The organism is Micrococcus porci (assembly GCF_020097155.1).
Lineage (GTDB): Bacteria > Actinomycetota > Actinomycetes > Actinomycetales > Micrococcaceae > Micrococcus > Micrococcus porci.
In genome coordinates, this window is sequence record NZ_CP083691.1 from 1,799,230 (window position 1) to 1,855,584 (window position 56,355).

The 56,355-nt window shown below is 73.8% G+C and carries 50 protein-coding genes, 5 tRNA genes and 1 riboswitch (2 of these 56 cut by a window edge); of the genes, 13 read left to right on the top strand and 42 right to left on the bottom strand.

Going from position 1 to position 56,355, the window contains the following annotated elements:
- Window positions 1-2,699, bottom strand: the 5' portion of a protein-coding gene (gene polA / locus KW076_RS08465; RefSeq protein WP_224354939.1) for a DNA polymerase I. Its footprint begins 109 nt before the window's first position; the window shows 2,699 of its 2,808 coding nt (coding positions 1-2,699); its start codon is at window positions 2,697-2,699; its stop codon lies beyond the left edge, outside the window.
- A 42-nt stretch (window positions 2,700-2,741) separates the two neighbouring features.
- On the opposite strand from polA, the gene KW076_RS08470 reads away from it, so the two are divergent.
- Window positions 2,742-3,272 carry a hotdog fold thioesterase gene (locus KW076_RS08470; RefSeq protein ID WP_434084315.1) on the top strand — a complete coding sequence of 177 codons (531 nt, stop codon included), beginning with the start codon at window positions 2,742-2,744 and terminating at the stop codon, window positions 3,270-3,272.
- Window positions 3,273-3,303: 31 nt separating this feature from the next.
- On the opposite strand, the gene KW076_RS08475 is transcribed toward KW076_RS08470, so the two are convergent.
- The 8 genes from KW076_RS08475 to KW076_RS08505 form a co-directional block, all read right to left on the bottom strand.
- Window positions 3,304-3,678 carry a cation:proton antiporter gene (locus KW076_RS08475; RefSeq protein WP_224354940.1) on the bottom strand — a complete coding sequence of 125 codons (375 nt, stop codon included), beginning with the start codon at window positions 3,676-3,678 and terminating at the stop codon, window positions 3,304-3,306.
- 13 nt (window positions 3,679-3,691) lie between these two features.
- Window positions 3,692-3,982, bottom strand: coding sequence for an MrpF/PhaF family protein (locus tag KW076_RS08480; RefSeq protein ID WP_224354941.1), 291 nt, complete (start codon window positions 3,980-3,982; stop codon window positions 3,692-3,694).
- Window positions 3,979-4,413: a Na+/H+ antiporter subunit E gene (locus KW076_RS08485; RefSeq protein ID WP_224354942.1), complete on the bottom strand. Its 435-nt coding sequence runs from the start codon at window positions 4,411-4,413 to the stop codon at window positions 3,979-3,981. Before KW076_RS08485 ends, KW076_RS08480 begins: the two co-directional genes overlap by 4 nt.
- A 43-nt stretch (window positions 4,414-4,456) precedes the next feature.
- A complete protein-coding gene (locus KW076_RS08490) occupies window positions 4,457-6,145 on the bottom strand; it encodes a monovalent cation/H+ antiporter subunit D family protein (protein WP_224354943.1) in 1,689 nt (562 codons plus the stop codon).
- Complete coding sequence (locus KW076_RS08495; protein WP_224354944.1) at window positions 6,142-6,597, bottom strand: sodium:proton antiporter; 456 nt, start codon at window positions 6,595-6,597, stop codon at window positions 6,142-6,144. Before KW076_RS08495 ends, KW076_RS08490 begins: the two co-directional genes overlap by 4 nt.
- Entirely contained in the window at window positions 6,594-9,431 is a 2,838-nt protein-coding gene (locus tag KW076_RS08500; RefSeq protein ID WP_224354945.1) for a DUF4040 family protein, read from the bottom strand. The genes KW076_RS08495 and KW076_RS08500 overlap by 4 nt, the downstream gene beginning before the upstream one ends.
- Window positions 9,432-9,474: 43 nt before the next feature.
- Window positions 9,475-9,600 (bottom strand): hypothetical protein, encoded by a 126-nt coding sequence (locus KW076_RS12525; RefSeq protein WP_255612516.1) that lies wholly within the window; start codon window positions 9,598-9,600, stop codon window positions 9,475-9,477.
- A gap of 39 nt (window positions 9,601-9,639) precedes the next feature.
- Window positions 9,640-9,721, bottom strand: a tRNA-Leu gene (locus KW076_RS08505).
- Between the two features lie 201 nt (window positions 9,722-9,922).
- Here KW076_RS08505 and KW076_RS08510 point away from each other — a divergent pair.
- On the top strand, window positions 9,923-10,528 hold the full coding sequence (locus KW076_RS08510) for an ANTAR domain-containing response regulator (protein ID WP_224354946.1): 606 nt from the start codon (window positions 9,923-9,925) through the stop codon (window positions 10,526-10,528).
- A 21-nt stretch (window positions 10,529-10,549) separates the two neighbouring features.
- On the opposite strand, the gene pyk is transcribed toward KW076_RS08510, so the two are convergent.
- The 14 genes from pyk to KW076_RS08580 form a co-directional block, all read right to left on the bottom strand.
- On the bottom strand, window positions 10,550-12,037 hold the full coding sequence (pyk, locus tag KW076_RS08515; protein WP_224354947.1) for a pyruvate kinase: 1,488 nt from the start codon (window positions 12,035-12,037) through the stop codon (window positions 10,550-10,552).
- Window positions 12,038-12,114: 77 nt separating this feature from the next.
- Window positions 12,115-13,575, bottom strand: a complete 1,461-nt coding sequence (locus KW076_RS08520; RefSeq protein ID WP_224354948.1) for a glutamate synthase subunit beta — start codon at window positions 13,573-13,575, stop codon at window positions 12,115-12,117.
- The gene (gene gltB, locus KW076_RS08525; protein WP_224354949.1) at window positions 13,568-18,220 is read right to left on the bottom strand and encodes a glutamate synthase large subunit; all 4,653 of its coding nucleotides are present in this window, start codon (window positions 18,218-18,220) and stop codon (window positions 13,568-13,570) included. Before gltB ends, KW076_RS08520 begins: the two co-directional genes overlap by 8 nt.
- Window positions 18,221-18,467: 247 nt before the next feature.
- Window positions 18,468-19,475, bottom strand: a complete 1,008-nt coding sequence (lgt, locus tag KW076_RS08530; RefSeq protein ID WP_434084374.1) for a prolipoprotein diacylglyceryl transferase — start codon at window positions 19,473-19,475, stop codon at window positions 18,468-18,470.
- The gene (trpA, locus tag KW076_RS08535) at window positions 19,472-20,302 is read right to left on the bottom strand and encodes a tryptophan synthase subunit alpha (protein ID WP_224354950.1); all 831 of its coding nucleotides are present in this window, start codon (window positions 20,300-20,302) and stop codon (window positions 19,472-19,474) included. Before trpA ends, lgt begins: the two co-directional genes overlap by 4 nt.
- 8 nt (window positions 20,303-20,310) lie before the next feature.
- Window positions 20,311-21,621, bottom strand: a complete 1,311-nt coding sequence (gene trpB, locus KW076_RS08540; RefSeq protein WP_224354951.1) for a tryptophan synthase subunit beta — start codon at window positions 21,619-21,621, stop codon at window positions 20,311-20,313.
- A gap of 28 nt (window positions 21,622-21,649) precedes the next feature.
- Window positions 21,650-22,462 carry an indole-3-glycerol phosphate synthase TrpC gene (trpC, locus tag KW076_RS08545; RefSeq protein ID WP_224354952.1) on the bottom strand — a complete coding sequence of 271 codons (813 nt, stop codon included), beginning with the start codon at window positions 22,460-22,462 and terminating at the stop codon, window positions 21,650-21,652.
- Window positions 22,462-22,791 carry an HGxxPAAW family protein gene (locus KW076_RS08550; protein WP_224354953.1) on the bottom strand — a complete coding sequence of 110 codons (330 nt, stop codon included), beginning with the start codon at window positions 22,789-22,791 and terminating at the stop codon, window positions 22,462-22,464. The genes trpC and KW076_RS08550 overlap by 1 nt, the downstream gene beginning before the upstream one ends.
- 124 nt (window positions 22,792-22,915) lie before the next feature.
- Window positions 22,916-23,485 (bottom strand): Trp biosynthesis-associated membrane protein, encoded by a 570-nt coding sequence (locus KW076_RS08555; RefSeq protein WP_224354954.1) that lies wholly within the window; start codon window positions 23,483-23,485, stop codon window positions 22,916-22,918.
- Window positions 23,485-25,032 carry a chorismate-binding protein gene (locus KW076_RS08560; protein WP_224354955.1) on the bottom strand — a complete coding sequence of 516 codons (1,548 nt, stop codon included), beginning with the start codon at window positions 25,030-25,032 and terminating at the stop codon, window positions 23,485-23,487. Before KW076_RS08560 ends, KW076_RS08555 begins: the two co-directional genes overlap by 1 nt.
- Window positions 25,029-25,424, bottom strand: a complete 396-nt coding sequence (hisI, locus tag KW076_RS08565; protein WP_224354956.1) for a phosphoribosyl-AMP cyclohydrolase — start codon at window positions 25,422-25,424, stop codon at window positions 25,029-25,031. The genes KW076_RS08560 and hisI overlap by 4 nt, the downstream gene beginning before the upstream one ends.
- A 69-nt stretch (window positions 25,425-25,493) precedes the next feature.
- Complete coding sequence (hisF, locus tag KW076_RS08570; protein WP_224354957.1) at window positions 25,494-26,264, bottom strand: imidazole glycerol phosphate synthase subunit HisF; 771 nt, start codon at window positions 26,262-26,264, stop codon at window positions 25,494-25,496.
- 47 nt (window positions 26,265-26,311) lie between these two features.
- Window positions 26,312-27,160, bottom strand: a complete 849-nt coding sequence (gene hisG, locus KW076_RS08575) for an ATP phosphoribosyltransferase (protein WP_224354958.1) — start codon at window positions 27,158-27,160, stop codon at window positions 26,312-26,314.
- A 27-nt stretch (window positions 27,161-27,187) separates the two neighbouring features.
- Window positions 27,188-27,451: a phosphoribosyl-ATP diphosphatase gene (locus tag KW076_RS08580; RefSeq protein WP_224354959.1), complete on the bottom strand. Its 264-nt coding sequence runs from the start codon at window positions 27,449-27,451 to the stop codon at window positions 27,188-27,190.
- 74 nt (window positions 27,452-27,525) lie between these two features.
- Here KW076_RS08580 and KW076_RS08585 point away from each other — a divergent pair, with 74 nt between their 5' ends.
- Window positions 27,526-27,957, top strand: coding sequence for a hypothetical protein (locus KW076_RS08585; protein ID WP_224354960.1), 432 nt, complete (start codon window positions 27,526-27,528; stop codon window positions 27,955-27,957).
- A gap of 30 nt (window positions 27,958-27,987) precedes the next feature.
- Here the strand turns inward: KW076_RS08585 and KW076_RS08590 are convergent, their stop codons facing one another.
- The 11 genes from KW076_RS08590 to KW076_RS08640 form a co-directional block, all read right to left on the bottom strand.
- Window positions 27,988-29,676, bottom strand: coding sequence for a DUF4232 domain-containing protein (locus KW076_RS08590; protein WP_224354961.1), 1,689 nt, complete (start codon window positions 29,674-29,676; stop codon window positions 27,988-27,990).
- A gap of 30 nt (window positions 29,677-29,706) precedes the next feature.
- A complete protein-coding gene (gene ribH, locus KW076_RS08595) occupies window positions 29,707-30,201 on the bottom strand; it encodes a 6,7-dimethyl-8-ribityllumazine synthase (protein WP_224354962.1) in 495 nt (164 codons plus the stop codon).
- A gap of 76 nt (window positions 30,202-30,277) precedes the next feature.
- Entirely contained in the window at window positions 30,278-31,558 is a 1,281-nt protein-coding gene (gene ribB / locus KW076_RS08600) for a 3,4-dihydroxy-2-butanone-4-phosphate synthase (protein WP_224354963.1), read from the bottom strand.
- A complete protein-coding gene (locus tag KW076_RS08605) occupies window positions 31,555-32,208 on the bottom strand; it encodes a riboflavin synthase (protein WP_224354964.1) in 654 nt (217 codons plus the stop codon). Before KW076_RS08605 ends, ribB begins: the two co-directional genes overlap by 4 nt.
- Window positions 32,209-32,227: 19 nt before the next feature.
- A complete protein-coding gene (gene ribD / locus KW076_RS08610) occupies window positions 32,228-33,343 on the bottom strand; it encodes a bifunctional diaminohydroxyphosphoribosylaminopyrimidine deaminase/5-amino-6-(5-phosphoribosylamino)uracil reductase RibD (protein WP_224354965.1) in 1,116 nt (371 codons plus the stop codon).
- Window positions 33,340-34,047 carry a nicotinamide riboside transporter PnuC gene (pnuC, locus tag KW076_RS08615; protein WP_224354966.1) on the bottom strand — a complete coding sequence of 236 codons (708 nt, stop codon included), beginning with the start codon at window positions 34,045-34,047 and terminating at the stop codon, window positions 33,340-33,342. The genes ribD and pnuC overlap by 4 nt, the downstream gene beginning before the upstream one ends.
- 83 nt (window positions 34,048-34,130) lie before the next feature.
- A riboswitch (FMN riboswitch) is annotated at window positions 34,131-34,276 on the bottom strand.
- 4 nt (window positions 34,277-34,280) lie between these two features.
- Window positions 34,281-34,964, bottom strand: a complete 684-nt coding sequence (rpe, locus tag KW076_RS08620; protein WP_224354967.1) for a ribulose-phosphate 3-epimerase — start codon at window positions 34,962-34,964, stop codon at window positions 34,281-34,283.
- Between the two features lie 49 nt (window positions 34,965-35,013).
- The gene (locus KW076_RS08625; protein WP_224354968.1) at window positions 35,014-36,666 is read right to left on the bottom strand and encodes an RsmB/NOP family class I SAM-dependent RNA methyltransferase; all 1,653 of its coding nucleotides are present in this window, start codon (window positions 36,664-36,666) and stop codon (window positions 35,014-35,016) included.
- Window positions 36,663-37,748: a methionyl-tRNA formyltransferase gene (locus KW076_RS08630; RefSeq protein ID WP_224356817.1), complete on the bottom strand. Its 1,086-nt coding sequence runs from the start codon at window positions 37,746-37,748 to the stop codon at window positions 36,663-36,665. Before KW076_RS08630 ends, KW076_RS08625 begins: the two co-directional genes overlap by 4 nt.
- A gap of 53 nt (window positions 37,749-37,801) precedes the next feature.
- Window positions 37,802-38,404, bottom strand: a complete 603-nt coding sequence (def, locus tag KW076_RS08635; protein ID WP_224354969.1) for a peptide deformylase — start codon at window positions 38,402-38,404, stop codon at window positions 37,802-37,804.
- Entirely contained in the window at window positions 38,401-39,357 is a 957-nt protein-coding gene (locus KW076_RS08640) for a cytochrome (RefSeq protein WP_224354970.1), read from the bottom strand. Before KW076_RS08640 ends, def begins: the two co-directional genes overlap by 4 nt.
- A gap of 142 nt (window positions 39,358-39,499) precedes the next feature.
- On the opposite strand from KW076_RS08640, the gene KW076_RS08645 reads away from it, so the two are divergent.
- From KW076_RS08645 to KW076_RS08660, 4 genes are all read left to right on the top strand, one after another.
- A tRNA-Gly gene (locus KW076_RS08645) sits at window positions 39,500-39,573 on the top strand.
- Window positions 39,574-39,591: 18 nt separating this feature from the next.
- Window positions 39,592-39,662: transfer RNA gene (locus tag KW076_RS08650), tRNA-Cys, on the top strand.
- A 60-nt stretch (window positions 39,663-39,722) separates the two neighbouring features.
- Window positions 39,723-39,794: transfer RNA gene (locus KW076_RS08655), tRNA-Val, on the top strand.
- 28 nt (window positions 39,795-39,822) lie between these two features.
- Window positions 39,823-39,899: transfer RNA gene (locus KW076_RS08660), tRNA-Gly, on the top strand.
- Between the two features lie 156 nt (window positions 39,900-40,055).
- Here KW076_RS08660 and zapE read toward each other — a convergent pair.
- Window positions 40,056-41,123, bottom strand: coding sequence for a cell division protein ZapE (gene zapE, locus KW076_RS08665; RefSeq protein WP_224354971.1), 1,068 nt, complete (start codon window positions 41,121-41,123; stop codon window positions 40,056-40,058).
- Window positions 41,124-41,336: 213 nt separating this feature from the next.
- On the opposite strand from zapE, the gene KW076_RS08670 reads away from it, so the two are divergent.
- From KW076_RS08670 to ybaK, 3 genes are all read left to right on the top strand, one after another.
- Window positions 41,337-42,233, top strand: a complete 897-nt coding sequence (locus KW076_RS08670) for a sulfurtransferase (protein ID WP_224354972.1) — start codon at window positions 41,337-41,339, stop codon at window positions 42,231-42,233.
- Between the two features lie 110 nt (window positions 42,234-42,343).
- Window positions 42,344-42,802, top strand: a complete 459-nt coding sequence (locus KW076_RS08675) for a SufE family protein (protein ID WP_224354973.1) — start codon at window positions 42,344-42,346, stop codon at window positions 42,800-42,802.
- Between the two features lie 4 nt (window positions 42,803-42,806).
- Window positions 42,807-43,322, top strand: coding sequence for a Cys-tRNA(Pro) deacylase (gene ybaK, locus KW076_RS08680; protein WP_224354974.1), 516 nt, complete (start codon window positions 42,807-42,809; stop codon window positions 43,320-43,322).
- Between the two features lie 9 nt (window positions 43,323-43,331).
- Here ybaK and pgsA read toward each other — a convergent pair whose 3' ends face one another.
- From pgsA to KW076_RS08710, 6 genes are all read right to left on the bottom strand, one after another.
- Window positions 43,332-43,940: a phosphatidylinositol phosphate synthase gene (gene pgsA / locus KW076_RS08685; protein ID WP_224354975.1), complete on the bottom strand. Its 609-nt coding sequence runs from the start codon at window positions 43,938-43,940 to the stop codon at window positions 43,332-43,334.
- On the bottom strand, window positions 43,940-44,539 hold the full coding sequence (locus KW076_RS08690; protein ID WP_224356818.1) for an HIT family protein: 600 nt from the start codon (window positions 44,537-44,539) through the stop codon (window positions 43,940-43,942). The genes pgsA and KW076_RS08690 overlap by 1 nt, the downstream gene beginning before the upstream one ends.
- A 95-nt stretch (window positions 44,540-44,634) precedes the next feature.
- Window positions 44,635-46,653 (bottom strand): threonine--tRNA ligase, encoded by a 2,019-nt coding sequence (gene thrS, locus KW076_RS08695; protein ID WP_224354976.1) that lies wholly within the window; start codon window positions 46,651-46,653, stop codon window positions 44,635-44,637.
- 122 nt (window positions 46,654-46,775) lie between these two features.
- Window positions 46,776-50,459 carry a DNA polymerase III subunit alpha gene (locus KW076_RS08700; protein ID WP_224354977.1) on the bottom strand — a complete coding sequence of 1,228 codons (3,684 nt, stop codon included), beginning with the start codon at window positions 50,457-50,459 and terminating at the stop codon, window positions 46,776-46,778.
- A complete protein-coding gene (locus KW076_RS08705) occupies window positions 50,456-50,788 on the bottom strand; it encodes a DUF6504 family protein (RefSeq protein ID WP_224354978.1) in 333 nt (110 codons plus the stop codon). The genes KW076_RS08700 and KW076_RS08705 overlap by 4 nt, the downstream gene beginning before the upstream one ends.
- A 370-nt stretch (window positions 50,789-51,158) precedes the next feature.
- Window positions 51,159-52,382 (bottom strand): metallophosphoesterase family protein, encoded by a 1,224-nt coding sequence (locus KW076_RS08710; RefSeq protein WP_224354979.1) that lies wholly within the window; start codon window positions 52,380-52,382, stop codon window positions 51,159-51,161.
- A 311-nt stretch (window positions 52,383-52,693) separates the two neighbouring features.
- Here KW076_RS08710 and KW076_RS08715 point away from each other — a divergent pair, with 311 nt between their 5' ends.
- Together KW076_RS08715 and KW076_RS08720 are read left to right on the top strand one after the other, a co-directional pair.
- Window positions 52,694-53,419 (top strand): DUF6318 family protein, encoded by a 726-nt coding sequence (locus tag KW076_RS08715; RefSeq protein ID WP_224354980.1) that lies wholly within the window; start codon window positions 52,694-52,696, stop codon window positions 53,417-53,419.
- A 61-nt stretch (window positions 53,420-53,480) separates the two neighbouring features.
- Entirely contained in the window at window positions 53,481-54,383 is a 903-nt protein-coding gene (locus KW076_RS08720) for a PKD domain-containing protein (RefSeq protein ID WP_224354981.1), read from the top strand.
- An 82-nt stretch (window positions 54,384-54,465) separates the two neighbouring features.
- Here the strand turns inward: KW076_RS08720 and KW076_RS08725 are convergent, their stop codons facing one another.
- Window positions 54,466-55,281 (bottom strand): SOS response-associated peptidase, encoded by an 816-nt coding sequence (locus KW076_RS08725; RefSeq protein ID WP_224354982.1) that lies wholly within the window; start codon window positions 55,279-55,281, stop codon window positions 54,466-54,468.
- A gap of 275 nt (window positions 55,282-55,556) precedes the next feature.
- On the opposite strand from KW076_RS08725, the gene KW076_RS08730 reads away from it, so the two are divergent.
- Window positions 55,557-56,355: the 5' portion of an S-(hydroxymethyl)mycothiol dehydrogenase gene (locus KW076_RS08730; protein ID WP_224354983.1), read on the top strand. It continues 296 nt past the right edge of the window; 799 of the gene's 1,095 nt are visible here — the first part of the coding sequence; its start codon is at window positions 55,557-55,559; the stop codon falls past the right edge of the window.

A 56,355-nucleotide genomic window follows, 5' to 3' on the forward strand; every position in this document is an offset into this window, starting at 1 on the left:
TCGAGCTCGGAGGCCGGGACCTCGAGGATGAGCTCGTCGTGGACCTGCAGCAGCAGGCGCGATCGGAGCCCCTGCTCCACCAGGCCCGCCTGCACGTCCAGCATGGCGCGCTTGATGATGTCCGCCGCCGAGCCCTGGATGGGTGCGTTGAGGGCGGCCCGCTCGGCCATGTCCCGCAGCTGGCGGTTGTCGCTGGTGAGGTCCGGCAGGTAGCGGCGACGTCCCTCGATGGTGGAGGTGAAGCCGTCCCTGCGGGCCTGGGCGACGACGTCGCGCAGGTAGTCCCGCACGCCGCCGAACCGGTCGAAGTACCCCTTCATGAGGCCGCGCGCCTCGTCCACGGAGATCTTCAGCTGCTTGGACAGGCCGAAGGAGGACAGCCCGTAGGCCAGCCCGTAGCTCATCGCCTTGACCTTGGAGCGCTGCTCCGAGGTGACGTCGTCGGGGTCCACGCCGAACACCTGGGAGCCCACGAACGAGTGGAGGTCCTCCCCCGAGTTGAACGCCTCGATCAGGCCGGCGTCCTCGGAGAGGTGCGCCATGATGCGCATCTCGATCTGCGAGTAGTCGGCGGAGAGCAGCTCGGCCGGCTCGCCGTCCACGGGCGCGGCCACGAAGGCCTCACGGATCCGCCGCCCGGCCTCGGTGCGCACCGGGATGTTCTGCAGGTTCGGGTGCAGCGAGGACAGGCGGCCGGTGGCCGCGACGGTCTGCGAGTACGTGGTGTGGATCCGGCCGTCCGGGGCGACCGTCTCCCGCAGCCCCTCGACGGTCTGCCTGAGCTTGGTGGCGTCCCGGTGCGCCATGAGGTTCTCGAGGAACGGGTGCTGCGTCTGCTCCAGGAGGTCCTGCAGCGAGTCCACGTCGGTGGACCAGCCCGTCTTCGTCTTGCGGGTCTTCGGCATGTCGAGGTGCTCGAACAGCACCTCCTGCAGCTGCTTCGGGGAGCCCAGGTTGACCTTCATCCCACCGGTCTCCTCGGCCACGGACGCCCACGCGGACTCCTTGGCCGCCTCGGCGCGGTCGGTGAAGTCGGCCAGCAGGGCGGACAGGGCGTCCCCGTCCACGGCGATGCCGGCGAGCTCCATGCGGGCCAGCAGGCGCGCCAGCGGGATCTCCATCTCCTGGAGGAGCCGCTGGGCGCCGCGCTCGAGCACCTGCGGGGTGAACGCCTGGGACAGCCGGCGCACCACCCACGCGGAGCGGGCAGCCCGGGCCGCGCGCGCGGTGCGCTCGGCCTCCTCCTGCGCGCCGTCCAGGTCGAAGGCGCCCTGCGCCCCCGCGGCGGCCGACTCGGGCGCCTCGAGCGGCTCCTGCAGGTGTGCCTGGGAGAGGGTGGCCAGGTCGGTGTCCCGCCGATCCGGCTGGATCAGGTAGGCCGAGAGGGCGACGTCGTCGACGACGCCGTGCAGGGACGTGTCCGCAGGCAGGGCGGTGGGGCCGGTGGGCACGGCGATCGCCTTGAGGGTGCGCTTGAGGTCGTGCACGGCCTTGGCCGCACCGTCCTCCGCCAGCAGGTCGCCGAGGGCGGCGACCAGGCCGGGGTCCGCGTCGGCGTCCGTCAGGTCCACGTAGAGGGCGGCGTCCTCGGCGGCCAGTGCGAGCCCGACGGGCGTGCCGAACGTCCCCGGGACCGGCACCTTGCGCTTGGGCAGCAGGTCCGGGCCGTCGATCTCCACGTGCAGGCCGAGCAGGGTGCCGGCGTGGGCGGAGACGAACGCGTGGACGTCGTCCGCGGTGGCGGCGAGCACGGCGGCGGGGGCCTCGGCCACGGGGGCGGCCGGAGCGGCCGAGCCGAGGCGCTCGGCGAACACCTCGAACACGCGCTCCCGGATGCGCTGGAACTGCAGCGCGTCGAACAGCTCCTCGACGACCTCCCGCTCCGGCATGGTCAGCTCCATGGCGTCCAGGGAGACGTCGAGGTCCAGGTCGCGCACGAGCGCGTTCAGGCGGCGGTTGCGGCGCACGTCGTCGAGGTGCGCGCGCAGCGCCTCGCCCTTCTTGCCGGTGATCTCGTCCGCGTGGGCGAGCACGCCGTCCAGGTCCCCGTACTTCTGCAGCCACTTCGCCGCGAAGCCGGGGCCGACGCCGGGCACGCCGGGCAGGTTGTCCGCGGACTCCCCGACGAGGGCCGCCAGCTCGGGGTACTGCTCCGGGCGGACGCCGTACTTGGCCTCCACGTCCGCGGCCGTCATGGGCGGGATGTCGGAGACGCCCTTCTTCGGGTAGAGCACCTGGGTGCGCTCCGAGATGAGTTGGAACGCGTCCCGGTCCCCCGAGACCACGCACACGTCCCAGCCCTGGGCCTCCGCCTGGGCGGAGAGGGTCGCGACGATGTCGTCGGCCTCGAAGTCCTCCTTGGTGAGCGTGGGGATGCCGAGGGCCTCCATGACCTTGACCGTCAACTCGATCTGGCCCGCGAACTCGGCCGGGGTCTCGGAGCGCCCCGCCTTGTACTCGCCGTATTCGGCGGAGCGGAACGTGGGGCCGGAGAGGTCGAAGGCGACCGCCACGTGGGTGGGGGCCTGCTGCCGGATCATCGTGAGCAGCATGGACGTGAACCCGTACACGGCGTTGGTGTGCTGGCCGGTGTCCGTGGCGAAGTTCTCCGCCGGCAGCGCGTAGAACGCGCGGAAGGCCATGGAATGGCCGTCCAGCACGAGCAGGCGGGGACGGGCCTCGGTGCTGTTCTCACCCATGTGGTGTTGCTCCTCTCGACAGACCCTGCCAGCCTACTGGGCATGACCGACACGACCACCGCTCCCGAGCGTGCCCAGGCCCTCCTCGCGGGGCTCACCTTCCACGCCGGAATCCGCCCCGAGCTCACCGACGAGGAGCGGGCGGCGCTCGCGACGGCGGCGGGCATGACGCCCGCCGTGCAGGAGGCCCTCGGCGGCCCGGCCGTGAGCCACCTCGCCCTGAAGATGGGCATCCGGTTCCTCGAGCTGTCCGCAGAGCGCTCCGTCGCCACCATGCCGGTCGCCGGCAACGAGCAGCCCGTGGGGCTGCTCCACGGGGGAGCGCACCTGGTGCTGGCCGAGTCGCTCGGCTCCCTCTCCGCGAAGGTCCATGCCGGGCCGCACCGCGGCGCCGTGGGCACGGAGATCGGCGCGACGCATCACCGCTCGGTCCGCTCCGGCCTGGTCACCGGCACGGCCACCGCGATCCACCTGGGGCGCACGCTCACCACGCACGAGATCGTCATGACGGACGAGGAGGGGCGGCGCCTCTCCACGGTGCGGATGACGAACATGCTGCTCGACCCCCGCTGAGGGCCGACGCGCGGCCCGATCCTGCGCGGCGTCAGTCCTCCGGGTGCCGGGGCGCGGGCTCGCCGTGCTCCCGCCCGGGGGTGTCCTCCGCCAGCTCGTCGTAGTGGGCGAGGTTCATCGGCACGCCCGTCAGGTACGCCGACCGGCCCAGGGCCATGGTGGCGATCGCCGCGGTGCCCAGCTGCAGCACCACGATCAGGACGACCTTCACGAGGTTCGCGACGGACGGCATGAGCAGCAGCCCACCGGTGACGATCAGGATCATCCCGACGCCGCCGGCCGTGCCGGTCGCGGAGATGCGGGTGTAGGGGTCCGGGAAGCGGATCAGCCCGACGGCGGCGCCCAGGAACACGACGGCGCCCGCCACGGCGAGGACGGAGCCGGCCACGGTCATCACGAGGTCCACGGGGGTCCTCCTCTCAGCGCTTGCCGCGCGTCAGCGCGCGGGCCAGGGACATCCCGGAGAGGAACGCGACGATCGCCGCCACCAGCACCAGGTCGAACGTGAACGGGTTCTGCGCGCGGACGCCGAACATCACCACCATGCCCAGGACGCTGAAGGTCAGCAGGTCCCCGGAGACGGCGCGGTCGGCGTCGAGCGGGCCGCGGAGGATGCGCACGGCGGACACCAGCGCGGCCACGAGCAGCAGGGCGATGGCGAGGTCGATCCCCGCCAGCGACCAGTCGTAGTCCTGCAGGAGCCCGCTCATCGGGCCACCCCCGTGCGGCGCATCGCGTGGAGCATGCGGGCCTCCATGTCGTGGATCTCGGCGCGCAGGGCGTCGGCGTCGTCGGCGTACAGGCCGTGGACGTACAGCAGGCGGCGGGCCTCGGGGTCGCCCGGCTCCTGACCCTGGGCGCCCTCGCGCCGGGTGCCCAGGGTGAGGGTGCCCGGGGTGAGGGTGATCAGGGCGGAGAACAGGGTGACCTCGGCGTCGGTGCGGCAGTTGCTGCGCACCCGCGCGATGCCGGAGCGAGCCTGGTCCCCGGGGGTCAGCAGGTCGTGGAGCACCGCGCCCGAGGACGTCACGAGGGCCCACGCGTACCAGCACCAGAACAGGAGCCAGCGCAGCGGCCAGGACGCCGCCGAGGCGGTGCCGGGGGTCAGGTCGACGCCCCCGTCGGGATGGTGGACGGTCATGACGAGGCCTCCTCACGCGGCGGGCGGACGGTTCGGGTCGGGGTCATCGGCCGAGCACCGCCTCGATGTACGCGGTGGGGTCGGCCAGGCCGCGGGCCGCCTGGTCCGTCACGGACCAGAGCCCCTCGGCGCCGAGGCCGAGGGCGAGGGTGGCGGCGGCCATCAGCGCGGCCGGGCCGGCCAGGCGCAGCGGGATGCGCGAGGCCGTGTGGTCCTCGTCCGGGTCGACGACGACGGGCAGGACGCCCGTGGGCGTGTCCAGGGTCTCCGTCGACGCCCAGGCCTCCGCGCGCTCCGAGTCCGTGCTCGAGCCGCGGCCCGCGGGGTGCACGGGGGCGCCGGCGGCCGGCATGACGCCGTCCCCGTGGACCAGGGGCAGCGCGGCGGTGTCGAGCCGCTCCCGATGGCCGTGCGGGGCCCGGGGGCGACCCCAGAACCAGGCGTCCCAGATCCGCAGGAGCGCCCACAGGCTGATGAGGGAGGCGACCAGGACGAGCACCACCGTGACCGTGCGGCCCGCCGCGACGCCGGCCAGCACCAGGGCGAGCTTGCCGGCGAACCCGGAGAACGGCGGGATGCCCACCAGGGACAGCATGCCGACGAAGAACGCGGCGGCGATCAGCGGCTCGCGCACCGCGAGGCCCTGCAGGTCGGCCAGCCGGCCGGAGCCGTAGCGCACCTCGATCGCGCCCGTGGCGGTGAGCAGGCACGCCATGACCACCATGTGGTGCACCAGGTAGAACAGGCCCGCGGACAGCCCGGCCTGGGTGGCCAGGCCGAGTCCGACCATGATGCCGCCGATGCCCGAGACCATCTGCCAGGACAGCACCGCGCGCGCCCCGTGCTCGCCCACGGACGCCACGGCGCCGACCATCAGCGTGGCCAGGCACAGCGTCAGGATGAGCCCGAGGAGGCGGGGGTCGCCGTCGTACACGACCATGTAGATCCGGTACATGGCGTAGACCGCGACCTTGGTGTGGAGCGCGGCGAAGATCGCCGTCACCGCCGGGGAGGTGGACGGGTAGGCGCGGGCGAGCCAGCCGTGCATCGGCAGCATGGACGCCTTGATGGACAGCGCGAAGAGGACGAGGCCCGCCGCGAGGGCGACGCGCACGTCGCCGCGCGCGGCCCCGGCCAGCACGGCCATGTTCACCGAGCCCGTGAGGGCGTACACGAAGCCGACGCCCGTGACCAGGATCGTGGAGGTCAGCAGGTTCAGGGTCACGTACATGCGGGCGCCGTCCACGCGCCGCAGGGGCTCACGGCGGTTCGCGGAGAGCACGTACAGCCCGTAGGAGGGCAGCAGCATGACCTCGATGAACACGAACAGGTTGAACAGGTCCGCGGTGAGCAGGGCCCCGTGCACGCCGGCCATGAGCACGAGCATGAAGGGCGCGAAGTGGGCCGAGTTGGCCACGCGGGAGCCGTAGGCGAACCACGCGCCCACGAGCGTCAGCCCCGCCGTGAGCGCGACCATCAGCCCGGTGAGCATGTCCGCGGCGAACGCGATCGCGATGCCGTCCGGCCATCCGCCCACGCCCGCGGCGGCCACGGAGCCGTCCGCCGCGCGGGCCATGAGCAGGCCTCCCCCGACGGTCCCGCCGGCGAGCACGGCGGCCAGCACGGCCCGATGGAGGCGGGGCCGGGAGCCTGCGACGACGAGCAGCCCCGCCGACAGGAGCGGCACGGCGACGAACAGGGGCAGCAGCAGTCCGACGGCGTGGTCGCTCATGCGCGCTCCTCCCGCTCGGGCGTGGCGCCGGCCTCCGGCGCGGCGGGCAGGGAGCCGGTCAGGGTGCGGGCCGCCGCATGGCGCTCGGCCAGGGGGAAGCGGGCGTCCGCGGCCGCGGCCTCGCGGACGTCGGGGCGCTCGCCCGGGGCGGCGACGGCGTCGTCCGCACGGCCGGTCACGGCGAGCACGAGCAGCAGGACGGTCACCGCGAAGGAGATGACGATGGCCGTCAGCACGAACGCCTGAGGCAACGGGTCGGCAGCCCCGGCCGGGGCGGGGCCGCCGTCCACGAACGGCAGGGCGCGGCGGTCGGTGCCGCCGGTGGCCAGGATCGCGAGGTTCGCGGCATGGCCCAGCAGGACCATGCCCAGGATCACGCGCAGCAGCTCGCGCTTGGAGAACAGGTAGACGGCGCCGGCCATGAGCAGGCCGACGGTGAGCGCGACGGTCATCGGGCCGCCTCCTCTCGGGCGGACTCGCCGCCGGTGGTCGGTGCGGGGGCGGCGTCGTCGGCGGTGGCGTTGTCCGGGCCCAGGAGGCGGAACGCGGCCACGATCAGCCCGAGGACGGCGAGGTACACGCCCATGTCGAAGGCCAGGGTGGTGCCCAGGCTGTAGCCGAGGACCTTGACGCTCGCCGACCCGAGGAAGCCCTTGCCGGTGAGGTACCCGGCCAGGCCGGCCACGGTGCCCAGGGTCACGCCGCCGCCGATCAGGGCCAGGTACGGCCAGCGCAGGCGCGGCTCGTCGTCCGTGTCCGCGGAGAGGTGCAGCAGCGCGTAGCCCGCGCCGCCGACGAGCGCGGCGATGAACCCGCCCCCGGGCTCGTAGTGGCCGCGCAGCAGCAGCAGCACGGACAGCACCAGGATGATGGGCCCCAGCGCGCGGCCGAAGGTCCGGGCGTAGACGAGGTTCTCGTGGACCGCGGCCAGCGGGGAGCGCACGTCCACGGCGGACGGCTGCGGGGGCGCCGGGCGGCGGTTCATGAGCAGGGCGGCGACGGTCAGACCGGTCACACCGAGCACCGTCATCTCCCCCAGCGTGTCGAGCGCGCGGAAGTCCACGAGGATCACGTTGACGACGTTGTGCCCGCCGGCGTCCGGGTAGGTGCGGTCCAGGTAGTACTGCGCGATGTCCGAGATCTCCCGCCGGCCCGTGAAGGCCAGCACGCTCAGGGTGGAGGCGACGCCGGCGATCACCGCGGCGGCCACCGCCCCCGCGCGGTGCGGCGTGGACTCCGCAGAGAATCGGGCGGGCAGGCGGCGGAGCAGCAGCACCATGACGCAGACGGTGAGGACCTCCACCATCAGCTGGGTGAGGGCCACGTCCACGGCCCCGAGGGTGAAGAACCACAGCGTGACGCCGAAGCCCACCGTGCCCACGACCACCATGGCCGCGATGCGGGTGCGCGCGCGCAGGGTGGCGGCCACGCCCACGCCGACGAGGGCGACCAACGCCCAGTCATGCCAGCGCGAGGGCTGCCCGACGACGGCCGGCAGATCCGGCGACGCGACGACCCCGGCCACGGCGAAGGCACCGAGCACCAGTGCGGGCATCAGCAGGTGCGCCCGCGGGGCGATGCCGCCGGAGACGCGGGAGACCGCGGCGCCCAGGGACACGGCCCCGCGCAGGATCCCGTCCACGACGCCGAGGCCCGAGAACGGCAGCCCCGCATGGGAGGCGACGCGCTCGACCGGACGGCGCGCGGCCACCAGGGCCAGGCCCGCCGCGATGACGCCTGCCGAGACGAGCAGCGCCGGGGTCACGCCGTGCCAGAGTGCGAGGTGCGCGTGGACCGGGGCGCCGGCCGCGGCCGTGGCGGCGGCCGCGACGGCCTCGTCGAGGACGCCGGGGACCAGCCCGAGGACCAGGGTCACGACCACGCCGAGCACGGGCACGGCCCAGAAGGCCGCGGGGGCCTCGTGGACGTCCTCGCCGCGGCCCGCCGACCACATGTCGGCGGCACCGGCGGGCGCGGTGCCCCACACGCCGAGGGCGCCGAGCACCAGGCGACCGGAGTAGGCGACGGTGAACACGCTGGTCAGGGCGATGCCCGCGGTGACCAGGCCGGGCAGCCAGGCCGGGCCCTGCGCACCGAGGGCGGCGTCGAGCAGGCCCTCCTTGGAGACGAAGCCCAGCAGCGGGGGCAGACCCGCCATGGAGGCGGCCGCCACGGCGATCGCGGCGCCGGTGACGGGCATCCGCACGTGGCGGGCGGCGAGGTCGCGCAGGTCGCGGGTGCCCGCCTCGTGGTCCACGACCCCGATGAGCATGAACAGCGTGGACTTGAACAGGGCGTGCGCCACGGTGTGCACCACCGCGGCGGCCAGGGCGGTGGGGGTGCCGACGCCGATCGCCGTCACCAGGAGGCCGAGCTGGCTCATGGTGGAGTAGGCCAGCAGGCCCTTGAGGTCGTGCCGGCGGATCGCGGAGACCGCGCCGAGCAGCGCCGTCGTCAGGCCGGAGCCGATCAGGAGGGCGGACCAGACGGGCGTGCCGGCCAGCACGGGGCTGAACACCAGCAGCAGGTAGATGCCGGCCTTCACCATGGCGGCGGCGTGCAGGTACGCGGAGACCGGGGAGATGGCCACCATGGAGTCCGGCAGCCAGGACTGGAACGGGAACTGCGCCGACTTGGTGAACGCGGCGACGGCCAGCAGCGCGGCCACCGGGGCGGCGAAGCCCGGGTCCGCCCACGCGTCCGAGGCCAGCGCCCCGGACAGGGACGCCGTCCCGGTGCGCGCGGCCGTCAGCGCGACCGCGGCGAGCAGGCACAGCCCTCCGCCGACCGTGACGAGGAGGGTGCGGATCGCCGGGCGGCGCGCGTGGTCCCCGGAACGGGCGATCAGCAGGAACGAGGCGAAGGACGTGAACTCCCACGCCACGAACAGGACCACCAGGTTGTCCGCCAGCACCAGCAGCAGCATGGACGCGGCGAACGCCGTCATCAGCGTGTAGAAGGAGCCGGCGCGGGCCTCGTCTCGGTCCCGGGGCAGGTACCGGCTGGAGTAGGCCAGGATGCCCGCGCCCACCACGAGCACCAGCAGCGCGAAGACGAACGCGAGTCCGTCCAGGCGCAGGTCCAGGTGGGCTCCCAGGGACGGGATCCACGGACGGCGCTCGACGACGGTCTCCCCGCCCCCGCCGGCGCGCGCGGACACGAGGGCCCCCGCGGAGGTCAGCAGGGGAAGGGCGAGGACCCATCCGGCGTCGCGGCCGAGGGTGCGCCCGAGGGGGGCGGCCAGGACGACGGCGAGGAGGGTGAGCAGGAGGCTGGTCAGCAGCATGGACACCTCGGGGGCTCGAGGGCGGACGACGGGCGGCGGCGGCTCAGCGCCGGGGCGGTTCCCCCGCCTGGACGCTCCCCCACTCGGAGATCTGCCCGTTCGTCCCCACGGCGCGCACCGGGCACGCGGTGGCCAGCAGGCTCACGGCGTGACGCTGCGGAGCGGACACGGGGGCCTCCTCCCGGCGCGCGGTTGACGCGGTTGACGGTGCCCGAAGTGGGACTCGAACCCACACGCCTTGCGGCACCGCATTTTGAGTGCGGCGTGTCTACCGATTCCACCATTCGGGCCGGCCGCCGATCGGCGGACGCGGACACTGTACCAGTGACGCGCGTGACACTCCGGGGCGGACGCGCTCGGACGCACCGGCTCCCGCCCTCCCGCGCCCGAGTAGGCTGGGCCGCAGTGCCGCCCTCGACGCCGGCCCCGGGGCTCCGGGCGACCGCTCGTCGGCGCGCCCCCGCCGTCCGTCCTGCACGAGGAGTCGCCCGATGACCATCCCCGCTGAGAGCGCCGACCCGACCGCCGGGCTGCGCGTCGTCGTCGCCGAGGACGAGGCCCTCATCCGCCTGGACGTCGTGGAGACCCTGACGCACGCCGGGCACACGGTCGTCGCGGAGGTCGGCGACGGGCAGGCCGCGGTCGCGGCCGTCCGGGAGCACCGCCCGGACATCGTGGTCATGGACGTGATGATGCCCGTCATGGACGGCATCGCCGCCGCCGGGGAGATCGCCGCCGAGCGGCTGGCCCCCGTGGTCATGCTCACCGCGTTCAGCCAGCGGGACCTCGTCGAGCGGGCCTCCCAGGTCGGTGCCATGGCCTACGTGGTCAAGCCCTTCACGGAGAAGGACCTCCTGCCCGCGATGGAGCTCGCGGTGGCGCGCTTCGACCAGCTGCGCGGGCTCGAGGAGGAGGTGCGCGGCCTGGAGGACCGGCTGGCCACACGCAAGCTCGTGGACCGCGCCAAGTCCCTGCTGCAGGCGCACATGGGCCTCTCCGAAGCCGAGTCCTTCCGCTGGATCCAGAAGACGTCCATGGACCGGCGCCTGACCATGCGCGAGGTCGCGCAGACGGTCGTCGACCAGATCGGCGCCTGACGCTCCGGTCCCCCGCGGGGATCACATCGGCGAGTGCGCCGCCCAGAAGCCGACCGGCTCGCGATCCTCCGGGGCCACGGGCGAGGAGTCCGCGGCGACGCCGTCGCCCACGCGGTGGACGCGCAGGGTGTTCGTGGAGCCGACCTTCCCAGGAGGAGAGCCCGCCGCGATCACGACGAGGTCGCCCTGCTCCGCGATCCCCTCGCTGGTGAGGGACTCCTCCACCTGCATGGTCATCTTGTCCGTGGAGTCCGCGAACGGGACCATCTTCGGGTAGACGCCCCACGTCAGGCACAGGATGTTGTGGGTGTGCTCCTCGTGCGTGAACGCGTAGATCGGCTGGCTCGGGCGCAGGCGGGACAGCCGACGCGCCGTGTCACCGGACTCCGTGAACGTGGCCAGGAACGGGATGTCCAGCTGGCCGGCCACCTCCACGGCCGCACGGGTGATCGCGCCGCCGCGGGTGCGGGGGCGCGAGCCGAGGGGGTGGATCATGTCCAGGCCGTGGGTCTCCGTGGACTCGATGATCCGCGCCATCGTCTCGACGGTCTGCACCGGGTAGGCGCCCACGGAGGTCTCGCCGGAGAGCATCACGGCGTCCGCGCCGTCCAGCACCGCGTTGGCGCAGTCCGAGGCCTCGGCGCGCGTCGGCCGGGGGTTCTCGATCATGGACTCCAGGACCTGGGTGGCCACGATGACGGGCTTCGCCCACCGGCGGGCGAGCTCGATGGCGCGCTTCTGGACGATCGGCACGTCCTCCAGCGGCAGCTCCACGCCGAGGTCGCCGCGCGCCACCATGATGGCGTCGAAGGCGTCGACGATGGCCTCGAGGTTGTCCACGGCCTGCGGCTTCTCGATCTTGGCGATCACCGGGATCCGGCGCCCGACCTCGTCCATGACCTCGTGCACGCGCGTGACGTCCGCCGCGTCGCGCACGAAGGAGAGGGCGACCATGTCCACGCCGGTCTCGAGGGCCCAGCGCAGGTCCTCCTCGTCCTTCTCCGACAGGGCGGGCACGTTCACGGCGACGCCGGGCAGGTTGATGCCCTTGTTGTCGGAGACCTTGCCGGGGACGACGACCTCGGTCACCACGTCGGTGTCCGTCACCTCCACGGCGCGCAGCCGGACCTTGCCGTCGTCGACCAGGAGCGGGTCGCCCACGCTGACGTCCCCGGGCAGGCCCTTGTGGGTGGTGCCGACGATCTCCCTGCTGCCGGTGACCTCGCGGGTGGTGATGGTGAACCGGTCCCCCACGGCGAGCTCGTGCGGCCCGTCGGAGAAGCGGGCCAGGCGGATCTTGGGGCCCTGCAGGTCCGCGAAGATCGCGACGGGGCGCTTCTCCTCGACCGAGAGCCGACGGACGCGCTCATAGGACGAGGCGTGGACCTCGTGGTCTCCGTGGCTCATGTTCAGACGGACCACGTCGGCGCCTGCCCGGATCAGCGCGCGGGTGGTCTCGTCGGTCTGGGTGGCCGGGCCGAAGGTGGCGATGATCTTGGCGTGTCTCATGGGGTCCACCCTAGGCCGCGGGCCCGCCCTCCGAGGGGGACGGGTCCGCGCTCCGCCGGTGCGGGGTGACGCAGGTCTCAGCCGAGGACGAGGCCCCGGTCCGTGGGGTCCACCGGGTGCGGGAGCCGCGACCAGCTCTCGAGGGACTCGTCCACGGCCTGCGCGCACGCGCGCCCCTCGGCGATGGCCCACACGACCAGGGAGGCGCCGCGCCCGGCGTCGCCGCAGACGAAGACGCCGGGCTCGTCCGTCTCGTAGGTCCCCGCCCGGGCCACGAGGCCGCGTTCCGTGCGCACGGCCAGCTGCGCGGTCAGCGCCTCTTCCTCGACCCCCGTGAAGCCCAGGGCGAGCAGCACCAGGTCCGCCTTGACCTCGCGCTCGGTGCCGGCCTTGGGCCCCCGGGTGCCGTCCGCCCGGTACTCGGTCTCCGCGACGCGCAGGGCGCGCACGCGGCCGTTCTCGTCGCCGAGGAACTCCACGGTGGAGGCGAGGTGCTCACGCTGACCGCCCTCGGCGTCGGCCGTGGTCATCTGGTGGACCTTCGGCACGGTCGGCCACGGCTGGTGCACCGGACGGTCCACGGGCAGCTGCTGGCCGATCGCGAGCGTGGTCACCGAGGCCGCGCCCTGGCGGTGCGCGGTGCCGATGCAGTCCGCACCGGTGTCGCCGCCGCCCAGGACGACGACGTGACGCCCCTCCGCCGTGATCTGGCCGGGCACGTCGTCGCCGGCGGTGGCGTGATTGGACTGCACGAGGTAGTCCATGGCCAGGTGGATGCCGTCCAGGCCGCGGCCGGGCACGGGCAGCTCCCGTCCCACGGGGGCGCCGGTGGCCACGATCACCGCGTCGAAGCGGGCCTTGAGGGCGTCCCACGCGAGGTCCCGACCGATCTCCACCCCGGTGCGGAAGCGCGTGCCCTCCGCCTCCATCTGCGCCAGGCGGCGGTCCAGGACGTCCTTCTCCAGCTTGAAGTCCGGGATGCCGTAGCGCAGGAGGCCGCCGGGGCGGTCGTCCCGCTCGTAGACGACCACGGTGAAGCCGGCCCGCGTGAGCTGCTGGGCCGCGGCCAGTCCGGCCGGCCCGGAGCCGACCACGGCCACCGTGTGGCCGTTGATCCGGGTCGGCACGACCGGCTCCAGCCAGTCATGGTCGAAGATCTGCTCGGCGATGGCGACCTCGGTCTGCTTGATGGTCACGGCGGGCTGGTTGATGCCCAGCGTGCACGCATCCTCGCAGGGGGCCGGGCAGATGCGCCCGGTGACCTCGGGGAAGTTGTTCGTCGAGTGCAGCCGGGCGGCCGCGTCCTCCCAGCGCCCGCGGCGCACGAGGTCGTTCCACTCGGGGATGAGGTTCCCGAGGGGGCAGCCGGAGTGGCAGAACGGGATGCCGCAGTCCATGCAGCGGCTCGCCTGGGTGCGCACGACGGCCTCGTCCTGACGGACGTACACGTCCTTGAAGTCCATGATGCGCACCGGCACCGGGCGCGTGGGGCGCTCGACGCGCTCCCGGTTCTTCAGGAATCCGCGCGGATCAGCCACGGGTCACCTCCAGCAGTCGGTCCCAGACGGCCTCTCCGTCCGGGTCGAGTCCCTCGGCCACCGCCTCGGCCCGGGTCCGCAGGACCAGGTCGTACCGGCGGGGCAGGATGGTCGTGAAGCGGTCCCAGACGCCCTGGGCGGCGTCGCCGCCGGCGTCGAGGTCCGCGAGCAGCCGCTCGGCGACGGCGGAGCCCGTCTCCGCCCGGTGCGTGCGCAGCAGCGCGGCGATGCGCTCCCGGTCCGCCGCGGAGGGGGTGGAGAGGAGCAGATCGCCCTCGCGGACGGCCAGCGGGTTCAGGTCGGCCCGGTCCAGGTCGAGGATCCACGCGCGGCCGCCGGACATGCCGGCCGCCAGGTTGCGCCCGGTCTCTCCGAGCACGAGGGCCTCGCCGCCGGTCATGTACTCCAGGCCGTGGTCGCCGATGCCCTCGGCGACCGCGGTCGCGCCGGAGTTGCGCACGAGGAACCGCTCGCCCACGCGGCCCCGCAGGAACAGCTCGCCGGAGGTGGCGCCGTAGCCGATCACGTTGCCCGCCACGGTGTTGTCCTCTGCGGCGAAGGGGGCGGTCGCGTCTGGGCGGACGACCACGCGGCCGCCGGACAGGCCCTTCCCGACGTAGTCGTTCGCGTCGCCGTCGAGGCGCAGCGTGACGCCGGCCGGGAGGAAGGCGCCGAGGGACTGCCCCGCCTCACCGGTGAGCCGCACGGTGATCGTGTCTGCCGGCAGCTCGTCGGCCAGCCGGGTGCTGGTGACGTGGTGGCCGAGCATCGTGCCGATCGAGCGGTCCGTGTTCACCACGGACTCGTCCATCACCACGGGGGCGCCCGTCGCGAGGGTGTCCCCCAGTCGGGCGATCAGGCGGTTGTCGATGTGGGCGGCGAGGTCGTGGTCCTGGTCCACCATGCGACGCATCGGCGCGTCCGCGGCGCCCGCGCGGCGGCCCACCGAGGGGTCCGCGAGGATGCCGGAGAGGTCGAGGCCCTCCGTCTTCCAGTGGTGCAGGGCGGCGTCGACGTCCAGCAGCTCGCGGTGGCCGATCGCCTCGTCGAGGGTCCGGAAGCCCAGCTCGGCGAGCAGCTCGCGCACCTCCTGGGCGACGAACTCGAAGAAGTTGACCACGAACTCCGGCTTCCCGGTGAACCGGGAGCGCAGCTCGGGGTTCTGCGTGGCCACGCCCACCGGGCAGGTGTCCAGGTGGCACACGCGCATCATGATGCAGCCGGAGACGACGAGCGGGGCGGTGGCGAAGCCGAACTCCTCCGCGCCGAGCAGGGCGGCGACCACCACGTCGCGGCCGGTCTTGAGCTGGCCGTCGACCTGCACGGTCACCCGCTCACGCAGCCCGTTGAGCATCAGCGTCTGCTGGGCCTCGGCCAGGCCGAGCTCCCACGGTGTGCCGGCGTGCTTGAGCGAGTTCAGCGGGGAGGCGCCCGTGCCGCCGTCATGGCCGGAGATCAGCACGACGTCGGCCTTCGCCTTGGCCACGCCGGCCGCCACGGTGCCCACGCCCGACTCCGAGACCAGCTTGACATGCACCCGCGCCGCCGGGTTGGAGCGCTTGAGGTCGTGGATGAGCTGGGCCAGGTCCTCGATCGAGTAGATGTCGTGGTGCGGGGGCGGCGACACCAGGGACACGCCGGGGGTGGAGTGCCGGGTCCGCGCCACCCACGGGTAGACCTTCGCGCCCATGAGCTGGCCGCCCTCGCCGGGCTTGGCGCCCTGGGCCATCTTGATCTGCAGGTCCGTGGCGGTGGTCAGGTACAGGCTGGTCACGCCGAACCGGCCCGAGGCGATCTGCTTGATCTTCGACCGGCGCTCCGGGTCCAGCAGACGCTCGGGGTCTTCGCCGCCCTCACCCGAGTTGGAGCGCGCGCCGAGTCGGTTCATGGCGATCGCCAGGGTCTCGTGCGCCTCCTGGGAGATGGATCCGTAGGACATGGCGCCGGTGGAGAAGCGCCGGACGATCGACTCGACGGGCTCCACCTCGGAGATCGGCACCGGGGTGCGGTCCTCCGAGCGCAGCCGCATCAGCCCGCGCAGGGTCATCAGCTCCTCCGCCTGGCCGTCGACGCGCCGCGTGTAGTCCTTGAACACGTCGTAGCGGCGCTCCCGGGTGGAGTGCTGCAGGCGGAAGACGGTCTCCGGGTTGAACAGGTGCGGGGCGCCCTCGCGCCGCCACTGGTACTCGCCGCCCACCTCGAGCTCGCGGTACGGGTTGATGTCGTTGCCGTCCGGCGGGTACGCGAACTCGTGGCGCGCCTGGATCTCCGCGGCGACCACCTCCAGGCCCACGCCGTCGAGCGGGCTGGTGGTGCCCGCGAAGTACCGGTCAACGAACCGGCGGGACAGGCCGAGCGCCTCGAAGGTCTGGGCGCCCGTGTAGGAGGCCACGGTGGAGATGCCCATCTTGGACATGATCTTCTGCACCCCCTTGCCGAGGGCCTTGATCAGGTTCGCCACGGCCTGCTCGGCGGTGACGCCCTCGATCTCGCCCGTGCGGACGAGTTCCTCGGCGGACTCCATGGCCAGGTACGGGTTCACGGCGGAGGCGCCGTAGCCCAGCAGGACGGCCACGTGGTGGACCTCGCGGACGTCGCCGGCCTCGACGACCAGGGACGTGCGGGTCCGGTTGGCGCTGGCCAGCAGGTGGTGGTGCACGGCCGAGGTCAGCAGCAGGGACGGGATCGGCGCCCACTGCGCCGTCGCGCCCCGGTCCGAGAGCACGACGTACTCGACGCCGCGGTTCACCGCCGCGGAGACCTGCTCGCAGATCTCCTTCAGGCGGGTGCGGAGCTCCTCGGCCCCGCCGGCCACCCGATAGGTGCCGGTCACCTTGAGGGCCAGCCGGCCGCCGTCGCCGTCCCGCAGGTGCTGGATGCGGGCCAGCTGGTCGTTGTCGATCACCGGGAACGGCACGTCCACCTGGCGGGTATGCACCCGCTCCGCGGAGAGCACGTTGCCCTGCGGACCGATCCCGGTGCGCATCGAGGTGACCTGCTCCTCGCGGATGGCGTCCAGCGGCGGGTTCGTCACCTGCGCGAAGGACTGCACGAAGTAGTCGAAGAGCAGGCGCGGACGCTTCGAGAGCACCGCGATGGGCGTGTCGGTGCCCATCGCGCCGAGAGGCTCGGCGCCGTCACGGGCCATGGGGCCGACGAGGACGCGCAGCTCCTCCGCCGTGTAGCCGAAGATCCGCTGACGCTGCTGGATGGACTCGGACGACGGCCGCAGGTGCTCGCGCTCGGGCAGCGCGTCGAGGTCCAGGAGGTTCTGGGAGACCCACTCCTCCCACGGCGCGGCGGCGGCGACCTCGGCCTTGATCTCCTCGTCCTCGACGATCCGGCCCTGCTCCGTGTCCACCAGGAACATGCGGCCGGGGGCCACGCGTCCCTTCCGGACGACGTCGGCGGGGTCGATCGAGACGACGCCCACCTCGGAGGCGAGCACCACGAGGCCGTCCCGGGTCTCCCAGTAGCGGGCCGGACGCAGTCCGTTGCGGTCCAGGACCGCCCCTACCTGCGTGCCGTCGGAGAACGCGACGGCGGCGGGGCCGTCCCACGGCTCCATGAGCATCGAGTGGTACTGGTAGAACGCGCGGCGGGCCGGGTCCATGGTGGCGTGGTTCTCCCAGGCCTCCGGGATCATCATCATCACGGCCTGGGTGAGCGGCCGGCCCGACAGCATCAGGAGCTCCGCGACCTCGTCGAAGGAGGCCGAGTCCGAGCCGATGGGACTGATCAGCGGGAACAGCTCCTCCGGCACCTCCCCGAGCATCGGGTGCTTGAGCTGGCCCTGGCGGGCGCGCATCCAATTGCGGTTGCCCTTGACCGTGTTGATCTCGCCGTTGTGCGCGATCGTGCGGAAGGGCTGGGCCAGCGGCCAGGACGGGAAGGTGTTCGTGGAGAACCGGGAGTGCACGATGCCCAGCCGCGTGGTGAACCGCGGGTCGGAGAGGTCCGGGTAGAACGGCTCGAGCTGGGCGGTGGTCAGCATGCCCTTGTAGACGATGGTCTGCGACGACAGGGACGGGAAGTACACGCCGGCCCGGGACTGGGTACGGCGGCGCAGGCGCCAGGCCCGCACGTCGAGGGACTGCCCCGGCTCGGTGCCGTCCTCACCCTCGGCCAGCGCGAGGAAGACCTGCTCGAAGGAGGGCATCGCCGCGCGCGAGCCCGTGCCCAGCGCGGAGGGGTCGGTGGGGACCACGCGCCAGGCCAGGACGTCGAGGCCCTCGGCCTGGGCGAGCTCCTCGACGGCCGCCTTGGCCTCGGCGCGCTCGCCCTCGAGCGGCGGGAGGAAGGCGATGCCGGCGGCATACTCCCCCACGGGGGGCAGCTCCACGTCCAGGACGGCCCGGAACAGCTCGTCCGGGAGCTGGGTGAGCAGACCCGCGCCGTCGCCGGTGCCCTCGTCCGCGCCCACGGCGCCGCGGTGCTCCAGGGCTCGCAGCGCGGTGAGGGCGTGCTCGACGATGTCGTGGCCGGGGGTGCCACGCAGCGTGGCGATGACGGCCAGACCGCAGTTCTCCGTCTCCCGGGCCGGGTCGTACAGGCCCTGGGGCTCGGGGAACGCCGCGTAGCGGACGAAGGGATCGTCCGACCGCCCGGAACGGGGGGTCGGAGCGGACAGGGGGGCAACGGTCATGGTCGCCGTCCTTTCCGGGTGCGCAGGTGCTCGGACGGGGACGGCGTCGGCCCCTCGCCCCGGAACGGTCACTCCGGGACGGGAAGACAGTACACCCGTCACTGTGCTCCCGTTCACACGGGCCGGTTGTGTGACGCAGGCCTCTCGGCAGCCCGTCCGGTGGGGACCGTCGGGCGTTCGGCGGCCCCGAGAGGGGACGACGAGGGCCCCTCCGCAGCGGCGGAGGGGCCCTCGAGGGGCGGGACTGTCAGGCGCCGACGTCGTCCCACGCGTGGGAGCCGGAGCCGCCCTGGGTCGTGCGGACGGCGGGTGCCGCAGCGGGTCCGGCGCCCTCGACGTCCTCTCCCACGGGCCCGTGGCCGTCACGCCAGACGCTCTGCCGGGCGTGCGGACCGGCCGCCGCGCCGCGGTGGCGCAGCAGGATGCCGATCAGGAACGCGAGGGCGATCGCGAACATCAGCAGCGAGGTCCACACGTTCAGCCGCTGGGTGACGCCGAAGAGGGTGACCAGCTCGGCGTCGTCGATGCGCATCATCTCGATCCACGTGCGCCCGGCGGTGTACCACGCCACGTAGGACCACAGCATGGCGCCGTGGCGCAGGTGCAGCCGGCGGTCGACCAGCAGCAGGACCGCCACGCCGAGCAGGTTCCAGAGGCTCTCGTACAGGAAGGTCGGGTGGAACAGCGTGCCGGGGGCGTACTGCGCCGGGAAGTTCGGGCTCGCCGGGTCCACCGTCAGCCCCCACGGGAGCGTGGTGGGCCCGCCGAAGAGCTCCTGGTTGAACCAGTTGCCCCAGCGGCCGATGGCCTGGGCCAGCAGCACCCCGGGTGCCACGACGTCGGCGAACGCGGTCAGGCGCAGGCCGTACCGGCGGCACGCGATCCACGCGCCCACCGCGCCGAGCGCGATGGCGCCCCAGATGCCCAGGCCGCCGTTCCACACGTAGAGGATCTTGATCGGGTCACCCGTGCCGTCGTAGCCGGGGCCGAAGTACAGGTCCGGCGAGGAGAACACATGGTAGAGCCGCCCGCCGACGAAGCCGAAGGGGATGGCCCAGAGCGCGATGTCCAGGACGCGGCCCTCGGGGCCCCCGCGGTCCGCCCAGCGACGGCCCGACAGCCAGAGGGCCACCACGATGCCCGCGATGATGCACAGCGCGTAGGCATGGATCTTCATGGGACCGAGCTCGAACCCGTCCCAGACGGGCGCGGGGAACGCGGCCAGCGGCGTCAGCGCTCCGCTGCCCACGCTCAGGACTCCTTCGCGGTGCCGGCGGCCAGCTCGCGCGCCAGTGCCCCGACGGCCTCGGGGCCGCCGTCGCGCAGCGCCTTCACGAGGGCGGTGCCGACGATGGCCCCGTCCGCGTAGGAGCCGATCTCCCGGACGTGGTCGGCCGAGGAGATGCCCAGGCCCACGCACACGTTGCGGGCGCCGGCGGCCTTGGCACGGGCGACGACGCGCTCCGCGGCGTCGGAGACCTTGCCCCGGGCGCCCGTGACGCCCATGACGGAGACGCCGTAGACGAAGCCGCGGGAGGACTCCACGGCCAGGCGGACGCGCTCGTCCGACGAGGACGGCGCGGTGAGGAAGATGCGGTCCAGGCCGTGCTCCTCCGAGGCCTCGAACCATTCGCCGGCCTCCTCGGGGACGAGGTCCGGGGTCACGAGACCGGCGCCGCCGGCCTCGGCGAGTCGGCGCGCGAACTCGTCGACGCCCATCCGGTCCACGAGGTTCCAGTAGGTCATCACCACGACGGCGGCCTCCGTGCGCTCGGTGATGCGGCGCACCACCTCGAACACGTCGCGCGTGTGGAAGCCGTTCGCCAGCGCGTGGCTCGTGGCGGCCTGGATGACCGGGCCGTCCATCACGGGGTCCGAGTACGGCAGGCCGATCTCGATGACGTCGACGCCGTTCTCCCCGAGCTGGACGGCCGCCTCGACGGACTCGTCGATGCTCGGGTAGCCCGCCGGGAGGTACCCGATCAGGGCGGTGCGCCCGGCGGCGCGCGCGCGTTCGATGGCGTCGCCGGCCGTCGACGGCTTCTCCGCCGTGGCTTCGTGCTGCTGGTCGGGAGTGCTCATGGGGGCGCTCACTGCTCCTCTCCGGGGGTCATCTCCTCGAGCGGGTCCTTCTGCTCGTCCGCCTCGCCCAGGCCGAACCAGGCGGCGGCCGTGGCGACGTCCTTGTCCCCGCGACCGGACAGGTTGACGATGATGATCCGTTCCTCGCCCTCCGGGGTGCCCTCCCCGACGAGGCCCTCGTCCCGCCAGCGGCGCGCGAGGCGCAGGGCGCCGGCCAGGGCGTGGGCCGACTCGATGGCCGGCGTGATGCCCTCGGTGCGGGTCAGGCGCAGCAGCGCGTCCATGCACTCCGTGTCGGTGACGGGCTCGTAGGTCGCCCGGCCGGTGTCGTTGAGGAAGGCGTGCTCCGGCCCGACGGCCGGGTAGTCCAGGCCGGCGGAGATCGAGTGCGAGTCGATCGTCTGCCCGTCCTCGTCCTGCATCAGGTAGGTGCGCGCACCGTGCAGCACGCCGGTGCGGCCCAGGGTGATGGAGGCGGCATGACGGCCGGTCTCGACGCCGTCGCCGCCGGCCTCGAAGCCGTAGAGCTCCACCTCAGGGTCGTCGAGGAAGCCGTGGAACAGGCCCATGGCGTTGGACCCGCCGCCCACGCACGCCGCGACGGCGTCCGGCAGCCGGCCGGTCTGGGCCAGGATCTGCTCGCGCGCCTCCTCGCCGATCACGGAGTGGAAGTAGCGCACCATGGCGGGGAACGGGTGCGGGCCCGTGACCGTGCCCATCAGGTAATGCGTGGTGTCCACGGAGGCGACCCAGTCGCGCAGCGCCTCGTTGATCGCGTCCTTGAGCGTGCGGGCGCCGATGGTCACGGGGATGACCTCCGCACCGAGCATCTGCATGCGGGCCACGTTCAGGGCCTGCCGGCGGGTGTCCTCCTCTCCCATGTACACCGTGCACTCCATGCCGAACAGCGCGGCGGCGGTGGCCGTGGCCACCCCGTGCTGGCCGGCGCCGGTCTCCGCGATCAGGCGGGTCTTGCCCATGCGCCGCGCCAGCAGGGCCTGGCCGATCACGTTGTTGATCTTGTGGGAGCCGGTGTGGTTGAGGTCCTCGCGCTTGAGGAAGATCCGCACGCCCGGCACCTCGGCCGCGAACCGGGGGGCCTCGGTGAGCAGGGAGGGACGGTTCACGTAGTTGGCGTAGAGGTCCTCGAGCTCGGCGAGGAACTCGGGGTCCTGGCGGGCGGCCTCGTAGGTGTCGGCCACCTCCTTCAGGGCCGCCATGAGGGACTCCGGCATCCACTGCCCGCCGTAGCGGCCGAAGTACGGCCCCGGCTGGTCCTGGAACGGCCCCGCGACGTCGACGGACTCGGTGCTGGTCATGGTGTGCCCTCCTAGGGGGTGGGGACGGTCAGCGGACGGTGAGGGACGCGGCCCGGAACGCGCGCAGCGCGTCGGCGGGGGCGCCGTGCCGGACGAGCGCCTCCCCCACGAGGATCGCGTCGGCGCCGGCGGCGGCGTACTGCCGCACCTGCGCCTCGGACTCGACGCCGGACTCGGCGACGCGCACGACGTCCTCGGGGAGGTCGCCGGCGAGGGCCGCGTAGCGGTCGGGGTCCACGTCCAGGGTCTTCAGGTTGCGCACGTTGACGCCCAGGATGCGCGCGCCGGAGTCGACGCCGCGGGCGATCTCCTCGGAGGTGTGCGCCTCGACGAGGGCGTGCATGCCCAGGGACTCGGCGAGCTCGCGGAAGCCCCGCAGCCGCGCGTCGTCCAGGGAGGCGACGATCAGCAGCACGAGGTCGGCGCCGTGGGCGCGCGCCTCGAGGATCTGGTACTCCGTGACCGTGAAGTCCTTGCGGAGCACCGGCCGTGCCACGGCGGCCCGGACCGCGTCCAGGTCGGCGAGGGAGCCGCCGAAGCGGCGCTGCTCGGTGAGCACGGAGATCGCGCCGGCCCCGCCGTCGGCGTAGGAGGCGGCCAGCGCGGCGGGCTCGGTGATCTCGGCCAGGGCGCCCTTGGACGGGCTGCGCCGCTTGACCTCGGCGATGACGTGGATCCCCGCGGGGTCAGAGCGGCCGTCGCGGAGCGCGGCGTACGCGTCCCGCGGTGCCGGCGCCTGGGCGATCAGCTCCTGGAGGCGCGCCTCGGGGACCGCCTCACGCCGCGGGGCCAGATCCTCCAGGACCCCCGCGACGATGGAGTCGAGGACGGTCTCCGGCATCAGTGGTCGGACCGGCCGGCGGCCTTGCCGCCGACGATGCCCACGAGGACGCCGACGACGATGACGGCGACGCCGATCCAGACGATGACGAGGGCGTCATTGAGCAGACCGATGCAACCGGCCAGGAAGCCGAGCACCACGAGGCCGGCCATGGCCCAGGCGGCCGGGGAGTTGCCGTGGCCCGGCACCTTCGCATGGGTCGGGTCGTTGAGGACGCGGCCGTCCTCGGTGACGACGACCTCACGGGAGGCGGTGTGCCCCGTGGTGTGCCCGGCGGCGTGCGCGCCGGCCTGGGCGGTGTGGTTCACGGTGGCCTCGGTGTGGCTCATGGGGAGTCCCTCGTTCCTCTGGATGCGGTGATGACGACTGCTGTTCATTGTGCCACGCCGCGCGCGGGCCAGGCCGGGCCTGACCCCCGGCGCGGCGCGCGCAGGCCCCGCCGCGCCGGCCGGCTCAGGTGGGGTCCTCGCCCCGGGAGAGCTCGTCCCAGGCGTCCATGCGGTCCACGTGCCTGGACGGCGGCGCCGCCGCGGCGGGCTCGTCCGCCGTCGCGGGCGACTCGAAGCGCCGGCTCGCGGCCCAGCGGGGCCCGACGACGAGCGTCGCCACGCCCAGCACCGCCGCCATCACGCCGCCCGCGGCGGAGACCCAGGGCCAGGCCGACACCGCGTACGCCGCGGCCGGGGCCGTGGTGCCGGTGAGCTCGGAGACCGCCCCGGCGGCGGCCGCGACGGGATCCAGCGCCGCGGTCACGGCGGTCGAAGCGATGACCACGCCCGCCAGCGTCATCAGCACGCCCACGAGCACCACGCCCACGCGCCGGGCCGTGGTCAGCGCCAGCGCCCCGGCCATGACCACGAGGGCCAGCGCGGTGGCGACGGGCGCCACGCGGCCGCCGCCCGCCGTCGCCTGCGGGACGGGGCTGCCCTCCAGGCCGGACGCGGTCACCCAGGTCTGCCCGGTGGCGGCGAGGACGAGCACTCCGGCCAGCAGTGCGGCCAGCACGATCCAGCGGCGGCGCATCAGGCCCCCCTCAGCTCGGCGGCGGTCAGCACGGCGCGCAGGGGCGCCGTCGCCTTGGTGACGGTCTCGGCGGTCTCGGCGTCGGCGTCGGAGTCCGCGACGATCCCCGCGCCCGCCTGAACGTGCGCCTGCCTGCCCGCCAGCGTGACGGAGCGGATGTTGATGGCCATGTCCATGTTCCCCGCGAGGTCGAAGTAGCCGACGACGCCGCCGTAGGGGCCGCGCTCCGTCGGTTCCCACTCGTCCAGCAGCTGCAGCGCCCGCGGCTTCGGCGCGCCGGAGAGCGTGCCCGCCGGGAAGGCGGACCGCAGGGCGTCGAGGGACGTGACGTCGTCGCGGAGGCGGCCCTCCACGTGGGAGACCAGGTGCAGGATGTGGCTGAACGCCTCCAGCTCCATGAACTGGGTGACCTCCACGGTGCCCGCCTCGCAGACGCGGGAGAGGTCGTTGCGGGAGAGGTCCACGAGCATCAGGTGCTCGGCCCGCTCCTTCTCGTCCTCCGCAAGCTCCTTGCCGAGCAGGCGGTCGTCCTCCGGCGTGGCGCCGCGGCGGCGGGAGCCGGCGATCGGGTGGGTGACCACGCGGCGGTCCTGCACCGTGACGAGCGCCTCCGGGGACGAGCCGACGATCTCGTAGGGCTCACCGTCCGGGGTCTGGAAGGAGAACAGGTACATGTACGGGCTCGGGTTCACCATGCGCAGCACCCGGTACACGTCCACCCCCGACGCCGCCGTGTCCACGGAGAAGCGGCGGGACACGACGATCTGGAACACCTCGCCGTCCGTGATGGCCTGCTGCGCCCGCCCGACGGCGTCCCGGAAGCCCGCCGCGCCCCAGCGGTCCTCGGCCTCGGCCGCGACCTCCTCCGCCGTGGCGTCGAGCCAGCGGCGCGGCACCTCGTCCACCGGGTCCTCAGCCCCCGCGCGCAGGCGGGCGACCATGTCCTCCAGGCGAGCGACGGCGTCGTCGTAGGCGCGCTCCGCGCCCGTGGCGAGGCCGTCGCCGTTGATCGCCAGCGCGATGAGCGTGACGGTGCCGTCCTGGGCGTCGTGCACGGCCAGGTCCGAGATGAGGTTCATCGCCAGCAGCGGCAGGCCCAGGTGGTCCTCGGGCGGGTGCGGCAGGCGCTCCCACGCCCGGACCGCGGGCCAGCCCAGGAACCCGGCCATGCCGGAGACCAGGTGGGGCAGCGCGGCGTCCACGCGGGTGCGGGCGTCCGTGCTGAGCAGGCGGAGGGACTCGGCGAGCACGTCGAGCGCGCGGCCCTCGGTCGGCAGGCCCTCCGGCGGCTCGCCCAGCCAGACCGCGTCCTCGCCACGCGCGGTGAGGGTCGCGGCGGAGCCGGCGCCGATGAAGCTGTACCGGGACCACGCCGCGCCCGGCGTCGCGGACTCCAGGAGGAACGTGCCCGGTCGCGAGTCGGCCAGGCGGCGGTGGATCGCCAGCGGGGTCAGCCCGTCCGCGAGGACCCTCCGCACCACGGGGATGACGCGCGACGTCGGCGCGACCGCCAGGAACTCCTCCCGCGAGGGCACGACGCCGCTCATCGGACCGCCTCCGCGTCCTCGGTCTGCGGGTCCTCGTCGGCGGCCGTCGGCGCGGCGAAGCGCCGGTCCGTGAAGCACGACGTCGTGCCCGTATGGCACGCGGGGCCGGTCTGGTCCACGGTCAGCAGCAGGGTGTCGCCGTCGCAGTCCGCGGCGACGGCGAGCACGCGCTGGAGGTGCCCCGAGGTCTCCCCCTTGCGCCAGTACTCCTGCCGGGAGCGGGACCAGTACGTGGCCCAGCCGTCCTCCAGGGTGCGTCGCAGCGACTCCTCGTTCATCCACGCCATCATCAGCACCTCGCCGGAGTCGTGCTGCTGGGCGATCGCGGGGATCAGCCCGCGCTCGTCGAAGATCAGGGGCGGCAGGTCGGCGACGACGTCGGAGGGGCTCATGGGAGTCCATTCTAGGGAGGGACCCCTCATGTGACGGCCGTCAGCGCACCGACCGGACCGCGGGCGTGGTCAACGCACGACGTGCCCGGCGGCGCGGAGGGCGTCCTTGACCTGGCCGATCATGTCGTCCGGGCCGAAGTGGAACATCGAGGCCGCGAGCACGGCGTCGGCGCCGGCGTCGACGGCCGGGGGGAAGTGCTCCGGCAGGCCCGCCCCGCCGGAGGCGATGAGCGGCACGGTGGTCACCGCGCGCACGTCGCGGATCATCTCCAGGTCGAAGCCGTCGCGCGTGCCGTCGGCATCGATGGAGTTCAGGAGGATCTCCCCCACGCCGCGCTCGGTGGCCTCCCGGCACCACGCGACGGCGTCGATGCCGGTGCCCTTCCTGCCGCCGTGCGTGGTGACCTCGTAGCCGGAGGCGCAGCCGGGGTCCCGGGTGCGCCGCGCGTCGAGGGAGAGCACCAGCACCTGGTTGCCGAACCGCCGCGCGATCTCCCCGATCAGCTCGGGACGGGCGACCGCGGCCGAGTTCACCGAGGCCTTGTCCGCGCCGGTGCGCAGGAGCCGGTCCACGTCCTCGACCGAGCGCACGCCGCCGCCCACGGTCAGCGGGATGAAGATCTGCTCCGCCGCCCGGGTGACGACGTCGAACATGGTCGCGCGGTCGCCCGTGGTCGCCGTGACGTCCAGGAAGGTGAGCTCGTCCGCACCCTGCGCCCCGTAGCGGGCGGCCAGCTCGACCGGGTCGCCGGCGTCGCGGAGGTTCTCGAAGTTCACGCCCTTGACCACCCGGCCGGCGTCCACGTCCAGGCAGGGGATCACGCGCACGGCGACGGTCATGGGGCGGGCTCCTTCAGGGCTGTCGGGAACGGGGCGGCGCGGGGGCGTCAGAGGCGGATCGCGTGGATCGCGGAGATCAGGATGCCCCGGGCGCCGAGGTCGTAGAGGTCGTCCATCGCGCGGTTCGCGTCCGCCTTGCGGACCATGGAGCGCACGGCCACCATGGACTCGTCGCGCAGCGGGGACACCGTCGGGGACTCCAGGCCCGGGGTGACCGCGGTGGCCTGCTCGAGCAGGTCGCGGCGGATGTCGTAGTCGATCATGACCCAGCGGCGGGCCACGAGCACGCCCTTGAGCCGGCGCAGCAGCACGTCCAGGCCCTCGGGCCGGGCGCCCACGCGGGCGATCATGATGGCCTCCGAGTCCAGGATCGGCTCGCCGAAGGTCTCCATGCCGGCCGCGCGCAGGGTGCTGCCGGTCTCCACCACGTCGGCGATCGCGTCGGCCACGCCGAGCTTCACGGAGGACTCGACGGCGCCGTCGAGGTGCACCACGCGCGCGTCCAGGCCGGACTCGGCCAGGTACTCGGTGAGCAGGCCGTCGTAGGAGGTGGCGATGCGCCTGCCGGCGAGCTCCTCCGCCGAGGTGAACGAGCCGACCGGCGCGGCCAGGCGGAACACGGACTTGCCGAAGCCCAGTGCCATGATCTCCTCCGCCGTCTCCCCCACGCGGGCGTCGCGGAAGAGGTCGCGGCCGGTCAGGCCCACGTCCAGGGTGCCCTGGCCGACGTACACGGCGATGTCCCGGGGGCGCAGGTAGAAGAACTCGACGTTGTTCTCCGGGTCCACGAGGACGAGCTCGCGGGAGTCGCGGCGCTGGCGGTAGCCGGCCTCGATGAGGATCTCGCGGGCGGACTCGGACAGGGCGCCCTTGTTGGGCACGGCGATGCGCAGCACTTCGGTCTCTCCTGGGGGTGGGACGGCTCAGAGGTGGCGGTAGACGTCCTTGAGGCCGATGCCCTTGGCGATCATCATGGTCTGCACGTGGTAGAGCAGCTGCGAGATCTCTTCGGCGGCCGCGTCATGGGACTCGTACTCGGCGGCCATCCACACCTCGGCGGCCTCCTCGACGATCTTCTTGCCGATCGCATGGACGCCCGCGTCGATCTGGGCCACCGTGCCGGAGCCCTCCGGGCGTTCGGCCACCTTGCGCGTCAGTTCCGCGAACAGCTCTTCGAAGGTCTTCACGCAGGTCAGCCTACCGACGGCGGCCGGGCGCTCGGCCCCGTCGTCGCCGTGTGACGGACCGGCATGATGGACCCGTGACCACGCCCCGCCGGCCATCCGCCACCGCAGCCGCCTGTTCCGACTCGTCACCGGGGGTGCCCCGGGCCCTGATCGTCGTCTGGGCGCTGCTGATCGTGCCCGTGCTCTTCTGCCTGGTCGTGGTCGGAGGCTCGGCCGTCGCCCACGCGTCGTCCTCCGCCGGGCCGGCCACGCTCCGTTCGGCCCTGCCCCTCGGGGCGGCCCTGCTCACGGCGGTCGCCGGGACGGCCGCGGCACGCCACGCCCGGGCCCCCGCGGCGAGAAGCGTGCTCACCGTCGCGGTGGCGCTGCTCCTCCTGGCGGTGGCCGCTCCCCTGGTCCTGAGCCTGTTCGCGGCCGGGACCGAGGAATGGTGCGAGGGCCAACCGGGTGGGCGCGGAGGAGCGCCCATCACGTCCGAGGCCGACGTCCCCCTCCTGTGCCGGTGACCGCCACACCGGCGGCCCGCGGCCCGTGCCTCAGGTCGACGGCGTCCAGGCCCCCACCCGCAGCTCGGCGCCGCCGGGCACCCCGTCCTTGAGGTCGAACGGCGCCGGGCCGGGCGACCCGCTCACCGTGCCGTCTCCCGTGATCGGCGCGGGGATCGACGGTCCGCCTACCGTGAGCGCGACCGACACGGACTGGGGCGTCGTCTGATCCGCGGCGTTGCGGTACCCGGGCCAGAACAGCCCCGCCGTCGCGGTGCCTCCGGGCGCCAGGACCGCACCGGAGTCCGGGTCCTCCCGGGCGAGGTCCGCGGCCGGGACCTCACCCGTCCTGTCGTCCATGGGCACCGGGCGCAGGTCGATGGGGTCGCCGCCCTGGATGATGGTGATGACCGGGCGCCCCCGCAGGGCGCAGGGCTGGGAGCCGGTGTTCGCGGCCCTGATCCCCGCGCCGCTCTTGCCCATCGCGCTGTCGAAGCCGGTCACCTGGAGGGTCAGCTGCTCCGGCGCGCAGGCGGGCATGTCCGGAGGGACCGCCACCGGCGTGGGGCGAGCCTGCGGATTTCGCGTCGGGTCCGCCGAGGCCGTGCCGGGCACCGGCGCAGGGGCTGGCGTCGGTGGGGGCACCACGTTGTCCGGCGGCCTGGCGTCCGCCGGCGGCGCGGGCACCGGCCAGGCGGCCCAGACGGCCAGGAGGGCGATCGCCACCGCGCCCGGGGCGAGGACGGACCAGAGGACGCGCGGAGGCGCTTCTGCCTCCACCGGTGCGGACGACGTCGCTCCGTCCGACGTCCGCGCCAGCGACCTGAACCACAGGCCTCGCCACACCAGCGCGGCGCACGTGAGGATCACGCCGATCGGCCAGGCGAAGGTCCACGCCACCAGCAGCGGGAGCACGCCGAGCAGTCCGACCGCTGCGGTGGTCGCCGCAACCGTTCCTGCGAGTCGATGGGCGTCTCGGGCCCCTCGCCCGTGGACATCGAGGAAGCGGCGCCCGAGGACCGCGGCCGCGGTGGCGGAACCGACGAGGACCGCGCCGACGAGATTGAGGGACTGCGGAAGGGCGAGGACTCCCAGGAGGAGCGCCAGCATGTCGAGGAGGGGGATCGCGACGAGCAGCACCCACCCCGCCTGACACCGCGGCACCACGATCAGGAGCAGAGTCGCACTGACGAGAGCCGTCGCCACGACACCGGCGAGCGCGTCTGCACCGGGAAGGCCGGGGTGCCCGGACCTCATCATCGAGGTGGCGAACCCGGCCGCCGTCGCCGTCAGGAGCCCGCCACCCAGCGCGGCGAGCACCGCGGGGGCGTCCACACCGCGACGGCGCGGCGACCGGGGATGCCGAGCGTCCATCGGGGGCGTCGACGGGACCGGCGCGGTGCGCCCGGTGCCGGCCAGGAACCAGCCTGCGGCAGCCGCCAGTGCGGCGATGAGCGTGACCATGCGGTAGTGGGTCCGCGCGTCGAGCCACAGGTCCTCGCACTGGTTGAAGTCATCACAGTCGAAGAGGAACGCGGGGTCCCTGCCCAGGCGAGCGGCGTGGAAACCGACCACCACCAAGACCACCATCGCCGCCACGAGCAAGACCCAGCCCAGCGCGCCGACCGTGCGCGCCGTGCGGTCAGGCGTGGTCGGCCGCCGCACCAGGGGCAGGGCTCGCAGCGTCGGGAGGAGGTCGGCGACGGGATCGGGCGACGCTGTCCGCTCGGATGGGTTCACGCGTCGATCCTAGGCGTGGTCCACGAGCGCTCAGCCGAGCGCGGCGCGCAGCGCGAGCTCCGTGAGCACGGCCGCCTCGAGGGCCTCGCGCCCCTTGTCCTCCTGCGAGCCCGGCAGGCCGGCGCGGTCGCGGGCCTGCTCCACGGTGTCCACCGTGAGGACGCCGAAGCCCACCGGCACGCCGGTGCGGACGGAGACCTCGGTGACCCCCTGGGTGACCGACTGGCACACGTAGTCGAAGTGCGGGGTGCCGCCGCGGACGACGACGCCCAGCACCACCACGACGTCGTGGGTGGCGGCCAGGCGCGCGGCGGCCACGGACAGCTCGACCGTGCCGGGCACGCGCACCAGGTCCACGTCGATGCCCAGGTCCGCGGCGGCGGCCCGGGATCCGGCGATCAGGCCGTCCATGATCTCCGTGTGCCACTGCGCGGCGACCACGGCCACGCGCAGGGACCCGGCCGCCGCGCGGTCGGCGTCGGTCAGGGTGGTGAGGGCGAGGGTCGGGGCGCCTGCTCCGCTCATGGGGTGTCCTCCTGGACGGTCGTGACGGGGGTCGGGTCGGGGTGTCTGTCGGGGGTGCCGGGTGGGACGGCGGCGCTCAGGCGTCGCCGAGGTCGCGGTCGGCGAGCTCGTGGTGCATGCGGTCCCGCTTGGTGCGCAGGTACGCGGCGTTGTGCTCGGTCACCGGGGTGGGGGCCGGCACGCGCTCGACGACGTCGATGCCGGCCGCGCGCAGAGCGTCCACCTTGGCCGGGTTGTTGGTCACCAGGCGGATGCGGGTGAGGCCGGCCTCGCGCAGCAGGTCGGCGGCGCCGGCGTAGGCGCGCCCCTCGGCGGGCAGGCCGAGGGCGAGGTTCGCCTCGACGGTGTCCAGGCCCTCCTCCTGGAGCCGGTATGCCCGGATCTTGTTGGTCAGACCGATGCCCCGGCCCTCGTGGCCGCGCAGGTACAGCACGGCCCCGCCGTCGCGGGCGGCGGCGTCGAGGGCGGCCTGCAGCTGGGGGCCGCAGTCGCAGCGCAGGGAGCCGAACACGTCGCCGGTCAGGCACTCGGAGTGCACGCGGACGGTGACGGGCGCGTCGGCGTCGCCGCCCGTGGCGGACCCGGGACGGTCGGCGACGAGGAGGACGTGCTCGGCTCCGGTGGCGGTGTCGGGGTGGACGGAGATGCGGAAGTCGCCGTGGGCGGTGGGCAGGGCGGCCTCCGCGGGGACGACGCGCTGCTCGGGGCGGTGTTCGTGCAGGTGGGCGACGAGGTCCTCGATGGAGATGAGCACGAGGCTGTGCTCGTCCGCGAACTCGCGCAGCGCGGGCAGGCGCATCATCGTGCCGTCGTCGTGGACGAGCTCGGCGATGGCGGCGACGGGGGGCAGATCCGCCAGCTCGCACAGCTCGACGCCGGCCTCGGTGTGCCCACGTCGGGCGCGCACGCCCCCGGGGACGGCGCGGAGCGGGAAGACGTGGCCGGGGCGGGTCAGGTCCGCGGCGGTGGACTCCTCCCCCGCGAGCACGCGCAGGGTGACGGTGCGGTCAGCTGCGCTGATGCCGGTGGTGACCCCGGCGACCGCGTCCACGGACACCGTGTAGGCGGTGCCCTTGGGATCCTCGTTGCGGGCGGTCATCGGCGGGAGGTTCAGGCGGTCCGCCAGTTCTGCGGGCAGGGGCGCGCAGATCACGCCGGAGGTGTGGCGGACCGTGAACGCGGTGACGGCGTCGGTGGCCAGGGCCGCGGCGTAGATGAGGTCGCCCTCGTTCTCCCGGTCGGCGTCGTCCACGACGACGACGGGCCGACCCTGCGCGATCGCGGCGACGGCGTCGGCGACGGGGTCCAGGCGGATGTCCACCGGGGCGGCGGGCTCGACGGCGGTGTCGATGCTCATGCGTGGGGCTCCTCGGTGGTCGGGGCGGGGATCGCGGCGAGACGCTCGGCGTAGCGGGCGAGGACGTCGGTCTCCAGGTTGACGGTGTCCCCCGCGGCCAGCCGCCCCAGGGTGGTGGCCTCGAGGGTGGCGGGGATGAGGCCAACCTCGAACCAGTGCTCGCGCGCGTCCGCCGGGGACACGCCGGTGACGGTGAGGGACACGCCCTGGAGGGCGATGGCCCCCTGGGCCGCGACGTAGCGGGCCAGGCGGGCGGGCAGGCCGATGCGCAGCGTGGTCCAGTCCCCGTGCGGGCTGACCGCCAGGACGGTGCCAGTGCCGTCGACGTGGCCCTGGACGACGTGCCCGTCGAGGTGGTCGGTGGGGCGCAGGCAGCGCTCCAGGTTGACGCGGTCCCCGGGGCGACGGCCGCCGAGACTGGTCATGCGCAGGGTCTGGCCCATGAGGTCGGCGCGGAAGACGCCGGGCGCGGCGGAGGCGGCGTCGTCGTCGAGGGCGGTGAGGCAGACCCCGTCCACGGCGAGGGAGCCGCCGGCGGGCAGGCCGTCGAGGGCGCCGCCCGCGTCCACGGTGAGGACGGCGGTGTCGGTCTCCGGGCGCTCCTCGAGGGAGAGGACGGTGCCGAGGTGGGTGATGATCCCGGTGAACATGGGGCTCCTTCGGTCGGCGTCAGTCGGCGGGGTCGGTGACGGGCGCGAGGTGGGTGAGGACGTCGTCGCCGAGGGCGCGCACGGGTCCGTCCTCGGCGGGGTCGGGCGCCCACCGGTGGCCCGCGGCGAGGGTGGGGACGTCCAGGCCGGCGACGCCGGGCAGTCCGTCCCCGAGCAGCACCGGTGCGGTGTAGGCGAACACCTCGTCCACGAGGCCGGCGGCCAGCCAGGCCCCGAGGACGTGGGGGCCGCCCTCGATCAGCACGTGGCCGGGGCGCGAGCCGCCGTGCGGCCACGGGCCGGGGCGGGAGGCCAGCGCCGCGAGCACGGCGCGGGGGTCGTGGGAGCGCACGTGGATCAGGTCGGCGCGGGCGGCCAGGGCTGCGCCGGCGGGGAGGTCGCGCTCCCCCATGACCACGGGCACAGGCTGGACGGGCAGCTGCTCCCCGGCGGCGTCCCGGGCGGTGAGGCGCGGGTCGTCGGCGGCCACGGTGCCGGTGCCGCAGACGACCGCGTCCACGCGGGCCCGCACCGCGTGGGCGTGGGCTCGGGAGGCGGGGCCGGTGATCCACCGGCTGGTGCCGTCCGCGGCGGCGGCCCTCCCGTCGAGGGACTGGGCCAGGTGCACGGTGATCCACGGGCGGCCGGCGTCGCGCACGCGCCGCCAGCGGGCGGTGAGGGCGGCCGAGGCGGCGTGCCCGGTGGGGCCCTCGACGCGCAGCCCGGCGCGCGTGAGGCGTGCCGCTCCCCCGCCCGCGGTGCCGGTGGCGTCGGCGACCGCGTAGCGGACGGCCCCCAGGCCGGCGTCGAGGATGGCGCCGGCGCAGGGCCCGGTGGAGCCGGTGTGGTCGCACGGCTCGAGGGTGACGTGGATGGTGCAGGCGGCCGGGTCGACGTGGAGGGACGGATCCGCGGCGCGGGCGGCCGCCCAGCGGTTCAGGGCGTCGACCTCGGCGTGGGCGGTGCCGCGGCCGCGGTGGTGCCCGACGGCCAGGACGGCGCCGTCGGGGCCGGTGATCACGGCCCCGACCAGCGGGTTGGCGCCGCGCACGCCGGCGAGGGCGGCCGCCGCCGCGAGGTCGAGGGGCTCGGCGGGCCGGCCGGCGTCGTCGTGGCGGGCGGCAGGGGCGCTCATCGGGCGGCCTCCTCGGGTGCGGGGCCGTCCGGCAGGAGGGTCTCGACGGCGGGCTTGTCCCGGTCCCGGGCACGCATCCACACGAAGAAGCCGGTCAGGGTGAACACCCCGTAGAAGGCGTACATCACGGCGGACGCGTAGTACCCGGAGGACCACAGCAGGGGCACGCCGACGACGTCGACGGCCACCCAGATCAGCCAGAACTCCACCCAGCCGCGGGCCATGCCGTACGTGGCCAGCAGCGAGCCGACGAACGTCCAGGCGTCCGCCCACACCGGCTCCCACGAGCCGAGCGCGCGGAAGACCGGGGTGAGGGCCACGGTGCCCAGCACCAGGGCGACCGCCAGGAAGGCCCGGTTGCCCCAGCCGGCCCATTCCGGGGTGATGGCGGGCGCGTGGTCGGCCCGGCCGCGCTGAGCGTCCCGCCAGCGTTTCCAGCCGTAGACGGACACGGCGATGAACATGACCTGGCGGCCGGCCTGGCCGAGGAGCGTGGCGTGGGGGGCGTCGTTGAACAGGGAGGCCAGGAAGACGGTGAGGAGCAGCAGGTTGCCGAGGATGCCCACCGGCCACGCCCAGACCTTGCGGGCCATGCCGCCCAGGGCGGAGGCGAGCCCGAACACGTTGCCGACGACCTCGCGCATGAGCAGGCCGCCGCCGGCGACGGGGATGGTCCAGTTGAAGACGTCCACGAGCCACTGCATGCCGACCGGTTCCTCCTCGGATCAGGCTCCGAGGGGTGCGCTCCGGGACCCTGTCCGCGCCGACGGGCGCAGGAGGGCTCGGCCGCGTGCCTCTCCCATCCCGACTGTACGGTCGGCACCGGAATTCCACCGGTCAGGCCGCGGTCCGGGTCCCTCGGGCGAGGGGCGGACGCGCGGTTAGCGGGCTGTCACCGCCGGTGCGGACTTCCACCGCATCTCGGAGCACGTTGCTGTCAGCGAGTATGGCACGCGGGGGCGACGCCGGCGGCCAGGTCGCGCAGACCGGCGATCGCGGCGCCGGGGTCGTCGGCGCCGAACACGGCGGAACCGGCCACGAACACGTCGGCGCCCGCCTCGGCGGCACGGAGGATCGTCTCCCGGTTCACGCCGCCGTCCACCTGGAGTCGCACCGGCACGGGGGCACCGTCGAGGGCCTGCCGCGCCCGGCGGATCTTGGGCAGCGTCACGTCCAGGAACGACTGCCCACCGAAGCCGGGCTCGACGGTCATGATCAGGAGCATGTCCAGCTCGGGCAGCAGGTCCAGGTACGGCTCGATCGGGGTGGCTGGCCGCACCGCCAGACCGGCCTGCGCCCCGGCGGCCCGCAGGGAGCGGGCCAGGACGATCGGCGCGCGGGCGGCCTCGGCGTGGAACGTCACGGACTCCGCCCCGGCGTCGGCGTAGGCGGGAGCCCAGCGGTCGGCGTCCTCGATCATCAGGTGGATGTCCAAGGGCAGGTCCGTCGCCGCCCGGATGGCCTCCACCACGGGGAGCCCCAGGGTCAAGTTCGGCACGAAGTGCCCGTCCATGACGTCCACGTGGACGGCGTCCGAGCCGGGGATGCGAGCCAGCTCGTCGGCGAGGCGGGCGAAGTCCGCCGAGAGGATCGAGGGGTGGATGCAGGGGTGGGCGCTCACGGTGCTCCTCGGGGCGGTCGGTGGCTGCAGGTGTGTTCGGACAGGCCGCTCAGGCGACGGGCGCACGGAACAGGGCCAGGAACATCGCGTCCGTGCCGTGCCGGTGGGGCCACAGCTGCGCGGTGCGGGCGAGGACCGGGTCCGCGTCCTCCGGCGCGGCGAGGCCGAGGTCGGCGACGGCCACGTCCTGCAGGGCCGCCGGGGCGTCGAGCTGCTCGAGCACCGGGTGCCGCCGCAGCAGGTCCTGCACCTGCACCAGCGTCTCGGCCACGTGCGGCGAGCAGGTGACGTAGGCCAGCACGCCGCCGGGGGCGAGCACGCCGACGGCCGCGTCCAGCAGCTCGGCCTGCAGGCCGGTCAGCTCGGCGAGGTCGGCCGGGGTGCGCCGCCACCGTGACTCGGGGCGACGCCGCAGCGCGCCCAGTCCGGTGCAGGGGGCGTCGACGAGGATCCGGTCGAAGCCGCCGGCGGGGGCGTCCTCCGCGATGGTCCGCCCGTCACCGGTACGCACCTCCCACGCGGACGCGGGCACGCCTGCCAGCGCGGACCGGACGAGGTCCGCGCGGTGCGGGGCGACCTCGTTGGCCAGGACCGTGGCCCCGCGCTCGGAGGCCAGGGCGGCGAGCAGGGCGGCCTTGCCGCCGGGCCCGGCGCAGAGGTCCAGCCAGCGCTCAGCCTTCCGGCCGCCGGCGTCGCGGCCGGACGCGGCGGGCACCGCGGCCAGGGCCCGCGCGGTGAGCTGGGACCCGGCGTCCTGGACGCGCAGCACGCCCTCCCGGACGCCGGGGAGGCGGCCGGCGTCGCCGCCGGCGTGCAGGGCCGCGTCCGGGGTCAGGGGGTGGGGCTCGGCGCCGTCCCCCAGCGCGGAGGCGAGGGCCTCGCGGCCACCGGGAACGGGGAGCCCGACGAGGTTCACGACCGGGGCCGCGTTGTCTGCGACGAGCAGCGCCTCCAGCTCGGCGTCGCGGTCCTCCACGTCCGCAGTGCCGGGGTGGCCGGCGAGGGCCTGGCGGAGGGCGCGGACGATCCATGCCGGATGGGAGTGGCGCACCGCGCGGGCGGTGTCGCCGCCGTCGGCCGGCGCGACCTCCGCGAGCCAGTCCTCGCGGGGCCGCTCGGAGACGCGGCGCAGCACGGCGTTGACGAATCCCGCGGGTCCGGCGCCGACCTCCGCGCGCACGAGGGCGACCGTCGCGTCGAGGGCGGCGTGTGCGGGCACACGCATGCCCAGCAGCTGGTGGGCGCCCAGGCGCAGCGCGTCCAGGACCGGGGCGTCGAGCGCGTCGAGTGCGCGGTCCACGCAGCGGGCCAGGACGGCGTCGTAGAGACCCTGCTCACGGAGCGTCCCGTAGGTCAGCTCCGTGGCGAACCCGGCGTCACGGCGGTCCAGGCGCCCCTGCCGGATGCGGGCGGGCAGCACGAGGTTCGCGTACGCGTCCTCGGCGTGGACCGCCCGCACCACCTCGAACGCGACCCGCCGGGCTGGGTCGGCCCGGCGGGCGCGTTCCTTCGGCGCCAGGGTCGTGCGATGGCGCCCCGTGCCGGAGGCGCCGCGGTTCAGCTGCCGGCCCTGGGCATCGCGGCGGTCCTGGCCGCCAGCACCCTGCCGGCCGCCGGGGCCTTGCCGTCCTTCGGCACCGCCTCGTCCTCGGCCGCCTTGACCGGCACCGCGTCCGGTCGATCCGTCCTGTCCAGCGCTCATGCGCCCTCCCCTGCCTGCGCGGCGCGTGCCGCGGCCTGCTGCGCGGCCCTGCGGGCCGCCTCCGCGTCCAGTGCCGCCAGGTGGGCGGCGAGCTCGTCCCCGGCCAGCAACCGCACCGGCGCGGTGAGGCCCCGGGCCCAGTCGGCGGCGGACATGGGCTTCTTGCCCGCCGGCTGCACCTGGTCCAGGCGGACAGCGCCGCCGGCGGTGCGCAGCCACGCCGTCCCGCCCGCGGCGACGATCGCCCCGGGGGCGGCCGCCTCGGCGGCCTCGGGCCAGCCGTCCTCCCCGGGGTGCGTCGGGACCACGCCGCCCAGCTTGAGCCGCGCGGGGGCGGCGTCCGCCTCCCCGGCCGGCACGAGCCAGCCCCACGCCCCTGGCTCGGGGGTGGTGCCGTTGATCCGGGCGGCGACCTCGCGCGTCCCCGCCGCGGCGTCCACCAGGCCGTCGGCGGCGGTGAGCTTGGGGGCGTGGGTGGGCTCACCGGTCTGCGGCACGGACCGGGCCTCGCCGGCCGCGAGGGCGTCGAGCACCTCGAGCACGAGCGGCCCGCCGTCCTCGGCGAGCGCGGCGAGGAGGTCACCGGCGGTGTCCTCGGGGGCGACGTCCCGGCCGATCCGCGCGAACACGGGACCGGTGTCCAGGCCCTCCTCGAGCTGGAACACGTCCGCGCCGGTGCGCTCGACCCCGTCCATGAGGGCGCGCTGCACGGGAGCGGCCCCGCGGTAGGCCGGCAGGTGGGAGAAGTGCAGGTTCAGCCACCCGTGCGCCGGGATGGTCAGCGCCTCCGCGGGCACAAGGGCCCCGTAGGCGACGACGACCGCCACGTCCGCCTCGAGCGCGCGGATGGCCTCGAGCACCTCCGCCGCCTCCGGGCCGCGCAGCCGGTCGGCCTTGAGGACGGGCACGTCGGGCGCGGACTCGGCGGCGGCCCGGGCCACGGCCGACGGGGTGAGCACGCGCTTGCGGCCGACGGGGGCGTCGGTGCGGGTGAGCACGCCGGCGACCTCGTGGGCTGAGCCCACCAGCGCGCGGAGGACGGGCACGGCAGCCTCGGGCGTGCCGGCGAACAGGACGCGCAGCGATCGTGCCGGCGCGCTGCCGGCGTCGGGGCTGAGGGCGGTCTCGGGGATGCTCACTGTGCTCCTCGGCGGGGGGTCGTGCGGGCGGCGGAGGGGGACACCGACGGTCGGGCGCCGAAGACCGAGCCGGCCAGGGCGTCCCGGCGGGCGCGGATGCGCTCCGCCTCCGGATCGGGGGCGTCGGCGCGCAGGCGGCGCCGGGCCTCGCGGCGGTCGTCCCCGTCCAGGCGGTCCACATAGAGGATCCCGTCCAGATGGTCGGTCTCGTGCTGGAGGCAGCGGGCCAGCAGGCCCTCGCCGCGGTGCTCCACCGGATTCCCGTCCACGTCGACGCCGCGGACCACCGCGCGCTCGGCGCGGGCCGGGTGGTAGCGCAGCCCGGGGACGGACAGGCAGCCCTCGCCGGGCTCGCGGACGGGACTGCCGAACGTCTCCAGGACGGGGTTGAGCACGTGGCCGGACGCGCCGGCGCAGTCGAACACGAACACGCGCAGGCCCACGCCGACCTGGGGCGCGGCCAGGCCCACGCCGCCCACGGCGTGCATGGTCTCCACCATGTCCTCCACGAGGGCCCGCACGTCCTGCCCGGCGGCGACGGGCGCGGCGGGGGTGCGCAGGACGGGGTCGGGCACGGTACGCAGGGTCAGGACGGTCACGGTTGAAGCCTATCGGCGGGGGCGGACGTCCCCGGGTCGTGCGCCACGGCCGGCGGTGCCCCGAAGGCGGCCGCGCGGGCGGCGCTCAGGCCGCCGGCCGCTCCCGGGACGGACACGGGGGGCGGGCCGATCACACGGAGGGCGGGTCCGGCGTCGTCCACGGCGAGGGCGTGCTTCCACACCTGCCGCAGGGCCCAGAACTTGTGCCAGTGGCGGGGCAGCGCGGCGTTGTTGGCCTGGTGGACCGCCACCTCCGTCTCCCCCAGCGCGACGCCGAGCAGCATCTCCGCCCCGCCGTGCGCCCAGGGCTCCCACGTGCCGGCCTCCGCGTCCACGAGCGACTCCTCCGCCTTGAGCCCGGCGGTGAGCTGCATGACCACCTTCGGGTCCAGGGCCTTCACGCGGCCGTCGCGCCCGGTGCCCTTGGTCTTGTAGTCGATGAGGCAGAGGCGCCCGCCGATCCGCGCCACGAGGTCCAGGGTCCCGGCGTAGCCCACGGAGTGGTTCCAGACGGTGATCTCGGCGGCCACGGGCTGGACGTCGTAGAGGTCCCACCACTCGTCGAAGCGGTCGGCGTAGGCGCCCTCGCCGTGACGCTGCAGCTCCTCGCGGGACGCGGCCATGGTGTGGGGCCGCCCCAGGGCACGCAGGGCCACCTGCTCGGCGTAGTCGTGGACGCGGTCCCCGCGCTCGGCGGCGGCATCGCGGTAGCGGGCGGCGGCGTCGGCGGACTGCTTGGCCACCTGCCGCAGGCGCGCGGGCGAGCCCAGCGACTCCCCCAGGCGAGGGTCCTGGGCGACGGCGTTGGCCGCCATCCACCCCACCCAGCCGTCCAGGTCGGTCCTCTCCATGCCGATCACGGTGGTGATCGAGGGGACCTCCGGCAGCCCGGAGAGGGAGCGCGCGTACATGCGTCCCTGGGGCGTCTGGTGGGCGAGGCGAGGCTGCGTCATGGTGCTCCATTCTGGCCGAACGACCGGACACGACACGCTCCCCCGATCCTCGATTTGGCATCCGCCGCGAAGATGGTCTAGAGTTCTTTCTCGTTGGAAATCGCGGAGAACGGTTCTGAACCGGTGCTGCGAAGCCCATCATGCGGATGTAGCTCAGTTGGCTAGAGCGCCACCTTGCCAAGGTGGAGGTCGCGAGTTCGAATCTCGTCATCCGCTCGCAAGTCCCCCATCCCTGGTCGGGTGGCCGAGAGGCGAGGCAGCGGCCTGCAAAGCCGTATACGCGGGTTCGAATCCCGTCCCGACCTCGCAGGCCCTTCCGATGAGGAACGGCGGCAAGCTTGCCGAAGCCCCCGGGCTGAGGTCGAGCGCGATTGGCGCAGCGGTAGCGCGCTTCCCTGACACGGAAGAGGTCACTGGTTCGAACCCAGTATCGCGCACGGATGAGATCCGTGAGGATCGCACCACGCGGATGTAGCTCAGTTGGCTAGAGCGCCACCTTGCCAAGGTGGAGGTCGCGAGTTCGAATCTCGTCATCCGCTCCATGGGAAGGGCCCCTCCGTTCGGAGGGGCCCTTCGCGCATCCCCCGATGCAGGGCACCGCCCGCCCCCTCCCCCACGGACGACGACGGCGACGCACCCCCGGAAGGGTGCGTCGCCGTCGTCGGGGGGATCCTGAGGACCTCAGCGGACGCCGGAGGTCACTTCTCCACGGTCTCGCCCGTCTGGCCCTCGCGGACCAGCGCGGTCATGCGGGACACCGTGCGGAAGTACTTCTTCATGTAGCCGCCGTGCATCATCTCGGACGTGAAGAGCTGGTCGAACGGCACGCCGGAGGCCACCACGGGCACGTCCTTGTCGTAGAGCCGGTCGGCGAACACCACGAAGCGCAGCGCCGTGGCCTGCTCCGTGATGGTCTGCACGTCGTGGAACGCCGCCACGTCCACGTCTTTGACGAGCTCGCGGTAGCGGGAGGGGTGCACGCGGGAGAGCATCGCGGTGAGCGCGGCGAAGTCGTCCACGGAGACGACGTCGGCGTGCGGGAAGTTCGCCTGCGCCGTGGACTCCACGGCGTCGTCGGCCAGGGGCTCGGGGGCGGCGGACAGGCCGCGGTGGCGGTAGTCCTCACCGTCCACACGGATGACCTCGAACTGGTCCGCGAGGACCTGGATCTCCCGCTTGAAGTCCTGCGCCGCGAAGCGCCCCTCGCCCAGCGAGCCCGGCAGCGTGTTGGACGTGGCCACCAGGCGGACGCCGGCGTCGGCCAGCTCACGCATCAGGCGGGACATGAGGACGGTGTCACCCGGGTCGTCCAGCTCGAACTCGTCGATGCACACCAGGGTGTAGCCCTTGAGCACGTCCACGGCCTGGCGGAAGGACAGCGCGCCCACCAGGTTCGTGTACTCGACGAAGGTGCCGAACGCCTTGGGTCCCGGGGCCGCGTGCCAGGTGGAGGCCAGGAGGTGGGTCTTGCCGACGCCGAAGCCGCCGTCGAGGTAGATGCCCGCGGGCTCCGGCCCGCGCTTCCTCCCTCCGCCGAACAGGCCGCCGAGGAAGCCGCCCCCGCCGGAGCCCCCGCGGGGGCCTCCGAGGCTCGCCGCGAACCTGCGCAGCCGCTCCACGGCCTGCGCCTGGGAGGGGTGCGCCGGATCCGGGATGTAGGAGTCGAACGAGACCTCCCCGAAGCGGTACGACGGGTGGAGGCCCGCGAGGAGCTGGTCCGCGGAGACCTGCGGCGAGCGGTCTGCGAGGTGGACGGTCTGGGGCACGGGCGCTCCCTCTCTCGTGACGGCGGCGTGGTCCCGCCATGCTACCGGCCGGGCCACATGACCTCCCGTGTCGCCGGACCGCCCGCCTGCGCCTATTACGTCGCATGGGTGTGGCGTAATCTGACGGTCGAGAGCACACGGCGCGCGGCGTCGTCGTGCCGAGAACGCCCAGGGGCCCGGACGGGCCCGTCCCGATGTGAAGGCAGGAACGCCATGACCGAAACCCCCGCCGAGTTCGCCGAGTACGCCCACCCCGAGAAGCTCGTCTCCACCCAGTGGGTGGCGGACCACATCGACGACGAGGGCGTGGTGGTCCTCGAGTCGAACGAGGACACCCTCCTCTACTCCACCGGCCACATCCCCGGCGCCGTGAAGATCGACTGGCACACCGAGCTCAACGACCCGGTCTCCCGCGACTTCGTGGGCCCCGAGGCGTTCGCCGAGCTCGTGGCGTCCAAGGGCATCGGCCCGGACACCACCGTGGTGTTCTACGGCGACAAGTCCAACTGGTGGGCCGCCTACGCCCTCTGGGTGTTCACCCTCTACGGCCACCGCGACGTGCGCCTCATGAACGGCGGCCGCGACAAGTGGATCGCCGAGGGGCGCCCCACCACCCGCGAGGTCCCCGAGGTCACCCCCGCGCCCTCCTACCCCGTGTCCCAGCGCGACGACGCGACCGACCGCGCCGCCCGCGAGGACGTGCTCGCCGCGATCGGCTCCACCCCCCTGGTGGACGTCCGCTCCCCCAAGGAGTACACCGGCGAGACCACGCACATGGACGGCTACCCCCAGGAGGGCACCCTGCGCGGCGGCCACATCCCGACCGCCGCCTCCGTGCCGTGGGCCAAGGCCGCCAACGAGGACGGCACCTTCAAGTCCCGCGCCGAGCTGGAGGAGATCTACAAGGAGGGCGCCGGCCTCGGCGAGTCCGACTCCGTGATCGCCTACTGCCGGATCGGTGAGCGCTCCTCGCACACTTGGTTCGTGCTCAAGCAGCTGCTCGGCTACGAGAACGTGCGCAACTACGACGGCTCCTGGACCGAGTGGGGCAACGGCGTGCGCCTGCCCATCGCACTCGGCGACGAGCCGGGCGAGGCCCCCGCCCGCTGAGCCGGCGGAGACCGTCCGGGCCGCCGCCGGGCCGGCCCCGGCCCCGTCCTCGACGGCGCCCGTCCCCTCTCCCGGGGCGGGCGCCGTCGTCGTCGGTAGACTCGGGGACCATGACCGACACCGCCGTGCCCGCGAACCTTGCTGAGATCGTCGACGACTTCGCCGGGGTGCCCGACCCGCAGAAGCTGGAGCTGCTCCTGGAGTTCTCCGACGAGCTGCCCGCCCTGCCCGAGCGCTACGCCGGGCATGAGGACGAGATGGAGCAGGTCGTGGAGTGCCAGTCCCCGCTGTTCCTCGCCGTGGAGCTGGAGGACGGGGCCACCGGCGACGACGCCGTGGTCCGCCTGTTCATCTCCTCCCCGCCCGAGGCCCCCACCACGCGCGGCTTCGCCTCCGTGCTCACCCAGGGCCTGGACGGATGCACCGCCCGGCAGGTCCTCGCGGTCCCCGAGGACATCCCCTCCCGCCTGGGCCTGCAGAAGGCCCTGACCCCGCTGCGCCTGCGGGGGATGTCCGCGATGCTCGGCCGCATCAAGCGCAACGTGCGCGAGCAGGCCGGGATCGCCTGAGCCGATGGGCCGGAGGAAGGCCGCCGACGCCGCCCACGGGGCCGCGACCCCCGCGATCCGGGCCCTCGTGGATGCGGGCGTGCCGCACCGGGTGCTGTCCTTCGACGTCCACCTCGACGCCGTCGGCGAGCGGTTCGGCGTGCAGGCCGCCAAGGCGCTGGGCGTGCCGCCCGAGCGGACGTTCAAGACGCTGATGGTGGCGCTGCCTGACGGCTCGCTCGCGGCGTGCTGCGTTCCCGTGTCCGGGCAGCTGGACCTGCGCGCCGCGGCCACGGCGCTGGGCGTGAAGAAGGTCGCCATGGCCGACCTGGCGGTCGCCGAGCGGCGCACCGGGTACGTGCGCGGCGGGATCTCCCCGCTGGGGCAGCGCCAGCGGCATCCCGTGGTCGTGGACTCCTCCGCCCTCGACGGCGACGTCCTCTACGTCTCCGCCGGGCAGCGCGGCCGCGACCTCGAACTCGCCCCCGCCGACCTCGTGGCGGTGACCGATGCCGTGGTGGCGCCGATCGCCGCGCGCTGAAGCGTGCGCTCAGGCGGTGCGGGACTGGCGGCGCACGCCGGCGACGCGCTGGGCCACGGTGATCAGGGAGGCCAGCGCGAGCAGGCCGAGGACGGCCGTGAGCACGGCGGACGGCAGGCCGAGGCCTGTGAGCCCGGCGAAGACGAGGGTGACGATGAGGCGCTCGGCCCGCTCGGCGATGCCGCCGGCGGCCGTGAAGCCGAGGGACTCGGCCTTGGCGCGCGCATAGGAGACGAGCATCCCGAGCGCCAGGCAGACCCCGGCCAGGACGCCGACGGCCGGGTGCGCCCCGACGCCGAACCCCCACCAGGACAGCGCGAGGAAGATCGCGGCGTCCTGGACGCGGTCCAGGGTGGAGTCCAGGAACGAGCCCCAGGGGCCCGTCGTCCCGGCCTCCCGCGCCATGACCCCGTCCAGCACGTCGGAGAACACGAACAGCGTGATGACGATCGTGCCCCAGAAGAGGTGGCCGGCCGGGTAGAGCAGCAGCGCCGCGGCGCTGACGCCCACCGTGCCCGCCACCGTCACCGCGTCCGGGGTGACTCCGGCCCGCAGCAGGCGACGGGCCAGCGGCGTGAACAGGGCGGTGGTGGTCCCCCGCGCGCGGCGGTCCAGCATCAGGCGTCCGCCCGGGGGGCCTGCGCCGCGGCGGCCGCGTTGCGGGCGCGGCGCTCCGCGTGCTCGGCCAGGGCCTGCGGCCACACGTCCGCGAGGATCTCGCGGGTCTGGCCCAGGGTCTGGGACATGTTCTTCGTCTGGGCGATGATCGGCAGGAAGTTCCCGTCGCCGGTCCAGCGGGGCACGACGTGCTGGTGCAGGTGCGCGGCGATCCCGGCCCCGCCGGCCACGCCCTGGTTCATGCCCAGGTTGTAGCCCTTCGGGCGGGTGGCCAGCTCGAAGGCGATCATGGCGGTCTGCGCCAGGTCGGCCAGCTCCGCGGTCTCCTCCGCCGTGGCGTCCGTGTACATGGGGATGTGCCGATACGGGCAGATCAGCAGGTGGCCCGGGTTGTACGGGAACAGGTTGAGGATCACGAAGCACGTGGCGCCGCGGTGCACGATCAGCGCGGACGCGTCGTCCCGGCCGGGTGCGGCGCAGAACGGGCACGTGTCCTCGTCCTTCACCTGCTCCGGGCCCTTCTGGATGTAGGCCAGCCGGTGCGGGTTCCAGAGCCGGTCGAACGCGTCCGGCGTGCCCGGCAGCTCGAAGCCGTCCAGTGCCGCCGCGTCCGCCGCGGGGTCACCGTAGGGGCGCTCCCCGGCGGGGGCGCCGTCCGCGGAGACCTCCGCGGCGTCGTCGTGCGGGGTGGTGGTCACGGGGTGACCTCGCGCTCGCGCACCGCCTTCACGATGCGGGCGACGGCCTCGTCCACGGGCACGCCGTTGTCCTGCGATCCGTCCCGGTAGCGGAAGGACACGGCGCCGGCCTCGGCGTCCTCGCCGCCGGCGATGAGCACGAACGGCACCTTCTCCTTGGAGGCGGTGCGGATCTTCTTCGGGAAGCGGTCCGAGGATTCGTCCAGGCGCACCCGGATCCCCTCGGCCTTCAGCGTCGCGACGACATCGGCCAGGTAGTCGTTGAACGCCTCGGCCACCGGGATCGCGACGACCTGCTCGGGCGCCAGCCACGCGGGGAACGCGCCCGCGTAGTGCTCGGTGAGCACGCCCAGGAAGCGCTCGATGGAGCCGAACAGGGCACGGTGGATCATCACCGGGCGCTGCCGGCTGCCGTCGGCGGCCTGGTACTCGAGGTCGAAGCGCTCGGGCAGGTTGAAGTCCAGCTGGATGGTGGACATCTGCCAGGTGCGGCCGATCGCGTCGCGGGCCTGCACGGAGATCTTGGGTCCGTAGAACGCGGCGCCCGCCGGATCCGGGACCAGCTCCAGGCCGGAGGCCTCGGCGACCTCGGCGAGGGTGCGGGTGGCCTCCTCCCAGATCTCGTCCGAGCCCACGAACTTCTCCGGGTCCTTGGTGGACAGCTCCAGGTAGAAGTCGTCCAGCCCGTAGTCCTTCAGCAGGTCCAGGACGAAGTTCAGCGTGGTGGTGAGCTCGTCCTTCATCTGCTCGCGGGTGCAGTAGATGTGGGCGTCGTCCTGGGTCATGCCGCGCACGCGCGTCAGGCCGTGGACCACGCCGGACTTCTCGTACCGGTACACGGAGCCGAACTCGAACAGCCGCAGGGGCAGCTCGCGGTAGGAGCGGCCGCGGGAGCGGTAGATCAGGTTGTGCATCGGGCAGTTCATCGGCTTGAGGTAGTAGTTCTGCCCCTGCTTGGTGATCTGCCCGGTCTCCGGGTCCCGCACCTCGTCGATCTGCATGGGCGGGAACATGCCGTCCGCGTACCAGTCCAGGTGGCCGGAGACCTCGTAGAGGTGCTGCTTGGTGATGTGCGGGGTGTAGACGAACTCGTACCCGGCGGCGGCGTGGCGCTTGCGGGAGTAGTCCTCCATCTCCTTGCGGATGATGCCGCCGCGCGGGTGGAACACGGGCAGGCCGGAGCCCAGCTCGTCCGGGAAGGAGAACAGGTCCAGCTCGGCGCCGAGCTTGCGGTGGTCGCGGCGCTCGGCCTCGGCCAGGCGCTCCTGGTAGGCCTTGAGGTCCTCCTTGGTGGGCCAGGCCGTGCCGTAGATGCGCTGCAGCTGCTTGTTCTTCTCGTTGCCCAGCCAGTAGGCGGCCGCGGAACGGGTCAGGGCGAAGCCGTTGCCGATCAGCTTGGTGGTGGGCAGGTGCGGGCCGCGGCAGAGGTCGCACCACACGGCGTCGCCGGACTTGCGGTCCACGTTGTCGTAGATCGTGATCTCGCCCGCGCCGACCTCGACGGTGGCGCCCTCGCCGGCGGCCTCGGCGTCGTCCTTCTTGCCGAGCAGCTCCAGCTTGTAGGGCTCGTCCGCCATCTCGGCGCGGGCCTCGTCCTCGGTGACCACGCGGCGGCGGAATGTCTGGCCGGACTTGACGATGCGCTGCATCATCTTCTCCAGCTGCTTGAGGTCCTCGGGGGTGAAGGGCTCGGCGACGTCGAAGTCGAAGTAGAAGCCGTCCGTGATGAACGGGCCGATGCCCAGCTTGGCGTCGGGGCGGAGCTCCTGCACGGCCTGGGCCATCACGTGGGCGGTGGAGTGGCGCAGCACGTTCAGGCCGTCCTGCTCGGTGATGTCCACGGACTCGACGGCCTCGCCCCCGTGCAGCTCGCGGGAGAGGTCCCAGAGCTGGCCGTCCACGCGCATGACCACCGTGGTGGGCTGGTCCTTGAACAGCTCGGCGCCGGTGATCGCGTGGGTCACCTCCCGCATCTCACCGTCGACGGTCAGCAGGATGGGGTTCGACTCGCTCACGAGGTCTCCTTCTCGGGGTCAGGCTTCATGGCCGATGGCATACGGGGGCCACCGCCAGCCGCGGACCATTCTAGGCGCGCCGCGGCCGGCGGGGTCCCGGGGCGGGTCGGGACCCGGGAGGGTCAGGACTCGGGCGTGGGCAGCAGCTCCCACGTCTCCGGGTGCGGCACGGGGATCGGCCGGGACGAGGGCGCCGGGGCGGGGCGCTCCACCGCGGCGCGTTCCCGGCCCACGGCGACGTCGGCCCGGACCTTCACCGGCCAGCCCCCCGTGGAGTGGTGGGGGATGTCCGGCACCGCCCCGACCGGCGTCTCCCCCCGCCGGCGGGCGGCGGCGGCCCTGCGGTCTGCGGCGAGCCAGGCCCGCCACTGCTCGCGTGTGGCGTCCAGGTAGTCCGGGTCCGGCAGGCGCTCCGGGCGGTGCAGGTCCCAGGCCCGCACGCCCTGGACGGACACCGCCCGCGCCCCGGTGCGCCGGACGGTGCCCTCGATCAGCAGCAGCCGGGCGGAGAAGAGCATCTCCCCCGAGGCGTGCTGGGCCTCGGTGAAGAAGGACGCATCCACGCAGCCGGTGCCGTCGTCCACGGAGACGAACACCACGCGCTTGCCCGAGCGCATCGGCGGGGTCTGCGTGGCCACCCGTACCCCGGCCACGAGCACCCGGGACTGGGAGCGCAGGGAGAGCAGGTCCTCCGCCCGGGTGACGCCGAGCGCGTCCAGGTAGGGGGCGTGGGAGTCCATCAGGTGCGCCGTGACGTCCAGGGCGGTGAGGTCCAGCTCCGTGCGCACCGCCGCGTCCCGGCTGGGTTCCGGGAACAGCGGCGTCAGGGCGGTGAGCTCCGTGTCCGGCACGTCCAGGGCGAGCTGGCCGTCCACCTGGCGGGGGCGGGCGGTCCGCGAGCGCCGCGCGGTGCGGCCGGGGTCGGTGGAGCGGGTGGCGGAGTGCTGGAGCTCGAGGTGGTGGACGAGGTCGGTGCGGGAGGCTCCGCCGGCGGGGAGGAGGGAGTCGAGGGCGCCGAGCTGGGCGAGGCGTTCGAGGCTGCGGGCGGTGGGGCGGGCGCGGTCACGGACGTCGGCGAGGGTGGCGTAGGGGCGGCCGGCGTCGAGGCGGTCGACCTCGGCGGCGCTGAGTCCGGAGAGGCTGGTGAGGGGCAGGCGGATGCCCCAGCGGCCGGGGGCGCCGGTGGCGGGGTCGGTGGTGGGGTCGGCGCCGTCGACCTCGGGGTGGGAGGGGACCCATTCGACGTGGACGTGGCGGGTGGAGGCGTTGACGTCGACGGGGAGGACGGGGATGCCCATGCGGCGGGCCTCGGCGACCATGAGGCGGGCGGGGTACATGCCGGGGTCGTGCTCGAGGACGGCGGCCATGAAGGCTTCGGGGTGGTGGGTCTTGAGCCAGGCGGAGTGGTAGGTGGGAACGGCGAAGGCGGCGCCGTGGGCCTTGCAGAAGCCGAAGGAGCCGAAGGCGTGGAGGGTGTGCCAGACCTCGTCGACGACGTCGAGGCTGTAGCCGTTCTCGAGGGCGGCGGTGCGGAAGAAGGTCTCGACGCGGTGCTCCTCGGGGCCGCCGACGAGGCGGCGGAGCTCGTCGGCGCGGGCGAGGCCGCAGCCGGTCATGACGTCGAGGGTGCGGAGGACCTGCTCGTGGAAGACGGTGACGCCGTGGGTCTCGGCGAGGACGGGCTCGAGGTGGGGGTGGGGGTAGTGGGCGGGGGCCCAGCCGTGGCGGTGCTCGAGGAAGGGGCGGACCATGTCGGACTGCATGGGGCCGGGGCGGAAGAGGGAGATGTCGACGGTGAGGTCGTTGAACTCGCGGGGTTCGAGCTTGCCGATGAGCTCGCGCTGTCCGGGGGACTCGATCTGGAAGCAGCCGAGGGTGTGGGTGGTGCGGATCATGGCGTAGGTGGCGGGGTCGTCGAGGGGGACCTGTTCGAGGTCGATGCGCTCCCCCGTGGTGCGTTCGACCTCCTGGAGGGTGTAGGCGATGGCGGACTGCATGCGGACGCCGAGGATGTCGAGCTTGAGGAAGCCCATGGGGTCCATGTCGTGCTTGTCGAACTGGCTCATGGGGAGGCCCATGCCGGAGGGCTGGACGGGGGTGCGGTCGAGGAGGGCGGCGTCGGAGAGGATGACGCCGCAGGGGTGCATGGAGATGTGGCGGGGCAGGCGGTCGAGGCGTTCGGTGAGGTCGACGAGGAGGTCGAGCTGGTGGCGGCCGGCGGCGCGGCCGGCGTCGATGCGGGCGGCGAGGGAGGAGAGCTCGGGCATGCGGTCGAGGGCGTCGCGGAAGCTGGAGGCGGAGAAGCGCCAGAGCTGCTTGGCGATGCCGTCGACCTCGTCCTCCTCCATGCCGAGGACGAGGCCGGCGTCGCGGACGGCACCGCGGGCGCGGTAGGCGTTCTGCATGCTCATGAGGGTGGTGCGCTCGGCGCCGAAGCGGTCGACGACGGCGCGGTAGATCTCGTGGCGGCGGGCGGACTCCACGTCGATGTCGATGTCCGGGAGGGTGGAGCGGGCGTCGGAGAGGAAGCGCTCCATGATGAGGCCGTTGGCCATGGGGTCGACGTGGGAGATGCGCAGGGCGTGGTTGACGAGGGAGGAGGCGCCGGAGCCGCGGGCGGCGACGCGCACGCCCATGCCCTCGATGAGCTCGACGACGGCGGCGACGGTGAGGAAGTAGCCGGCGAAGCCGAGGCGGTCGATGATGCCGAGTTCCTGCTCGGCGCGGTCCTGGAGGTCGCGGGCGGCCTGGGTGGTGCCGGGCAGTCCGGCGCCGGTGTGGAGGTGGGGGTAGCGGGCGGCGAGGCCGGCGCGGGTGCGTTCGCGCAGGACCTGGCGGGGGTCGCCGACGGTGCCGACGACGGAGGCCTCGGGGACGCGGGGGCGGCCCCAGCCGAGGTCGGTCTCCGGGTCGAGGGCGCAGGCCTCGGCGAGGGCGCGGGTGGACTCGAGCAGGGCGGCGGGGTGCTCGTCGGCGGCGTGGGCGATCTCCGCGGCGAGGGCCTCCATGGCGGCGGTGGGCTTGAGCCAGCCCTGCCCGTTGGGCTGGAGGTCGTGGACGGCATCGAGGGCGCTGAGGGCACGGACGGCGTCGAGGACGTCGGCGGTGGCGGCGCCGTCCGGGGCGGCGTAGCGGACGGCGTTGGTGAGGATGGGGGCCACGCGGGCGGTGCGGGCGGTGCGGAGCATCTTCACGGCGTGGCCGGTGTCCAGGCGCCGCCCGGGGGCGGAGAGGTGGCTGACGACCTCGGCGCGGGTGGCTCCGGCGGGCAGGGCCGCGCGCCAGCGGCGCAGGGCGGCCAGGCCGGCGGCGGTGCGGCGGCGCGCGAGGTGGCGGCCGACGTCGGAGTCCGGGCCGACGAGGACGAACAGCTCGGGCGTGGGCGGGTTGCCGGGGTTCGCTCCGGTGGGGATGGGGCCGGCGGCCGCGGCGGCGACCTCGGCGACGAGGACCCAGGGGGCGCCGCCGGCCGCTCCCCCGGCGGTGCGGGCGTGGGCGGCGGAGACGAGGCGGCAGAGGGCGCGGTACCCGGTGCCGTGGCAGCCGCCGCGGGCGAGGACGACGACGCGGCCGGCGGGCTCGTCCTCGTCCCAGCGGACGGCGAGGTCCACGCCGACGATCGGGGTGATGCGGCGGGCCAGGCAGGCGCCGACGTGCTTGACCGTCCCGTACAGGCCGTCCCGGTCCGTGCAGGCCAGGAGGTCCATGTCCGCGGCGGCGGCCGCGGCGGCGAGGTCCGCGGGCCAGCTGACGCCGTGGTGGGCGCTGAACGCGGAGGCCACGTGCAGGTGCGGGAAGGCGCTCATGCGGTGCGGCTCAGGGTGCGCTCCTGGGCGGGGGCGTGGACGCGGACCAGGCGCCACCGGCCGGAGTCCAGGTGGTGGGCGAGGTCCACGGTGCGCACGGGGGCGTTGCCGGCGCGCGCCAGGCGCACCTGGAGCCGCCAGATCTCGTGGTCCACGAGGCCGGGTCCGCGGCCCTTCTCGGCGCGGGCCTCCTCGGCCCACCAGCGGCGGCGCTCGAACCAGCGCAGCGGGCGCTCGGCGAGCACATACTCCCGTCCCTCCCAGTGCAGGCGGGCGGGTGCGCCCTGACGGTCGCGTTCCACGGCGACGGACTGCGTGAAGGTCCCCATCGTTCTCTCCCGGTGTTGCGGTCGCGGTCGACCCCGCCGATGGCGCCGACGGAGCTCGGGGTGCGGCCACCCGGGGGGAAGGACCGGGAGGGGAAGTCGCGGGGAAGCAAGAGGACCTGGAAGGGGCCCTCGACAGCCGCACGCCCACCGTACTCGAACATGTGTTCGAATGCGATGGGCTCAGCGTAGGGAGGGAGCCGGACGCGTTAAGCGCACGGCGGGGGCGGCGGGGTCAGAGGGCGGGCAGGGTCGCGGCGGCGCGCCCGGCCATGGGTGGGTGACGTGGCCCACAGTGCACCACGAGGGGGCCCACCACGGCACCGGTGGAACCCCCGGCGGTCACCGGGGGTTCCACCGGTGGGTGCGAGGGTCAGGCCTTCACGTAGGGCGGGAAAGGGACGGGCGTGGCCAGCGGCTGGCCCTCCGGGTTCATGTCGATCCCGAGGTCGCGGGCCCAGACGATGCGGGTGGCGCCGGCGTACACCGACGCGTTGCGCTCGTCGAGCTCGAACACGCGGGCGCCACGCAGGGTGTGCTGGTCCCAGGTGCCGTCGTTGAGGCCGTAGGGGTCGAAGCCGGTGCCGGGCGCGTAGCCGAGCTCCACGCCGTAGTAGTCGCCGGTGTAGGTGTTGATGTGGTCGTGGCCGCAGTAGATGCCCTTGACCTCACCGCGCTCCTTGACGGAGGCGTAGACGCCGGAGTTGACCAGGCCGTGGTAGACGTCCTCGTGCTTGACGCCGGTGATGCGGTGGCGGCGGACGGCCTCGGCGTGGTCGGAGGCCTCCTCGGCGGCCTGGGAGGCGTGCCACATCATCTCGTGCTCGAACGTGGGGATGTGGCAGAACATGAGACCGGGGGTGCGCCTGCCGAAGCGGGCCTCGGTGGCGGCGGAGGCGTCCTCATACCAGCGGATCTGGGCCGGGCGGATCCAGTCGTAGGACTTCAGGCCGTCCGTGGACTGGCCGTGGGTGTCCGCCTCGGAGGCGTAGCGGCCGGAGTCCAGCAGCCAGATCGCGAAGGCCGGGGCGGCGCCGCGGGAGCCGCGCACCAGGATCTGCGCGTTGGTGTGGCCGGGGACACCGTCCATCTTCGGCGGGTTCACGTTGTGCTTGTACTGGCGCACGAACTCGAGGAGGCGATCCTCGGTCATGGAGGTGCCGTGCTCCTCCACGGAGTCCTCGTCGTGATTGCCGAAGGTGACGGCCCACTTCACGCCACGGGACTCCATCGGGGAGACGAAGTTGTTCAGCCCCTGCTTGACCTGGACGTCGGTGGTGGGTGAGCCGTCGATGACGTCGCCGTTGATCAGGGCGAAGTCGGGCTTCTCCTGGTCGAGCACCTTCCCCATGAACTCGATGGTGCGGCGGTCGGCGGCGTGCCCGCCCTGCGTGTCATTGAACTGGACGATCTTCATGCGACGCGTGGCGCCGAATGCCAGCGGCATGGAGGCGCCCTGCGGGTGGCGCCCACCACGGGCCTCGGCCGGGACGGCCTGCGCGGCGGTGCCGGCGATCACGCCGGCGGCGGCCAGCGCTCCCCCGGCGAGCACGCCGCGGCGGGAGGGAGCGGTCGAGGTGGAGTGGGTCTCGGACATGGGGCGGTTCCTTCCGTCGATGCGGCGACGGCGTGCCCGCCGCCGCGCCCGACGGTAGGAGCGGGAGGTTGCCCGGCCGTGACCGGGCCGTGGCGGGCACCCGGACGGTGCGGTGAACGGTTGCCGCGCGGGTGGCGAAAGGTGGACGGAGGCGCGACGCCGTGACCACGTCGACGGTGACGCCCTGTGGACGAACACAGCGGACCGGGCCGGTCTGTGCCTAGACTGCGCCTGGGCGTCACCGTCACGGGGACGGCACCCGCTGTGGGATCAGCGGGGACGCCCGAGGACGTCTTCCTGAGGAGGGGACCATGACCCTGCCCGCACCCCGGCGCACCCTGCGACGCCGTCGACTCGCCCGGACGGGCGCCCTGAGCGGCGCCCTGCTGCTGGCCCTCACCGCATGCGCCGGCGGCGGTGCGGACTCCGGCGCGTCGTCCGCGTCCACCACTACGACGGCGCCCGCCGCCTCGTCCACGTCCGCGGCGGCGTCGAGCTCCACCGGCGGGGCGTCGGCATCGGAGTCGGACGCAACGACCTCTGGCGCAGCCGGTGAGTACGTGCCGGCCTCCTCGAAGGGGCCCGCGCAGAACGTCCCGAAGCCGGTCATGCCCGCCGCGGTGAAGGAGAACACCCCCGAGGGAGCCGAGGCCGCGGTGAAGTACTGGTGGGAGGCGGTCAACTACCTGCAGCAGACGAATGATCCGGAACCGCTGAAGTCGATCTCGATGGAAGAGTGCAATTTGTGCTCCGCTCACATCAAGACAATCAAGCGCATCTATGGCGATGGCGGATGGGCCACCGGGGAAAACTTCGCGGTCAATTCTGTTTCCATGGAAAAGAAGAAAGACTTCACTCTGGCGACAGTTGCCATCTCGACCGATGACTCCGCCACCTTCAACGCCGACGGCGTGAAGGTCGACCAAGCTCCTGCTGACGCCGGCACGGATGCACCGTGGGGTGTCCTCCTAAAATTTGACTCCAACAAGGGTCAATGGGTGGTCCGGGAGGCGGAATATGACTTCCAGGAGGGGTGACTTCCCCGCATGCATGGCGGTCTTGTTTGCGCTTATTTTTCTTGTCTCCGCAGTCACTTTAGTGACTCCTTCCCAGGCGCATGCCAGCAGCTGCGACACCGCGGGGCGCAAGGCCCAGCTGACCGACGACTCCTTGATAGTGGGCCAGCGTTGTCATAAATCGAGCATCGCCGAAATCGTTGGGGATGGCCTTGCCGACGACCAGGAGAAATCTGCCAAGGCGACATCACCCACCACCAAGGTCACCACCCTCCAGAACGCCTGCTATGAGAACCTTCCCGAGCCGGGCTTCGAGAACTGCGCCACCCAGCAGGAGCTCATCTGCGGGGACCAGAACGTGGCCTGGCTGCAGCCGAGCACCAAGGACACCGCGCGTCCGGAGGACGCCCCCGTCAAGGGGGACGCCTTCTGCGCCGACGGATCCGCCGCCCCGTCCGCGCCACCGCAGCCGTCCCGCCCGGCCGTGAGCATCGACGACATGGGCGAGGTGATCGCCCCCGAGCCCCGGATCCTCGCCGACACGGACGGGCGCGGCGTGCGCAACGCCGAGACGAACTTCTACTCGCCCGAGGCTGTCCGCCACGAGACCGCCGTCATCGACGGCGTCTCCGTGGAGATGCGCCTCACCCCGGTGTCCTTCATCTGGGACTACGGGGACGGCACCGCGCCGGTCACCACGGACGTCGGAGGCAATCCGCAGGACGGGTTCGACGTCCGGACGCCCACCAGCCATGTCTACGACGAGACCGGCACCTACGAGGTCACCCTCACCACGGTCTACACCGGTGAGATCCGCTATCCCGGACAGGGTTGGGAAGCCGTCCCCGGCACCATCCGGCGCACCGCCACACCCGTGACCGCAGACATCTGGACCACGTCCACACGCAACGTCGCCGACGACTGCTCCGCCGACGCCTCCGCCTGGGGCTGCGCCGGTCCCGTCGAGGCGCCGAACGGCGGCTGACGCCGCGGGCCCGTCGCCACAGCCACGGGCCCGGACCGCGAGCGCGATCCGGGCCCGTGGGCAACCCCTCCGGGAGACCTGCTCAGAGCAGGGCGTCCTGGACCTCGGCCGGCGGTGCGATGAGCTCCGGGCCGTTGTTCCGCACGTTCCCCACGGCCCGGCCCACCGGGCGCAGCTCCCAGCCGCGGGCGACGTCGTAGGCCTGGGCGGTCATCTCGTCCACCAGGGCGGCGGCCTCGTCGGCGGAGCCGAGCTTGTCAGGACTCAGCCAGGAGTCCATCGCGGCGGGCCCCATGGGCATGGGCAGGCGGTCATGCAGGTCGGCGAGTTCACCGAGCACGCCGGGCTCGTCGTCGGCCGGGGACGGCATGGTCAGGATCGTGGTGGAGAGCACCCACGGATCGTCCCCGCGGGCCTCGGCACCGGCATCCTTCCACCACTCGTAGAGCCCGGCGAACCAGATCACGGGGCCCTCGCCGTCGCCGCCGCCGGCCGGGTGGACGTAGAACGGCTGCTTCACCGCGGCCTTGCCGTCCGGCCCCGTGGACCCCGGTTCGGGCGCCTTCCACTCGTAGTAGCCCTCCACGGGGACGGCGCAGCGGCGAGCGCGCACGGCCGAGCGGAACGTCGGCTTCGACGTGACGGTTTCGGACCGGGCGTTGAACGCGCGGGACCCCACGGACAGCTCCTTGGCCCACGTCGGGACCAGGCCCCAGCGGGCGACGTGCAGCTCCCGGCGCACGACGCCGGCGTCCTCGCGCTCCAGGAGGATCGGGACGTCGGCGGTCGGCGCGACGTTCCAGTTCGGGCGCAGCTCCAGGCCCTCCTCGGGGAGCAGGCCCCCGCCGAGGGCCACCAGGTCACCGGCCGCGCGGGCCATCACATACCGTCCACACATGCGCCCGAGTCTAGGCACGGGGCAGCGACGTCCTCGCTGTCCGTGCCGCGCACGAAGACATGTGACACGCCGTGCGTCTCGCGCACGAAAACGGGCAACACGCCGTGCGTCTCGCGCACGAAAACGGGCAACACGCCGTGCGTCTCGCGCACGAAAACGGGGGCAGGAGCCGATGTGGACGGGGAGCTCTCCGCGCCTCACGGGCTGTCCCGCCCGGCACGGCGTGATGGGATGGATCCACCAACGGACATCCCCACGACATTCAGGAGGACAGCGTGTCCCAGAAGGTCCGCGGCGTCGTCGCCATGGCGAAGGACGCCCCCGTCAGCATCGAGACCATCGTCATCCCCGATCCGGGACCCGGCGAGGCCGTCGTCGACATCAAGACCTGCGGCGTCTGCCACACGGATCTGCACTACGTGCAGGGCGGCATCGGCGACGACTACCCGTACCTGCTCGGCCACGAGGCCACGGGTGTGGTCTCCGCGATCGGCGAGGGCGTCACCCACGTGGAGGTCGGCGACACCGTCATCCTGAACTGGCGCGCCGTCTGCGGCGAGTGCCGCGCCTGCAAGAAGGGCGAGCCCAAGTACTGCTTCAACACGCACAACGCGTCGCAGAAGATGACCCTCGAGGACGGCACCGAGCTCTCCCCCGCCCTGGGCATCGGCGCGTTCGCAGAGAAGACCCTCGTCCACGCCAAGCAGTGCACCAAGGTCGACGGCGTGGACTCCACCGAGGAGCAGGCCGCCGTCGGCCTGCTCGGCTGCGGGATCATGGCCGGCATCGGCGCGGCCATCAACACCGGCGAGGTCAAGCGCGGTGAGTCCGTGGCCGTGATCGGCTGCGGCGGCGTCGGCGTGGCCGCGATCGCCGGGGCGAAGCTCGCCGGCGCCACCACGATCATCGCTGTGGACATCGACGCCAAGAAGCTCGCGAAGGCCGAGGAACTCGGGGCCACCCACACCGTGAACTCGAAGGACGAGGACCCCGTGGAGGCCATCCGCGCGCTGACCGGCGGCTTCGGCGCCGACGTGGTCATCGAGGCGGTCGGCCGCCCGGAGACCTACGAGC

Bases quoted from the DNA above. Each gene is read 5' to 3' on its own strand.
- KW076_RS08470 (WP_434084315.1), top strand. From the start codon at position 2,742: ATGACCGACACGACCACCGCTCCCGAGCGTGCCCAGGCCCTCCTCGCG.
- KW076_RS08480 (WP_224354941.1), bottom strand. From the start codon at position 3,982: ATGAGCGGGCTCCTGCAGGACTACGACTGGTCGCTGGCGGGGATCGAC.
- KW076_RS08485 (WP_224354942.1), bottom strand. From the start codon at position 4,413: ATGACCGTCCACCATCCCGACGGGGGCGTCGACCTGACCCCCGGCACC.
- KW076_RS08490 (WP_224354943.1), bottom strand. From the start codon at position 6,145: ATGAGCGACCACGCCGTCGGACTGCTGCTGCCCCTGTTCGTCGCCGTG.
- KW076_RS08495 (WP_224354944.1), bottom strand. From the start codon at position 6,597: ATGACCGTCGCGCTCACCGTCGGCCTGCTCATGGCCGGCGCCGTCTAC.
- KW076_RS08500 (WP_224354945.1), bottom strand. From the start codon at position 9,431: ATGCTGCTGACCAGCCTCCTGCTCACCCTCCTCGCCGTCGTCCTGGCC.
- KW076_RS08510 (WP_224354946.1), top strand. From the start codon at position 9,923: ATGACCATCCCCGCTGAGAGCGCCGACCCGACCGCCGGGCTGCGCGTC.
- pyk (WP_224354947.1), bottom strand. From the start codon at position 12,037: ATGAGACACGCCAAGATCATCGCCACCTTCGGCCCGGCCACCCAGACC.
- gltB (WP_224354949.1), bottom strand. From the start codon at position 18,220: ATGACCGTTGCCCCCCTGTCCGCTCCGACCCCCCGTTCCGGGCGGTCG.
- trpA (WP_224354950.1), bottom strand. From the start codon at position 20,302: ATGAGCACTCCCGACCAGCAGCACGAAGCCACGGCGGAGAAGCCGTCG.
- trpB (WP_224354951.1), bottom strand. From the start codon at position 21,621: ATGACCAGCACCGAGTCCGTCGACGTCGCGGGGCCGTTCCAGGACCAG.
- trpC (WP_224354952.1), bottom strand. From the start codon at position 22,462: ATGCCGGAGACCGTCCTCGACTCCATCGTCGCGGGGGTCCTGGAGGAT.
- KW076_RS08550 (WP_224354953.1), bottom strand. From the start codon at position 22,791: ATGAGCCACACCGAGGCCACCGTGAACCACACCGCCCAGGCCGGCGCG.
- KW076_RS08555 (WP_224354954.1), bottom strand. From the start codon at position 23,485: ATGCGCCGCCGCTGGATCGTGCTGGCCGCACTGCTGGCCGGAGTGCTC.
- KW076_RS08560 (WP_224354955.1), bottom strand. From the start codon at position 25,032: ATGAGCGGCGTCGTGCCCTCGCGGGAGGAGTTCCTGGCGGTCGCGCCG.
- hisI (WP_224354956.1), bottom strand. From the start codon at position 25,424: ATGAGCCCCTCCGACGTCGTCGCCGACCTGCCGCCCCTGATCTTCGAC.
- hisF (WP_224354957.1), bottom strand. From the start codon at position 26,264: ATGACCGTCGCCGTGCGCGTGATCCCCTGCCTGGACGTGGACGCCGGC.
- ribH (WP_224354962.1), bottom strand. From the start codon at position 30,201: ATGAGCGGAGCAGGCGCCCCGACCCTCGCCCTCACCACCCTGACCGAC.
- ribB (WP_224354963.1), bottom strand. From the start codon at position 31,558: ATGAGCATCGACACCGCCGTCGAGCCCGCCGCCCCGGTGGACATCCGC.
- KW076_RS08605 (WP_224354964.1), bottom strand. From the start codon at position 32,208: ATGTTCACCGGGATCATCACCCACCTCGGCACCGTCCTCTCCCTCGAG.
- ribD (WP_224354965.1), bottom strand. From the start codon at position 33,343: ATGAGCGCCCCTGCCGCCCGCCACGACGACGCCGGCCGGCCCGCCGAG.
- pnuC (WP_224354966.1), bottom strand. From the start codon at position 34,047: ATGCAGTGGCTCGTGGACGTCTTCAACTGGACCATCCCCGTCGCCGGC.
- KW076_RS08625 (WP_224354968.1), bottom strand. From the start codon at position 36,666: ATGAGCGCTGGACAGGACGGATCGACCGGACGCGGTGCCGGTCAAGGC.
- KW076_RS08640 (WP_224354970.1), bottom strand. From the start codon at position 39,357: ATGACGCAGCCTCGCCTCGCCCACCAGACGCCCCAGGGACGCATGTAC.
- KW076_RS08670 (WP_224354972.1), top strand. From the start codon at position 41,337: ATGACCGAAACCCCCGCCGAGTTCGCCGAGTACGCCCACCCCGAGAAG.
- KW076_RS08675 (WP_224354973.1), top strand. From the start codon at position 42,344: ATGACCGACACCGCCGTGCCCGCGAACCTTGCTGAGATCGTCGACGAC.
- ybaK (WP_224354974.1), top strand. From the start codon at position 42,807: ATGGGCCGGAGGAAGGCCGCCGACGCCGCCCACGGGGCCGCGACCCCC.
- pgsA (WP_224354975.1), bottom strand. From the start codon at position 43,940: ATGCTGGACCGCCGCGCGCGGGGGACCACCACCGCCCTGTTCACGCCG.
- KW076_RS08700 (WP_224354977.1), bottom strand. From the start codon at position 50,459: ATGAGCGCCTTCCCGCACCTGCACGTGGCCTCCGCGTTCAGCGCCCAC.
- KW076_RS08705 (WP_224354978.1), bottom strand. From the start codon at position 50,788: ATGGGGACCTTCACGCAGTCCGTCGCCGTGGAACGCGACCGTCAGGGC.
- KW076_RS08710 (WP_224354979.1), bottom strand. From the start codon at position 52,382: ATGTCCGAGACCCACTCCACCTCGACCGCTCCCTCCCGCCGCGGCGTG.
- KW076_RS08715 (WP_224354980.1), top strand. From the start codon at position 52,694: ATGACCCTGCCCGCACCCCGGCGCACCCTGCGACGCCGTCGACTCGCC.
- KW076_RS08725 (WP_224354982.1), bottom strand. From the start codon at position 55,281: ATGTGTGGACGGTATGTGATGGCCCGCGCGGCCGGTGACCTGGTGGCC.